Below are 55,448 nucleotides of genomic sequence, written 5' to 3' on the forward strand. Positions count from 1 at the left end.
CGTGACCAGCGCCTGACGCCCGGTCTCGACGCCTCGGGCCGCCGTGCGGACCGCCCCGCCCGTCACCTCCGCCGTCCGCTCGGTACCGGCCTTCACGGCCGACGTCGCGCCGTCGGAGGCCGCCACGGCCTTCTTCGCCGCGCGACCGGCCGGTGCCGTCGCCTTGTCCGCCGTCCGCCGGGCCTTGGCCGCGGTCCCCTGCTCCTGGCCGGACTTTCGAGTCGTCCCGCTGTTCGATTCAGTCATGAGCTTCGCGTTGCCCGCCGCCGCACGGGCAAACGTACCGGTGCACACCCAAGAGCCGCGCGGACGGCGGAAGATGGCGCGATCGGCACCCCCGGCCCGGCACGGACCGTCAGCGCCCGGTACGGGTTGATCATGACCGCTGGTAACGGTTTACGGTGTTGCCGACCACGCGCTCGAACGCGCACGCAACACGAGGGCGGTTCAGCCGCCCGGGGGAACCGCGGACCCGCGCCGCCGACCGGCGCCATGCGGGATCCGTGTCGTAAGGAACACATGTACTCGCACATGAAACAGAAGGTCGTCACGCTCGCCACCGCCTTGTGTCTGACCGTCGGCGCGGGCGTGGGCACCGCCGCGGCGGCCGGGCCCGCGGCGCAGCCGGAGCCCACGCTGCTGGAGATCGCGGCCAAGGTGGCGCAGTACTCCAACTGTGCGTCGCGGCCGCTGCTGCAACGGCCCACCTGCCTCAAGGAGTTCGCCCTCAAGTCCGCCGAGCTGGGCCTCGGCGTGGGTGTCTTCCTCTACGTCACCCGTGACGCGATGAAGGACGGGGGCGCTTCCTTCAAGGGGCTGGAGAAGGAACTGACCGAGCTGCACAAGCTCAAGCCCTACCTCCTGCTCGACCCGGACAAGGAGACCGATCCGGAGAAGAAGAAGCAGATCTACGAGCAGACGCTCAAGGCCTTCAAGGCCGCCAAGCCGCACCTGGACAAGCTCCGCACCGACCTCGTACGGGCATCCCGGCTGCTCGACGCCCACACGGAATCCGTCGAAGCCCTCACCCTGCTCGCCGTCGCGCTGGGGGACTACTACCCCGAGCCCGAACCGGTCCACGACGGGCCGGTGAAGGATCCCTGGGACATCGCGGGATTCTTCAAGGACATCGGCAAGAGCCTGGACCAGATCAACGCCGGCCTGGACCAGATGAACGGCGCCCTCGACGACATGAACAGGGCCACGGCCGAGGTCAACCGGGGCCTGGACAAGGCGAACCGGGGCATCGACAAGGCCAACAAGGGCATGGAGAAGCTCAACGAGGGCGTCAAGCAGGCCGGCAGGGGCCTGGACGAGACGAAGAAAGCCGTCGACGGCATCAACAAGGCCGCCTCGAAGCTCCGCGAAGTACCCACGTTCGACTTCGACTTCTCCCGCCTCGCCGACAGGATCGGCACGAACGACACCACCCCGGAGGAACGCGCCGCACAGGAGCGCCGGATGTCGGTGCTGCTCAACCTGCTGCCCGGCGTCGGGGACGGCAAGGGCGTCATCGAGGCCGTCACCGGCACCGACCTGGCCACCGGTGAGGCCGTGAGCACCACCGACCGTGTCCTGGGCTCGCTCGCGGTCATGCGCTGGCTCAAGTACGGGGGCAAACTCCTCCCGGAGGACATCCGCGCCGCCCGCAAGGGCGACAGGATGCCCCAGTGCGACAGCTTCCCCGCCGGCACGCGGGTCCTCATGGGCGACGGCACCACCACCCTCCCCATCGAGCAGATCACCACCGACGACAGCGTCCTGGCCACGGACCCGGAGACGGGTACCACCGGCCCGCACCCGGTCGAGGAAACGATTCTCAACCCCGACGACGAGGACTTCACCGGCCTCGCGCTGGCCGGCACGGCGGGCGACGCACCGCGCGAGCTCACCGCGACCGACCACCACCCGTTCTGGGTGGAGAACCGCGGCCGGTGGACCGACGCCCGCGACCTCAACTCCGGTGACACACTCCGCTCCCCCGACGGCACCGGGGTCCGGATCGACAAGGTCACGCACTGGAAGGAACTCCAGGGCGCCTACAACCTGACCGTCAACGACGTCCACACCTACTACGTGCTGGCGGGTACGACTCCCGTACTCGTGCACAACGCGTCGTGCGACTTCATCCGCGGCGAGATCCCCGACGCCGCCGCCATCGACCGCGGGTCCCTGGTGAAGATCAAGGAGAAGCAGCTCGAGAAGGCCCTGAAGAGCGTCGGTGAGGATCCGCACGCCTTCAAGGCCGACTGGGTGGGGAAGAACAACGTGTCGCGGTTCGACGCGATGCGCGACGGCGAGGGCAGGGTCGTCCTCGTGAGCAAGGACGGGAAGATCTTGGTTCCGACGAATTACAGGTACCGGCCGTGAGCGCGTTCCGCATGTACCTCAGGGTGGTCAGCGAGTCCCTGCAGCCTCAGGAGATCTCCGCGAGGCTGGGCACCGGACCCGACGAGTCGACGGCGATCGGCAGCCGCAGGCGTCCCCAGTCGCCGCCGCGCCCGCACGCGACGTGGATCCGGCACGCGGCGGCCGCCGGCGGGAGCGCACGGCCGGAGGATCTGGAACCGGTGGTCCTCGGCTGGGGGCCGGAGTTCGCCGCCGCCCTGGGGAGGCTGGCCCGGTCCGGGGACGCCGACGTCTCCCTGGTTCTCGTCCAGGAGATCACCGATCCCGACGACCCGCAGCAGAAGGGCGTCTTCCTCCGGGCTGACCTGCTGGCCTGGCTCGCCACGGCCGGGGCGTCGCTGGACATCGACCAGTACGTGTACCACGACTGCGCCGGGGAGGAGGCCGGCTCCTAGGGTCTTTCGTTCGGATCAGGCCGGATCAGGGAGCGGGTCCTGGTGCCGTGCATCGCAAGGCGGAGGAGGGCGCCAGGATCCGAACGAGAGGGCCTGGGCACGGAGGAGGGTCCAGGGGCGGGCCACCGAGGCGGGGCCGGCTCGCCACCGGACGCCCCGGCCCTCTCCTCGCCCTCGTCACTCGGCTCTGTCGTGCGGTTCCGGGGCGGGGCCGGGCGGGGTGTCCGGCCGGGGTGGAGGCCCAGTGGTGTCACCGGCCGGTGGGGTGCCGGGACGGGGTTGCCGTGCGGTGCCGAACGCCGGATATGTCAGGGTCTCTCCGCTACCCCACCGCAGAAGCACGGCCGCGAGGACGAACAGCAGGGTCAGGGCGGCGAAGGCCAGGCCGAGCCAGAGACCCACGCCGGTGCCGATGGTGGCGCCGGTGAACGATGCCGCCAGCCGGCTGTACAGGTCCGCCAGGTCGGACACGTCTGCCGCCTTCAGGATGTAGACGGCCAGCAGGACGGACGACGGGACGAGTGACGCCTCCAGGTACCGCCTGCTGTGCGTCGCCGCGGCCATGGCCAGCAGGACGAGCGTGGCGAACACCATGGCGGTGATCAGCGCCGGTCCCGCGGTCGGGAGGTCCACCCCGAAGGCGTTCTCGCTGCCGCCCGCACTGGTCGTCAGCCAGGGCAGGAAGAGCATGACGAGACTCAGCAGCGCGCAGACCGCGGCCGCGGCCAGAGGCCAGTCACGTGAGGTCTTCCACCGCAGGGCGAAGCGGGGGCGGCGAGCCGAAGTGGTCGTCATTGCGTCCTCCCGGAGTTCCACGACACCCGGGAGGCCGGACCCGGTCCCGGACGCGCCGCAGACAGTGACCTGGTGGCTCCCACCATCCCCCGCGCCCGGGGCGGGCGCACTTCGTGGCTCGCCCGGACCGCCGGTGTCCGTGCGCCGTGTGCGGGCGATGGTCCCGACGTGCCGGGGGGTGGGTGCCGGTCTCGGCGCCGGAGTCCTCTCCGCGGCTTTCGTGCTCGTCGAGGCGGGGTCGTGGCCGGGTGCCGTGGTGGTCCTCGTGGTGCTCGGCCTGTTCTACGGCATCCGGGTGGCGCGCCGGATGAGCGGGCTCTGGCCCGAGGCCGCGCGCCTGAGCGGCGCCGAGCGTGCGGCCGTGGTGCGCGCCACCCGGCGCGGGGAGGCCGTCGGTGATCCCCGGCTGGCGCCCTCGGTCGCCGGGTACGCCGGCGCCCTGCGCCGGGCCGCCGAGGAGGACCGGCTGCGCCGCTGGGTCGTCGTCCTCGTCACGTGCTCACGGTCGCGCTGGCCGTGTACGACACCCTGAGGAGTTCCACCGGCGAGATCGTCACCTCGTGGCTGGTGGTCGTGCTCTTCGTGGCCGATCTGGTGTGGTGGCCGCGCAGGCGGGCCCGCCTGCTGGTCCGCGCCGACCGGGCGGAGGCGTCGGCCCGCCGCGGGGCGGGCACGGACCGCTCCGCGGGCGGCTCCTGAGGGCCGGAGGCCGTCCAGGAACGCCGCACCGTGCGGCGCGGTGCACGGGGAGCGCCGTACGGGTACGCGCTCCCGCCGGTGTCAGAGATCGAGGACGTCGAACATCGCCGACACGTCCGGTTCCGCGGTGCGGTCCAGGTTCTGTTCGGCCCAGATCACCTTTCCCCGCGCCGCGTACCTGGTGCCCCAGATGTCCGCGAACTGGGAGACGAGGAAGAGGCCGCGGCCGCCTTCGTCGGTGGTGGCGGCGTGCCGCAGCCGGGGTGAGGTGTTGCTGCCGTCCGACACCTCACAGACCAGGGTGCGGCCCAGGAGCAGCCTGACGCAGATGGGCGGGGCGCCGTAGCGGATCGCGTTGGTGAGGAGTTCGCTGAGGATCAGTTCCGTGGTGAACGCGGACTCCTCCAGCTGCCACTCGGCGAGCTTCCGGTTCACCTCTTTGCGTACCCGGGGCACCGCCATGGCGTCGAACGGGACCTCCCAGGTCGCGGCGCACGAGGGGTCGAGCCGCCGGGTCCGGGCGACCAGCAGCGCCACGTCGTCACTGGGGTGTTCGGGCAGCATCGTCTCCACGAGGGCCCGGCAGGTCTCCTCCGGTGTCTGGTCCGCGCGGGCGATGGTCGAGGCGAGCGTGTCCAGGCCCTCGTCGATGTCCCGTCCGCGGTTCTCGACCAGGCCGTCGGTGAACAGGATGAGCCGGCTGCCCTCGGGCAGGTCCAGCTCGCCGGCCTCGAAAGGGTGCCCGCCCACGCCCAGGGGCGGTGACAGGGGCAGTTCGGGGAAGGTCACCCGGCCCTGGGGATCCGCGACGGCGGGTGCGAGGTGGCCGGCGCGGGAGAAGGTGCAGCGACCGCCGACCGGGTCGTAGATGGCGTAGAGGCAGGTGGCGCCGGTCAGGGGTTCGCGCTCGTCGTCGGCGGTCGCGGTCTGCGAGTCCAGCCGGGTCACCATCTCGTCCAGATGGCCGAGCAGTTCGTCGGGGGCAAGGTCCAGGGAGGAGAAGTTCAGTACGGCCGTGCGGAGCCGTCCCATGGTCACCGCGGCCTGCAGCCCGTGTCCCACGATGTCACCGACGACGAGCGCCACCCGGAAACCGGGCAGCGGGATGACGTCGAACCAGTCGCCGCCCACACCGGACTGTGCCGGCAGATAGCGTGAGGCGATCTCCAGCGCGTCCTGTTCCGGCAGGCCCAGCGGCAGCAGGTTGCGCTGGAGTGTCACGGCCATGGCGTGTTCGCGGGAGTACCGGCGTGCGTTGTCGATGGCGACGGCGGCCCGGGCCACCAGTTCCTCGGTCACGGCGACGTCCTCCTCCTCGAACCGGGGGGTGTCCGCGCCGCGCCAGAAGTTGACCATGCCGAGGACCACCCCGCGCGCCCGGAGCGGTACCGAGATCAGTGAGTGGATGCCGTGGTCCAGCGCCCGCCGTGCCCCCTCGGGATCCTGTGCCCGCCAGTCCCGGGCGGTCTCCAGGTCCGGCACGAAGACCGCCCTGCCCCGGCCCAGCGCGGCCACCATCGGGGTGTCGGCCATCACGAACCGGATCACGTCGCCGACCGGCTGGAGGGGGTGCCCGGGCTGCGAGGCACGCATCGCGGTACGCCGCATCTCGTGCACCGCGCTCGTCGGCTCCTCCCCGCGCAGCACGGAGTCGAGGATCTCCACGGTGACGATGTCGGCCATGCGCGGGACGGCCACCTCGGTCAGCTCCTCGGCCGTGCGCCGTACGTCGAGTGTGGTGCCGATCCGCATGCCCGCCTCGTACAGGAACGACAGCCGGCCCCGCGCGAGCTCGGCCTGCCCGCTGAGGGCCCTGAGCTCGGTGGTGTCGCGGAAGGTGGCGACGAGTCCCTGAGCGCCGCCGTAGGGGGCGGTCGGCCGGATGTTGACCGCGAGCAGCCGGTCCCCGGTCGGGATGATCTCGTCGGACACGGCCTCACCCGCCACCAGCAGCCGGGTCAGGCCCGGTCCGAGGCCCAGTTCCCGCACGTGCCGCCGGTCGGCGTCGTCGGGGAGGGCCAGCAGGCGGCTCGCCTCGTCGTTGGCGAGCAGTATGCGCCCGTCGCCGCCGACGATCAGTACGCCTTCGCGTACCGCGTGCAGTACGGCGTCGTGGTGCTCGTACATCTGGGTCATCTCGGCCGGGCCGAGTCCGTGGGTCTGCCGCAGCAGCCGGCGGCTGATCAGGGCGGCGCCGCCGGTGGCCAGCACGAGCGCCCCCGCCGCCGCGCCGAGGAGCATCGGCAGCTGCTGGTTCAGGACGTCGCCCACGTTGGCGTACTCGATGCCGGCGGTGACCATGCCGACCACGCGCCGGCTCGCGTCCGTCACCGGTACCACCGCGCGCACGGCGTCGGCCGGCCGGCCGTGGAACGTCTCGGTGAACGTCTCCCCCGCGGCGGCCCGGCCGACGCCCTGCGCCTGGGTGCCGATCAGTGCGGGGTCGGGATCGGTGATCCGTACCCCGTGTTCGTCCAGGACGGTGACGAAGTCGACGCCGGAGCCCTTCCACGCCTGTTCCGCCGCCGCCTGCAACCGGGCCGTGGGATCCGGTGCCCGGAGCGCGAGTGCCGTGCCGGGCGCGTGCGCGAACGATTCCGCGGCGGCCAGGGACCGGTCCCTGGCGCTGCGTTCGGCGTCGTACCGGCCCTGTACGACCAGGGCGGAGGCGGCCACCGCCACCAGAACCAGCATGATCAGCGCCTGGAGCAGGAAGACCTGCGCGGCGAGCGTGCGGACGCTCAGGGACGGGGACAGGCGGCGTCCGCGTGGCGGCCGGAATTGCCTTCTCCTGCGGGACGGATCGGATGACCACCGGCTGCCGGGCGGCGGCGCCGCTCTCGCCCATGGCCAGCGGGAACGTCCGCTCATCTCCCTGTTCTAACACCCCCTGTCCGTGATCGGCGACCGGTGCGCCGGCTGAGGGGGCGTGGATACCGGCGTGCCGGGCGGCCGCCGGCCGGGGGCCGGTGCGGATGCGAGGGGCGCGCGAACATGCCGTGAGGTGGAGCAATCACCGGTGCGCCGTGGCCCGGCACACCAGGCTGGAGCTCTTGTCGAGTTCCTGTGACAGGAGTCCGTGTGCGAGGACCACGTATGCCGAAGCCTGGACATACCGGTCGGGAGGCGGAGGGCGGCGCCGGTACGCGGACGGGGGTGCCGGCTCCGCCGGCGTGGATGCGGTGGCTTCCGGTCCTGTACGTCGCCGTCGTCCTGCTGCTGGAGCCCGTCACCCCGGTGGACTGGCCGGTGAGCTTCCTGCTGGTCGGCGTGTCCCTGGTCGCCGCGTTCGCCCACGGTCCCGTCGTCGTCGGCGTCGTCACGGTCCTCGCCATCGTCCTGGAAGGCGTCCTGGCCGGTACCCCGTGCTGTGCCGGCCGGCCGGTCGGCTACCTCTGGGACCGCCACTACGTGGCCGACTACGTCTGCACCGCCCTGGTGGGTGTCCTCGCCACGATTCTGGCCGCGCACCGCATCCGCCGTGAGCGCACGCTGGCCGACGTACGGTCCGTCGCCGAGATCGCCCAGCGGGTTCTGCTCCGACCGGTTCCGCAGCGGATCGACGGTCTCGTGCTGGAGAGTCTCTACCTGTCCGCCGCCGCGGAGGCACGCATCGGCGGTGATCTGTACGAGGCGGTCCGCACCCGGTACGGAATCCGGCTGGTCATGGGTGACGTGCGCGGCAAGGGGCTGCTCGCGGTGGAGACCGCCGCGGCCCTGCTGAGCGCGTTCCGCGAGGCGGCGCACGACGAACCCGCCCTTCCCGCCCTGGCCGACCGGGTGGAGACGAGCATGAACCGCAGGGCCGCACAGCTGGGCGGCGGTGAGACGGGCGAACGGTTCGTCACCGCCGTCTTCGCCGAGATCCCCGCTGACGCCCCTGTGATCCGCGTCGTCAACTGCGGTCATCCGCCGCCGGTGCTCATCCGGTCCGGTGAGGTGTGCGAGCTGGACCGGGGACGGTCGGCGCCGCCGCTGAACCTCGGCGTGCTGGTCGGGGAGCCGTACCACGTCGACGACTACTCCCTGCGGCCCGGCGACCAGCTGCTGTTGTACACGGACGGCGTCACGGAGACGCGGGACGCGGCCGGCGCGTTCTATCCCCTGCTGCCGCGCCTTCGTTCCTGGGCCGGCCTCCCGCCACGGGAACTGCTGGAACGGCTCCACCACGACCTGCTGGTCCACAGCGGCAACCGTCTCCAGGACGACATCGCGGCACTCGCCGTCCGCGTCCCGGCGGAGGAGCCGTCCCAGGCACGCCCGTCGCCGGCCCGGTGAACACCGGCCTTGTGCGACGCGCCGAGTGGCCGGGACGTGACAGCCCGCAGCACGGCCCGGGCCGGCGCCGGGCCGCCGGTTGGACGACGGGGTGCCGCCGGTTAGGCGGCGGGGTGAACGGGAACCTGGTTCGCCGGGGTGCCGAGCTGGGAGGAGTCCGGTGACGGCGTCGACGTCAGCGGCGGGCGGTCGCGGTCCGGGTGCTCAGGAGAGCGGGTACGAGCCGGATCCGCGGCGGTGGCGCGCCCTGTGGGTCACCTTGGTGGCCGGCTTCATGAGCCTGCTCGACGTCACGATCGTGGCGGTCGCCCTGCCCACCGTCCAACGCGATCTGCACGCCTCCCCCGCGCAGGTGCAGTGGGTCGTGTCCGGGTACGCCCTGACCTTCGCCCTCGCCCTGGTCACCGCCGGACGCCTCGGCGACGCGCTGGACCGGCGCCGTATCTTCCTGCTGGCCCTCGGCGGTTTCGTCCTCTTCAGCGCGGGCTGCGGAGCCGCCCCCGACATCACGCTGCTCGTGGTCGCCCGCCTCGCCCAGGGCCTGGCCGCCGGCTTCATGGCCCCCCAGAACTCCGCGCTCATCCAGCAGATGTTCCGCGGCGCCGAGCGCGGCCGGGCCTTCGGCTTCTTCGGCGCCACCGTCGGCATATCCTCCGCCGCCGGTCCGATCACCGGTGGCACCATCCTCGCCCTCGCCTCCGGCGAGCAGGGCTGGCGGTGGATCTTCTACGTCAACGTACCCATCGGCATCCTCGCCGTCCTCCTCGGCCGCCGCCTGCTGCCCCGCACCCGGCGCTCCGGACGGGGACACCTGGACGTGCCCGGCGTCCTGCTCCTCGGTCTCGGTGTCCTGGCGCTGATGTACCCCCTGGTCCAGGCCGACTCCGGTGGCATCGACCGCCTGTGGTGGCTGTTCCCCGCGGGCGCCGCGCTCCTCGTCGTCTTCGCCCGGTGGCAGTGCCGCCTCGTCGCCCGGGGCACCCAGCCGCTCCTCGACCCGCGTCTGTTCAGCACCGTGCGCGGTTACGCGGTGGGCGCCGGCATCGGCACCCTGTACTTCGTCGGCTTCAGCGGCGTCTGGCTGGTCTTCGCCCTGTTCTACCAGCGCGGCCTCGGCTTCTCGCCGCTCCTGTCCGGTCTCGCCGTCACCCCCTTCGCCATCGGCTCGGCCGGCGCGGCCGTGGTCTCCGGCCGGCTGGTGGAGCGGTTCGGCCGCCTGCTCACCGTGTGCGGCCTCGCGGGCGTGATCGCCGGCTTCGGCGGCACCGCGCTGCTGCTGTGTCTCGCGCCCCTGCACAGTGCGCCGTGGATCGCCGCCCCGGTCCTGTTCCTCGGCGGTATCGGCAGCGGCTTCGTGGTCGCCCCCAACATCACCATGACCCTGCGGGACGTGCCCGTGCGCATGGCGGGCGCGGCGGGCGGCGCCCTCCAGACCGGGCAGCGGCTGGGCGCCGCGCTGGGGACCGCCGCCCTGCCCGGGCTGTTCTATCTGGTGCTCGGCGGCAGCGGGGACTACCGCGGCGCCGTCGTCACCGCGCTGTGCTGCGCCCTCGTCGGCATGGTGGCCGCCCTGGCGCTCGCGCTGTTCGACCGGCGGCGCGACCGGCGTGCGGACCGGCCGCACCGGCAGGGCCCGGACGAGACCGCCGACGACCCGATGCACGCCCGGCACATCTGACCCGCGGCCAGCCCCACCGGACGCCGAGGCTTCCCGTCCCGGGGCTCAGCAGCCCCCACGGCCGGACCCGGTGCCGGCCGGGAGCCGGCCGGCACGGTCCACGGCGACCGGCCCGGGCGCCGGCGGCCTGCCTCTCCCGCTCGCGGGAACGGCCCACCGACGCCCGGCGAGCACAGTTACAGCGCGCGTTCCAGGCGGTCCGCCATCAGCTTGACGAAGCGGGCCGGTTCCTTCGGCTGGCCCCCCTCGGCGAGGACCGCGAGGCCGTGCAGAAGCTCGGCGGTCTCGGCCAGTTCCGCGCGGTCCTCGCGCTCCTTGTACGCCTGGTTCAGGCCCTTGACCAGCTGGTGGTCCGGGTTGAGTTCCAGGATGCGCTTGGCGCGGGGCACCTCCTGGCCCATCGCTCGGTACATGTTCTCCAGGGCCGGGGTCAGGTCGTGCGCGTCGGAGACGACGCAGGCCGGGGACACGGTCAGCCGGGAGGACAGGCAGACCTCCTTGATGTCCTCGGTCAGCTGGTCCTTCATCCAGCCGAGCAGCCCGGCGTACTCCTCGCTCTGCTTCTCCCGCTCGCCGTCGGCCGTGTCGTCGTCCTCGGCGTCCAGGTCGATGCGGCCCTTGGCGACGGAGCGCAGTTTCTTGCCCTCGTACTCGCCGACGGCGTCGGCCCACACCTCGTCGACGGCGTCGGTGAGCAGCAGCACCTCGATGCCGCGTTCCCGGAACGCCTCCATGTGGGGAGAGTTCTCGATGCTCTGCCGGGACTCACCGGTCAGGTAGTAGATGTCGTCCTGGCCGTCCCGCATCCGCTCCACGTACTGCTTGAGGGTGGTCGGCTCGGTCTCGTGGTGCGTGCTCGCGAACGACGCGACGGCGAGGAGGGCGTCACGGTTCTCCGCGTCGGTGACCAGGCCCTCCTTCAGCGCCGTACCGAACTCCCGCCAGAACGTGGTGTAGCGGTCCTGGTCCTTGGCCATCATGTCCTTGACCGTGGACAGGACCTTCTTGGTCAGCCGCCGCCGCATCATCTCGATGTGGCGGTCCTGCTGGAGGATCTCGCGGGACACGTTCAGTGACAGGTCCGCCGCGTCCACGACGCCCTTGACGAAGCGCAGGTACGGCGGCAGCAGCGCCTCGCAGTCGTCCATGATGAACACGCGCTTGACGTACAGCTGCACGCCCCGCTTGGCGTCCCGGGTGAACAGGTCATGAGGGGCGTGCGCGGGAAGGAACAGCAGGGCCTGGTACTCGAAGGTGCCCTCGGCCTGGAGCCGGATCGTCTCCAGCGGGTCGCGCCAGTCGTGCGCGATGTGCTTGTACAGCTCGTGGTACTCGTCCTCGGACACCTCCTCACGCGACCGGGCCCACAGCGCCTTCATGCTGTTGAGCGTCTCGGGTCCGGGCGTCTCGCCGCTCGCGTCGGCCGTGGCGGGGGCCTCGGGCGCCATCCGGATCGGCCAGGTGATGAAGTCCGAGTAGCGCTGGATGATCTCCCTGATCTTCCACGGGGAGGTGTAGTCGTGGAGCTGGTTCTCCGGGTCGGCCGGCTTGAGGTGGAGCGTGACCGAGGTTCCCTGCGGCGCGTCGTCGACCGCCTCCAGCGTGTACGTGCCCTCGCCGCGCGACGTCCAGCGGGTGCCCTGGCTCTCGCCGGCGCGCCGGGTCACCAGGGTGACCTCGTCCGCCACCATGAAGCCGGAGTAGAAGCCGACGCCGAACTGGCCGATGAGCCCCTCGGTGCCGCCACCCTCCTGCGCCTCCCGCAGCTCCCTGAGGAACTCGGCGGTGCCCGAGTTGGCGATCGTGCCGATGAGCTGCCCGACCTCCTCGTACGACATCCCGATGCCGTTGTCCCGCACGGTCAGGGTGCGGGCGTCCTTGTCGACGTCGATCTCGATGTGCGGGTCGGACACGTCGGCGTCGAGGGAGTCGTCCCTGAGTTTCTCCAGCCGCAGCTTGTCCAGCGCGTCGGAGGCATTGGAGACGAGTTCGCGCAGGAAGACGTCTTTGTTCGAGTAGACCGAGTGGATCATCAGCTGGAGCAGCTGACGGGCCTCTACCTGGAACTCGAAAGTCTCGGTCGGCATGTTGGCGTGTACCTCACAGGTCCTGTTGCCGGAACTGGTGCCAGACACTGTAAAACACCACGTCACGGCGCTGGCCGGAATGCGGCGGCGATGGCTGGATCCGCATCGGTCATGACCGGCGCCTCCTCGGGTACCCGGCCGGTCCCGGCCCGGGCCCGCTGCGCGGGCCGACGGGCCGTCCGGCAGTCGGACCAGGACAACGAAAGGCGCACAGATGAGCACGGTCAAGGAAACGGTGGAAGTCGACGTCCCCGTCCACACCGCCTACAACCAGTGGACGCAGTTCGAGGAGTTCCCGAACTTCATGGAAGGCGTCGAGGAGGTCACCCAACTGGACGCCCAGCACAACCACTGGACCACGAAGGTCGCCGGAGTACGCCGGGAGTTCGACACCGAGATCGTCGACCAGCTGGCCGACGAACGCATCACCTGGCGCACCACCACCGGCGACACCCGGCAGAAGGGCACGGTCCGCTTCGAGCGCCTGGACGACTCCCACACCAAGGTCGAGCTGGTGATGGAGGTCGAGCCCAGCGGAGCCGTGGAGAAGATCGGCGACCTGGTCGGCACGATCGACCGCCGGGTCAAGGGCGACATGCAGCGGTTCAAGCAGTACATCGAGGAACGCGGCACGGAATCCGGCGCCTGGCGCGGCCGTGTCCGTCCCGGCGACTCCGGCCCCGCCGTCTGACCGCACCCGCGTGAGTGCGTACGGCGCCGACACGCCCCGGCCGAGAGCACGGGGCGCGGTCGGCGTCCCGCCCCGCCCGGCCCGCCGTAGGCGCCGGAGTGTCCACGCCGAGCGCCCTCCGCGGCCTCCCGCGCCCCCGGCGGCATCCGCTGGGAGAGCCGGTCCGGGACCCCGGGCTGGAGGTTCTCGGGAGCGTCAGGCCGCCGCGACGACCTCGTGCCCCGCCGATCGCAGGACACCGGCCGCGTCGTCGTACCGGTCGGCGGGGACGAGCACGAGGTCGGAGTGGAAGGTGGAGGTCACGAACACCGGGATCCCCGCCGCGCCCAGCGGCCCGACCACGGCAGCCAGCATGTTCGGCAGATCGAGGCCGTGGGGGTCGTCGCCGTACAGGCCGGCCCAGTGTTCCCCGTCGCCGGAGGCGTCCGTGTCGGCAGAGACCTCCCGCAGGACGGTCAGGCCCTCGGGAGCACGTACGACCGCGTACCAGTCGTCATCGGTGAGCCGCGCACCACTGGAGACGTGCTCGATCCGGAAGAGGGCAGGCAGTCTCAGCAGTTTCCGCCGGGGAGGAGTCATGCGGTGAGCGTAGCCGTGCCGTTGCTCTCGCCGGCTAGCCGTTCATGAGGGCTTCCACTGCTTCGGGGGAGGCGGCGGGCCCTCCAGGGCGCTGCGGACCTTGTCCTTCAGGCTCTTGGGCGGAGCTTCCTTCTCCTCCGTCGCGTGCACGAGCCGGGCCGTGGTCACCCGTATGTGACACTCCCGCTGCCTCTGCCGCAGCAGCACCACCCAGGCACCGTCCGCGGTGAGGAGAGCGTGCCGCGCCGGTTCGTCCCCGGGCCGGGCATGGCGGGCCAGTATCTCCGGCAGGTAGTGCAGTGCCGCGTCCTCGGCCGCCGCGACCGCCCGCGCCTCGTCCCCGTCGATGGGGTGAGCGGCTGTCAGCATCCACCGGTGCAGCTTCAACGACGTGCCGTCGACGCGCTCCGTCACTCTCGTGTCCTCCTCGACGAGGACGTACCACTCAGCAGTCATGCCCGGTGCCCGTCTGTCTTCGTGTTCGGCTCCGCGCATCCTGCCATGGGGATCACCTGCGGCGGACGTCAGTGCCGCGCGGGCAGGACCTGGACGGTGTCTCCGACCGCGCGCTCACCGGTGGCGTCGGACGGATGGTTGACCAGCGTGCCGTTCACGGCCATCGCGGTGGATCCGCCGCCGTCGAGGTTCATCGCCTGTACGGCACCGAGCGACCTCATGAATGCGGCGGCCTCGAGGAGGGTGAACCCCTCGCTGCCGTTCTCCAGCCTTCCGTCGGCCGTCACGAGGATCAGCCGGCCCCGCCTGTCGACGCCCGCCATGGTGCGGGGCTGACGCATGTCGGCCCACGCGTAGCCGAAGGAGGTGTCCGCGGGGTCGACCACCCCCTCCGCGGCGGCGTCGATGTCGATGCGGCCGTTCCGCACCAGCGTCGGGGCGGCGCTCACGACGGAGTCGTCCCCGTGGAGCGTGACACGCCCGCCCCGGGTGTCACGCACGACCTCGTCGACCCTGATCCGGCCGTACGGCACGGCGTGCGCCGCCAGCCAGCCGGCCGCGCGGCCGATGCCCTGGAGCACACGTCCGTCCGCGGGCACCCGGCCGCCGCGCGGGCCGACGGAGACGACCCGGCCGGACGCGTCCAGCACGACCTGCGTGCCGGCACCGGTGGGCAGGCCGGCCCGGAAGGCCGGGGTGAACGCGACCATGTCGTCGGCCAGTCGGCACGTGACGTCCTGCCGGGGCAGCTCGCTGGGCGTGCTGCCGGGACGGCCGCAGTCCCGCACCGTGCCGGGCACCCGGTTGATGCCCTGGATCTGGTAGGTGGCGTCGCCTGCCCGGGCGGTGACGGTGCTGGTCAGGTCGGCGATCCGGAGGTGGTGGCCGCCGTCCGCGAGGAGCAGCGCGGAGCGGGAGCCGACCGCCATCGACTCCAGTTCGCCGTCGTAGGCGCCGATCCCGGACATGGTTCCCGGAACCCCGTCGGCCGGTGACAGGACGAAGAAACCGCCGTTGACGGCGGCCAGCGAGCGCAGTTCGCGTGCCACCGCCGAGGTGGTCCGGCGCTGTGCCACGTTGCCGTCATGGGTGGCCTCGACCGTGCCTTCGAAGGTCTCCGGGTCGATCACCGCGACGTGGATGTTCTCCCGGTCGGCCGGTTCCTGGGCGTCGTACCCGGTCCAGGACAGGGTCGGGTGGAGGCCTGCCGAGGTGACCGCCGACGCCGTGGTCACGGCCTCGTCCCGGGTGGCGAAGCGGCCGACCCGGACCCGGTGTCCCATCAGGCCGTGGGGGGTGTCGGCGTAGTGGGGCCACCGCACGCTCTCCACGCGTGGCCGCAGGCCCGCCCGGGTGAGCCGGTGCGCCGTGTCGCGGGCCCAGGTGCGGGTGCCCACCTCGGCCCAGGTCACCGGCGCGTCCGGGTCGTCGGGGGCCGGCCGGGTGCCGCCGGGGGCCTGGACGGTCACGGTCCAGGAGTGCGTGACGCCGGGGTGCCGGATGACACCGGCGCGCACCGTGACACCGGGAGCGAGCGTGCGGGTCGTCCACCGCTCGGCCGGTGTGGTGTGCGCGGGGCCGGCCTCCGCCAGGCCGGGCAGGGAGGCGGACAGTGTCATGGCGAGCACGGCGGTCGTCGCGAGCCTCGCGCGGACACTCACGCGGGCACGAGCGGAGCGCCGTGCGGCGCGCCGGACGCGGGGGTGACGCATGCCCATCCACCTCACCTCTCGTTCGGGGACGTCGGCCCGGCGGGCCGTCCGGCCGTCCGGCACGGAGCCGGAAACGGTGGTCCACTCCACCGGTCGTGCGTGACGGCCACCGCTTCGTGAGCCGGCATCGGCGCGACGGGCGGGTGAACTCGACGGCACGCCCGGCCCGGACGTGCGCGCGGCACTCAGATCCGGTGGGCCGCCTCCAGGTCCCGCTTGAGGTTCTGCAGGGTCTTGTCGATGTTGCCCGTCTGGAACTCGGCGAACGTCCTTCCCCCGGTGGCGATCCGGTCGAAGAGCTGGGCGACGGGGGCGGGCCACGCGCGCCGGTCGTCCGTCCAGGTCTCCGTCACCCGGCAGCCGGTGCCCTCCGGCGCGAAGGTGTACTCCCAGGTGGCGATGGGACCCCGCAGACGCGGGCGTCTGACCCCGATCGCGTGGACGCGGAAGGCGAAGCGGTGACCCGGATCGGCCGCTGTCACCGTGCACCGGGTGACCCAGCGGAACGTCCCCCGCTTGTTGCGCCCCTCGAAGGTCGTTCCCACGGTGGCCCGTTCGTCCGGCACACCGCCCACCGTGCCCAGGTTCTCCGGGCTCCACCGGCCCATGTCACCGGGGCGGCACACCGCCTCGTAGACCGTCTCGGGCGGAACGTCGATGAAGACACTGCGGGACACGGTGAGTACGCGGGTCACGGCGAAGCCCTCCCGGGGGTCACGTTCGGTACTTGCGGGAGGCAATCGTGGCACGCCGGCAGCGGACCGTCATGACCGGTGCCCGATCGGAAGGCGATGCGGTGCCGGCTCCCTGTGGCACCGGAACGCGTGTGCGGCCGGATCCTTTCGGTCGGATCGGCGTTCGCGAACATTTCGGGGACGTACGGCATCTCACCCGGGGAAGGCAGACCCGGAAGCCGACAGCGAAGGAGAACCCGACTCATGACGACTCGGCAGCACAGGAGTCACACCCCGCGGGCCGCGACGGCCGCCCGGTCCGGACGCCGCCGGCACCTCGGCCGGGCGATGCTCGCCGTGGCCACCGCCGCCGGACTGGGCGTCGCCGGCACCGGCGCCGCGCGGGCCGCCGGGACGGGAACCGCGGCCGCGACCCCCACCTGCTCCGTATCCGACCTGAGCGCCTCGTTCGGCGAGCAGCTGGCCGGCGGCATGAACCACCAGGGCGTGGTCCTCGAACTGACGAACACCACTGCCCGCACCTGCCTGCTGCGGGGCTACCCGGGCCTCGGCCTGGAGGACGCCGCTCACCGGACGCTTCACTCGACCACCCACTGGGGCGACACCTGGTACGCGAAGAGCCCCGCCAAGTCCACCCTGACCCTCCGCAAGGGCGGAAGCGTCGAGGCGGTCATGGCGTGGACCCATGCCAACACCGGCACCCCGGACGCCGTCCGTGCCGCCTACCTCCAGGTGACGCCGCCGGCTGCGAGCAGCCACAGGACGCTCACGTTCCCGCAGTGGGTGGACCACGGTGATCTCCAGGTCACCGCTCTCGCGTACCGGATCGACGTCGAGGACTGAGCGCGCCACGTCCCCTCCGCGCCACGGCCGGGATCGAGCCGACATCGGGCCGGCCGGTGCCGGGGGGACCGGCCGGCGGACCGGTGCGGGCCGGGGCCGGCCGGGTGTCCCCGCACGAGGCCGGGGCCGGACGGCCGGTCACGCTCGTGCCCTGCCGCTCTCCGGCCCACTGAGCCGTCACACTTGACGGACCGTGACATGCACGCGCGCACGAAGGGAACCCGCCCGCCCATGCACATCGACCTGACAGGACGCACCGCACTGGTCACCGGCTCCACGCAGGGCATCGGCGCGGCCATCGCCCTCGCTCTCGCCCGGGCCGGCGCCCGCGTGGGAGTCAACGGCCGCGACGAGCAGCGGGTGGCAGACAGCGTCGAGTCGTTGGCCGGCCAGGCGCCGGGCGCCGAGCTGGTGCCGGTGGCCGCCGACGTGTCCGGCGAGGAGGGCGCGGCCCGGGTGGCGGAGGTGCTGCCGCGGGTGGACATCCTCGTCAACAACCTGGGGGTCTTCGGCACGGCCGACCCGCTGGAGATCAGCGACGCGGAGTGGCGGCGCTATTTCGAGGTCAACGTGCTGGCCGCCGTACGGCTGACCCGGCAGTACCTCCCGGGTATGACCGAACGCGGCTGGGGGCGCGTCCAGTACGTCGCCAGTGACTCGGCGGTCGCCATTCCCGCGGAGATGATCCACTACGGGATGTCGAAGACCGCGCTGCTGGCGGTGAGCCGTGGCTTCGCCAAGAAGGCGGCGGGCACGGGGGTGACGGTCAACTCCGTCATCGCCGGGCCCACGCACACCGGGGGCGTCGAGGACTTCGTGTACGAACTCGTCGACCGGGACGTGCCCTGGGAAGAGGCGCAGCGTACGTTCATGCGCGAGCACCGCCCGCAGTCCCTGATCCAGCGGCTGATCGAGCCGCAGGAGATCGCCCACATGGTGGTGTACCTCAGCTCGGAACAGGCATCGGCCACGACCGGTGGAGCGCTGCGCGTCGACGGTGGGTACGTCGACTCGATCCTGCCCTGAGCACGGGGCCCCGGAGGGGCGTCGTGCCGCCGGTTTCCGTGCGGCGGCGTCCGCCGGCGGGCCGCACACGACCACGCCGTTCACCCGTAAGGGCCAATCTCGCGGCCGGCTCGGGGTCCGGGCGCATGACCGGCCCGCCGTCGGTGAGATATCGGACATGGACGAACCTGCAGCGGACGGCCCGTTTCCGGCACCGCGCCGCCCGACCGTGTACGACGTAGTGTTCAGAGCGGACTTCACCTCGGCGGCGCAGTGGGTCGCGGGCCGCTCGTGGGCCTATCCGGGAGGCGGCCCGGTCAATCCGGGCGACGACAAACTGGACTACCTGGTGCCGGACGCCGGCTACAGCCGCTCGGGAGTCTTCCGGGCCGTCCGTCGGCCGGACGGAAGATGGAACACGGGTCTGCTCACCACGGAGGGCAGCGAGGAGGGGTTCACCGTCCGGCCGGGGGACGTCCTGGAGGCCCGCGTACGGCTGCCACGGGAGATCGGCGCCTGGCCGGCCATCTGGACGTGGCGGGACGGCGACCAGGAGATCGACGTCTTCGAGTACCACCCGGACAACCCGGACCTGCTGGAACTCACCAACCACGTGCACGGCGCCAACCGTTACCTCCGGGACGACGCCGTCCGCCCCGGTGCCTGGATCGAGCTGCGCACCGAGTTCGGGCCCCGCTCCGTGGTCTGGTGGCTGAACGGCACGCAGGTCTTCTCGGACGGACGGGGCGTGGGACACCACTGGTACGCCTATCTCATCGTCAACCTGTCGGTGTGCGGCGGGCGTTACCACCCGCCGCCCCGGCCCGCGACGACCGAGATGTCGTACGAGGTGGCCGGCCTCGTCGTACGGCGTCCCTCCACGGGCGGCACCGGTCACGGCGCGGCAGCCGCGGAGGGGCACCCCGGGACGGCGTCCGCGGCCGGAGGCGGCGAGCGGGGGCCGGCCGGGCCGTGAACCGTGCCGGCCGGTCCTCCTGCCGCGCGGCCACGCCGACGTGCCCGTGGACGCCGTCCGGGTCCGGCGGATCAGCCGTGGGAGACCGTCAGCCCGTAGAAGGCGACACGTGCTCCCTTCGTGGTGCTGTCCGAGGACGACTGGTTGTAGGAGCCGGCCTTGAAGTACTGCTTGTACGGCTTGAAGGAGGACGGGATGGCGTAGTGGGTGGTGCTGCCGTTGACGGTCAGGTCGATGGTGTCGCCGCCGGAGACGGCGATCGTGTAGGTCCAGGTCTTGCCGATCGCCACGTGCCCCACGGTGTGCGGTGTCTGACCGCCGGACGGGGAGTCCTCGGTGCCGAGGACGATGTCGCCGTCGGCGTGGTGGTACAGCTCGAGCAGCGGCTTGGTGGAGGAGCCCCCGGTGCCGAGGTGGATCTGGCCCACGCAGACGTTGGAGGTCACCGACACCACGCGGAGTGTCGCGCTCATCCGGTGGGACCCGCTCAGTGACCAGTCGGCCGCGCTGCCGTCGCGGTTCATCTCACGCAGTTCGGAACGGGCGTAGTGGGAGTTCGGAGTCGTGACCCCCTTCTCCGGCGCCCAGAAGGTCATCGCCCCGTCGCGCGTGTCGGTGTAGAAGTAGGCGTCCTGGTAGCCGTTGGCCCCCCGGAGGCGGGAGGAGGGGATGGTGGTCGGCGATCCCGGGGAGCCGACCGGTTCCTGGAGCTGCCATACGGACAGGTCGAAGTTGCCGCCGGGCGCGACATGCGGGTCCGCGGCGTTCGCGCTGCCGTTGCCGAGTGCCGCCAGTGTGCCGACGAGGCTCGCGACGGTCATCGTCGCGAGGAGCCTGGAACGGGTCATGTGGGGTGAACCTCCCGTAGCGATGGGTGGATCATGACGATTGTTCAGTCATCTGAACGCTGGGTGCATTCTTGGATGGCCTGGGGATCCGTGAACCTAAAAGTCTGAACCAGACACGTCAAGAGGTGGGACGAGAACCGCTGCGCCCGGCCGCGGCGGCTCGTCCGCACAAGACTGGTGAGATTGCCGGTCCGGCGGTCCCCGCGCAGCGCCCACAGTGGCACCCCCAGCCCGAGCCCCATGGCGGCGCCCTTCCGGCCGGCGCGCGCCCGCGCGTGCCCCGCATCCGTACGGGCGGCCCGCCACGACCGAGAGGACGACTCGTCGTGCCGCACCCGCGCACCAGCACCACGACACCGGCCCCCCGCCCGGAACCCGCCCGCGCCGGCCGCCGTACCGGCCGGTCCGCGGCCCTCGCCGCGACGGTCGCCGCCGTCGTCGGCCTGACCACGCTCGGCGGGCCGGCGGCCCATGGCGCGGACAACCCCTACGAACGTGGTCCCGCACCGACCGGATCGAGCATCGAGGCGGCCCGCGGTCCGTACGCCGTCTCGCAGACGGCCGTCTCCCGGCTCGCCGTCACCGGCTTCGGCGGGGGTACCGTCTACTACCCGACCAGCACCGCCGACGGCACCTTCGGGGCCGTTGCCGTCGCACCCGGGTACACCGGCACCCAGTCCTCCGTCTCCTGGCTCGGCCCGCGCCTGGCGTCCCAGGGATTCGTGGTCTTCACCATCGACACGCTCACCACGTCGGACCAACCCGACTCCCGGGGCCGGCAGCTGCTCGCCGCCCTCGACTACCTCACCCGGAGCAGCCCGGTCCGCGACCGTGTCGACGCCACCCGCCTCGGCGTCATGGGCCACTCGATGGGCGGCGGCGGCAGCCTGGAGGCCGCGAAGTCACGTCCTTCCTTGCAGGCGGCGATCCCGCTGACGCCGTGGGATCTCGACAAGAGCTGGCCCGAGGTCAGGACCCCCACCCTGATCTTCGGCGCCGACGGCGACACGGTCGCCCCCGTCGCCACCCACGCCGAGCCCTTCTACACCTCGCTCCCCGGCTCCCTCGACCGCGCGTACCTGGAACTGAACGGCGCCACCCACTTCACGCCCAACACCGCCAACACGACGATCGCGAAGTACAGCGTCTCGTGGCTGAAGCGGTTCATCGACGACGACACCCGCTACGAGCAGTTCCTCTGCCCGCTGCCGCGGCCGAGTCTGACCATCGAGGAGTACCGGGGCAACTGCCCCCACACCTCCTGACGGGCGGGCCTGCCCCGTACCTGGGTCCGACCGTCCGTCCGTGGCCCGGCGGGGACCGCCCCGTGACGCGTGAGGCGGCACGCGCGTGGTACCGGTGCGCCGCGCGCAGGCACGGGCGTTGTGCCGGTGCACCGCTCGCAGGCACCGGCGTTGTGCCGCGTCACAAGGCGGGCCGCGCCGGCCAGCAGGAAATGCCCAGGTGGCGGCCCTGCGGGCCCGGACGAACGACCCGGACGTACGGCTTCCGGTCTTCCTTACGCCTCAGTAAGGTCGCGGGAATGACCGGACAGACGCCCCTGGGACCCGCCCCGCGGTACCGGCCGGGTCCGCAACGGCAGGTGACGGCCGCGTTGTGGGACCGGTTGCGCGGCGACGGAGCATGCGTCGTGACGGGCGAGCCCGGCAGCGGTCGCTCGGCCCTGCTCGTCCGGGCCGCACGCGCGTTCACCGCCGGGCCGGTCGTGACCGTACCCGCCGACCCCACGCCGTCCGGTCACCCGCCGGCCGGGCTGCGGGCGTTGTGCCGCGCGGCCGGAGTGCCGCCCGGCACCGTGTGCGCCGCCGATCCGGAGCGGGAGATCATCGGTGCGCTCGAGGCGACGGCCGCGCCCCGGACCGTACTCCTGTGCGTCGACGACGCCCACCTGTGGGACGCCCCCTCCCGGGCCGCTCTCGGCCGGCTCGCCGCCCGCCTCGCCGCGGGCAGCAGGGTCGCCCTCCTGCTGAGCGTCGCCGGACACCGGCCGGTGGACCCGGAGTTCGCCGGTCTGCCGCTGCTGCGCCTGGACCCCCTGGCCCCGCCGGACGCCGCGTCCCTGCTGGACGACGCCGCACAGGGCGTGCTGGACCATGCGGTACGGGACGAGATCTCGGCAGCGGCGGAGGGCAACCCCGCACTCCTGCTGCGCCTGCTCCACCGCCTGACCCCGGCTCAGCTGCGCGGCCTCGCGCCCCTGCCGCGTCCGCTGGCCGACGCCGGGACACTGACCGCGCTGGCCGGTGGACACCTCGCCGAGCTGCTCCCGGCGCAGCGGGACCTGCTTCTGGTGACCGCGGCAGCCGTACAGGTCTCCGGTGAGCCGACCGTCGAGGCCGACCTCGTGCGGCGCGCGCTCGCGCGGCTCGCCGGACACACGCCGTGGCCCGGCCTCCTGCCGACGTCACACCCCAGCACCGCCGTCGGCCCCGTGCCCGACCGCCGCCTCCACCACTCGGCCGAGAGCGCCCCTCCTCCGGCCCCGGGTCCGCCGCCCCAGGCGCCTGTCCCGGCCGAGAGCGACCCTGCTCCGCGTCCTGTGCCCCTCGGCCACCTCACTCCGCGCCCCCACGTACCCAGCGCCGCGAGCGGACGTGTTCCGGGTGTCGTCCCATGGCCCGAGTCGCTCGTCGCCGCCGACGGCCGGCTCGGCTTCCGCAGCTGGTTGCTGTGCCGCACGGTGTACGCGAGTGCGCCGGCCGAGCGGCGCCGTGCCACCCATGACGCCCTGGCCCGTGTGCTGCCCGACGGGCGCGGGACGCCGGCGTTGCTGCACCGCTCCTGGACCGTCTCGGCCCCCGCCCCGTCGCTCGCCGCCGACCTGGCGGCCGCCGCGTCCGACCCGGCCCCGGCGACCCCGCCCGCGCTGCGCTGCACCGCCCACACACGCGCCGCCGAACTCACGCCGGACGGGGCCCAGCAGGTCCGGTGGTACACGGCCGCCGCCGAACAGGCCCTGCTGGCCGGGCAGTCCGGCCGCGCCCTGCGCCTGCTCGACACGGTCCGCGGTCGCCCGGCGCCCCCGGCGTCACGCGCGCGTGCCGAGCTGTTGCGCGGGACGGTACTGCGCTGGGACGGCCCGGTGGACGACGCCCGGGAGACCCTGCTGCTCGCAGCGGCGTTGTTCGCGCCCCACGACCCCGAACGGTCCGCCGAGGCCGTCTTGGGCGCCGCGGACGCCGCCTGGTCGGCGGGCGACCTCGCGGCGTGCCTGCGAGCGCTGGAGGACGGCCCGGCCCACACCCACTCCCCGTCCGGCACGTGCGGCGGGGACCACCCGGCCCCCTCGGACCTCGTGTCCCCGCCGGCCGGGCTCCCTCTCCTGCCCGCCCGCTCCCGTGCCGTGTCCTCGTCGCCCGAGGCCCCCCTCACACCCACCGGCCCTCACCCCCTGAGCCGGCCGGCCGGCGTCATCGTCGTACCGTCCGCCGTCCTGCTCGACCACCGCGCGGGCCTGCGAGCGGTCCTGCTGGGCCGCTTCGACCAGGCCGCCACCCCCTTGCGGCGCGTCATGGAAGGCGCGTGGGCGGCGGACGCCCCCGAACGGCCAACCCATGCGACGGACACCCTCGGACCAGTCCCCCACCCGGCGGACGACCCGGAGCGGTTTCTGCGGGCAGCCGCGGCGGCGCTGCTGCTCGGGGACACCGCCGCCGCCCGGCGGGCCGGTGCGCGGGCGCTCGCGGTGGCCCGTACGAACCGGTCGGCCGTGCACGAGGCGCAGGCCCTGGAGTACCTGGCCTACGGTGAACTACGCGCCGGGCGGCACACGCTGGCCCGTACGCACGCCGAGGAAGGCCTGCGCACCGCGTACCGCACCGGGCAGCGCAACACGGCCGCGCACCACCACGCCGTACTGGCCCTGGCGGCGTCGATCGAGGGTGAGGCGCACGCCGTCGCCGAGCACGTGACGGCCGCGCTGGCCGTCGCCCGCCGGCACGGGCTGGCTCAGGCCGCCGCCCTGGCCCAGTGGGCGACCGCCCGCGCCGATCTGGGCCACGGCCGGCCCCGTGAGGCCGCCGAACGGCTGGGCCCGCTGGTCCGGCCGGGCCCGGGGCGCGGTCACTTCGCCGTCTGGATGCTCGCCGTACCGTGCTATGTGGAGGCGTGCGCGCTCGCCGGACAGCCGGACCAGGCCCGGGACGCGGTCGAGGACTTCGCGCGCTGGGCGGCGTGCGACGCCGACCCCCAGGCCCCCGCCCAGCTGCTGCGCTGCCGCGCCCTGCTGGCCCCGCCCGAGACCGCCGACACGCTGTACCGGCAGGCGCTGTGCCGGCACGAGGAGTCCGCCGGTGATTTCGAACGGGCCCGCACGGAGCTGCTCTACGGCAAGTGGCTGCGCAGACGCCGCCGGCTGCGCGAGGCACGCGCCCAGCTGCGGGCCGCCCAGTTCGGCTTCGAGCGGTGCGGCGCCCGCCCGTGGGCGCAGCAGGCGGCGGCGGAACTCCGGGCGAACGGAGTGGCCGGATCGGGCGGAACCGCGGCGGCGGGCGGAGCGGTGGCCCGGGGCGGCGGCGCCCGGCCGGACGCGCTGACCCGGCTGACCCCGCAGCAGCAGCGCATCGCCCGCGGTGTCGCCCAGGGCCTCACCAACCGGGAGGTGGCCCTGAGCCTGTCGGTCAGCACCCGCACCGTCGACTACCACCTGCGCAACATCTTCGCCGCTCTCGGCGTCCGTTCCCGGATGGAACTGGCGCGCCTGGTGGAGCAGACGGAAAAGTCCGCTGCACAGCTCTAGGGACCGACCAGGCGGTATGTCATTCTTCGAGCACGACGAGTCAGCCGCCCCCGGGGAGAACCGCGATGCACCCTGCCGTACGGCCACGGCCCGTGTTCCGGCCGGGATCCCAGCCCGCACCCCGGCCGCGCGCGCCGCGCTCCCGGCCGCTGATCGACGCCGAGGCCCTACGGGTGCTGCACCGTGCCGCCCGCACGCTGCTGGACGGCCTGCCCGGCCTCACCGACCGGCTGGTCGCCGCCCTGCGGGAACGGCAGCCGGCGTACCGGGCCGCGCTGGACGGCGACCGTCCCGGCACCTGGCAGGAGGTGCACCGCTCGCTGCGGTACAGCGTCTCCTGCCTGCTCGACCCGCGCGGCACCCGCGAAACGGCGCGTCGCTGCTCCTGGCGCATCGGTGTCATCCGCGCCGAGCAGGGGATCCCCCTGGACGCGGTGCTGCACGCCTACCGCCTGGGCGGCTCGCTGGTGTGGCAGGAACTCGTCGACGTCACCTCCCGCACCGCTCCCGAGGACGTCCGGCTCCTGGTGCATGTGGCGGGCGACGTCTGGGACTTCGTCGACGAGCACTGCACGCTCGTCGCGGACGCCTACCGGCAGACCGAACGGCGGCTCGCCCGGCGGCGCGAGAACCGGGTGCGGCTGCTGGCCGCCGCCCTGCTCGACGGCACCGGCCGCGTCGCCGACCTGCCGGAGACCGCCGAGGCCCTCGGGCTGCCCGAGCGGGGACGGTACACCGTCGTCGCGGTCGCGGGCGCGCGGTCCGCCGCCGCCGTGCGCGCCCTGCTGCCCCCGTGTGTGCGGGTGCACTGGCACACCGGCCCGGGCACGGGATACGGCATCGTCGCGGCCGCGGCCGAGGACGGCCTCACCGCCATGCCGGCCGCACCACCGTCCGGACTGCGCGTCGGGATAGGTCCGGCCGTGGACGGGCTGGCCGCGGTCGGCGAGGCGCGCCGGCTGGCGGACACCGCCCTGCGGCTGTGCCCCGGCACGGGCGGCACGGTACGGCTGGACGATCACCTTCCCGAGGCGTTCGTGATGTCCAGTCCGGACCTCGCCTCCTTACTGGTCGAGCGCGCGTTCGGCCCGCTCGGGAGACTGGACCCGGCCGACGCCGACGTGCTGCTGGACACGGTGACCACCTGGCTGGCCTGCGACGGTTCCGCGCAGCGGGCGAGCCGCCGGCTCTACTGCCACCGCAACACCGTCCTGAACCGCCTGCGCCGCTACGAGCGGTTGACCGGCCGTTCCCTGGCCCGCCCCGCCGACCTGGTCGAGACCGCACTGGCCCTGACCGCCCGCCGGCTCCTTCCGCCTCACCCGGCCCCCTGACTCCCCGCTCCGCCCGGCCTGCCGGGCGGGCGGGCGGGCGGCGCGGCGCGGCGGCCGTCACGGGCCGCCGCGCCCCTCACTGTCAGGCGGCCCGCCACAGGGCCGGGACCGCGGGGGGCTCCCAGCCCGGCTGGGCCGTGTGCGGCTGGAGGCAGGCGTACGCGCGGCCCGCGTAGGTCACCCGGTCCCCGGCCCGGTAGGTGACGCCCACGGCCCAGGTGCCGCCCGGCGGCGGGGTGTCCGTCGGGGTGGGGCCGGGTCCCGGGCCGGGGTCCTGCGGGACGTCGAGGACGAAGTCGAACGCCGCCTCCCGGCCGCCGCCCGCGTCCCGCACGGTCATCAGCAGCCGCGGGTCGAAGATCGTGTCGGTGGTGTTGCGCGGCTCGTTCGGGAAGTACAGCTGCGTGGTCAGGACGGGCCGGCCGGGCGACTGCACCTTGACGTGGAGGTGCCGGGTGCGGCCCGGGTAGAGGCCGGGCACGATCGTGGTGAGTGCGAACGAGCCCCGGGAGTCGGTGTACTGGTGCCCTCGCAGCCGGAACCCGGTGTTGTCGTACGCGCCGTTGGTGTCGGCCTGCCAGAAGTCCAGCAGGACGCCGGTCAGGGGGCGGCAGGCCCGGCCGAAGACGTAGCCCGTCACGGTGAGGGGCGTTCCCGGCGTGCCCGGTTCCAGAAGGCTGGTGTGCTCCGGCGAACGGGGCTTGAAGTACGGGCCCTCGATCTGTTCCGGGGTGGGGTCGTCGCCGTCGTCGCACGGCGGGGTGAGGCCTGGCCCGGTGCCGACCGTGGTCAGGGTCCGGGCGAGGGCCGGGCCGCCCATCAGGGCGACGGGGATCGCCGCGGTGGCCGCGATCGCGGCGCGCAGCACCGTCTTGCGGCCCACGAGCCGGGCGGACCTCGTCCCGTCCTCCGCGCCCACGTCGTTCGTGCCTGTTCCGTTCGTGCCTGTTCCGTCCATGGCTGTTCCTCCTGTTGGGGGGATCGGCAACGAACCTAGGGGTGCGCCGGCGGGGCTTCGAGGGACTGGTGAGGGCGGCTGTGGTGTTTTCGGAAGTCGCCGGGGCTGCTGCCGGTCTCCCGCCGGAAGAACCGGCTGAAGTAGGCGGGATCGGTGAATCCGGTGCGGGCGGCGACCTGTCGTACCGACAACCGGGTGTGCGCGAGCAGCTGTTGTGCCTGGTACGCGCGCGCCTCGATAAGCAGCCGTCCGGGCGGGCGGCCGGTGGCGGCCCGCACCGCCTGCGTGAGGTAGCCGGGCGTCACGCCCAGCCGGCCGGCGCACTCCCGCACGGACCACCCCGCCGCCTCGGGACGGGTGAGCAGCCGTGTGAACGCCTCGGCCACGGCGGCCGGCCGTCCCTCGGCCTCCGCTTCGCGGCCGTCGCCGGTGCGGCCCGGCAGCCGGGCGGCGCGCACGACGAGCACGTGGAGCAGGGAGCGCAGGACGCTCTCGTGTCCCGGGGCCCGCTGCCGGTGTTCCGTCACGAGTTCGGCCATCAGGCGCCCGACGGAGCGGTCGTCCTCGGCGTCCAGCGCGAACCAGCACTGCCGGCCGAGCCCCCGCAGTATCCGGCGGTCGCGGGGGTGGTCCACCAGGAAGTCGTCGGTGAACAGCACGAGCGTCCCCTCCGGCCCAGGGCCGCCCTCCCAGTGGTGCACCTGGCCGGGCAGGACGACCGCCAGGTGCGGGGGCCGCACCGGCCACCGGGCGAGGTCGACGACGTGGGTGCCGGAACCGGCGCTCACATGGACGATCTCGTAGAAGGTGTGCCGGTGCGGCCGGTCCCAGCGGGACAGCGGGCCGACCGCCTCGAAGGTGCCCGCGGCGAACGGCAGGGCGGCCGGCCCGGCCACCTCCAGCCGGTGCAGGGGGACGTCCCCGGCCGGGGCCGGCAGGCTGGGGGTTCCCGGTAGGACGGTGGTGCTGCGCATCGGCCGTGGTCCCCTCTGTGGAAGGCGTCGGGTCACTCATCGGTACCCCATCGGCCCGAGGCAGGTACAGACCAATCGGGTCGGGGGTGACGATGCCACGGACGGGGGGCGGGGGGGAACGGTGCCGACCCGCCGGTCGTACGGCCTCACAGCGCGCGGAGAAGGCCTCCTCGTGGGGCGCGCCGAGGCGAAGGTGGGGTCCTTGTCAGGTACACGGTTCGGCGGCCGGTGCGGCCGGCCGACGCCGGCCCCGGCCCCGCTTACGCCGGGCGGTCGGTCAGTCGGTGGCGCCGTCGGGGCGCAGGAGCAGGTCGAGGAGGCCGGGGAAGCGCGCGTCGAACTCCGCGCGGCGCAGCCGGTTGACCCGCCGGGGGCCCTCGTCCCGCTGCTCGACCAGTCCGGCACCGCGCAGGACCGAGAAGTGGTGGCTCAGCGCCGCCTTGCCGACCGGCACGTCGAAACTGCCGCAGCTGCGCGTCCAGTCGGCACAGGACGCCAGTTCCCGGATCAGCTGGATGCGTACGGGGTCGGCGAGGGCGGACAGCGCGGTCAGGACCGGGACCCGCGCGGGGTCCGTGTGGACCGGCGCCGCTCGGTGACCGCCGCTCTCGGCCTGCTTCGGCATGGGCTGCCCCTCCCCCGTCCGTCCCCGCCCGGACACTCCGAAGTGCGCCGGACGCTTGCCTAGTGTTCGACCGTCATCTTACAGTCGTCAGTGTTCGCTTCCGATTGAACACTCGCAGAAGGGCGCGTACTGCTGATGCGTGCGGTCGAGTTCCACGAGTACGGCGGTCCCGAGGTGCTGAAGGTCGTCGAGGCCGACGTCCCCGAGCCGGGGCCGGGGCAGGTGACCATCGACGCCGCGTACACAGGGGTGAACTTCGCGGACCTCAAGGCGCGCGCCGAGGGATACCGGGTGAACGAGCTGCCCTTCCGCCCCGGCCTGGAGGTCTCCGGGCGGATCCGGGCCGTCGGCGCGGGCGTGACCGGCCTGCGGCCGGGGCAGGACGTCGTCGCGCTCGTCGACAGCGGTGCCTACGCCGAGGTGGTGGCCGCCGACGCCGGCACCGTCTTCCCGCTCCCCGACGGCCTGGACCCGCGCACCGCCGCCGCGCTGCCCACGGTCCTGCCGACGGCCCACGCCCTGCTCCACGAGGTGGGGCGGCTGCGCGCGGGCGAGACCGTCCTCGTGCACGGCGCGGCCGGCGGTGTCGGCACGGCGGCCGGGCAGCTGGCCCGGGCGGCGGGCGCCGGTGCCGTCTACGGCGTGGTCTCCTCGCCCGACAAGGCGGCACACGCCCTGGAACACGGCTACGACGAGGTGTTCGGCACCGACACCTTCGCCGCCGACGTCCACCGGGCCACCGGCGGCAGGGGCGTCGACCTGGTGCTCGACCCGGTCGGCGGCGACACGCTGCGCCAGGGCCTCGGCGCGCTGGCCGTCTTCGGACGCCTGGTGTCCTTCGGCAACGCGAGCGGGGAGGAGCCGTGGCACGTCGGGCAGCCGGAGCTGTATCCCCACGGCCGGTCCGTCGCGGGCTTCTCCGTCCTGAGTCTCGCGCAGACGGCGCCCGACGCGCTCCGCTCACTCGCCGAGCGTGCCTTCCGTACGGTCACCGACGGCACCGTTCGCCTTCCGGTGACCGCCGAGTTCCCGCTGTCGGACGCGGTCGGGGCGCACCGGTTGCTGGGCGGACGCACCTCGACGGGCAAGCTGCTGCTGCGGACGGCCGGCTGACATGCGCCGGGGCGGCGAGGCACACACGTCCGCCACGGTCCTGGGCAGGGTGCCCGCGCCCGGGCTGGTGCTGGGCGGCGTGTGCGGCATCCAGTTCGGCGCGGCCCTCGCACCGCGGATCTACCCCCAGGTGGGCGCCGCGGGCGTGGTGTTCCTCCGGCTGCTGATCGCGGGTGTCCTGCTGTGCGCGGTGTGGCGTCCCCGGCGGCGGGCGCTGACCGCGGTGCGCGGCGCCGGGTGGACCGTGGCCGGTGCGGGCGCCCTGCTGGCGGGACACCACCTCGCGTTCTACGAGGCGGTGCGGCACCTGCCGCTGGGGGCCGTGGCCACGATCGAGTTCCTCGGCCCGTTCGTCATCGCGCTCGCCGGCTCCCGGCGACCGGTCGATCTGCTGCCCGCCTGCGTGGCGGCCGGCGGGGTCCTCCTGCTGGGCGGGGGCGGTATGCCCCTGGCTCCCGCCGGACTGGCTCTGGCCGCGGTGGCGGCGTGCTGCTGGGCCGGATACATCCTCGTCTCCGCCCGCATGGCCCAGCGCGTGCGCGGCGGCCAGGGGCTGGCGCTCGCGGTGCTGGGCGCCGCGTTGCTGAGCGCGCCGTACGGTGTCGCGCACGCCGGCGCCGCGCTCCTGGACCCGCACGTGCTGTGGGTGGCCGCCGTGGTGGCGGTGGCCGCCAGTGTGCTGCCGTACTCGCTCAACCTGGAGGCACTGCGCCGTATCCCGCCGCGCGTCTTCAGTGTGCTGACGAGCCTGGAGCCGGCGGCCGGTGCCCTGTTCGGCCTGCTGATCCTCGGGCAGCGGCTGGCCTGGCCCCAGTGGCTCGGGATCGCCGCAGTCGCCTGCGCCTCCGTCACCGCCACGCTCCTGGGCGAGCGCCGCGGCACCCGACGGACGAGAAGCGGCACGGATGCCGCCGCGCCGGCACGGCACGCGGACGAACCTGCCGCCCACGCCCCGGCCGCGCGCACCCCGGAGCCCTGAGGGCCCCGCGCGACGGCTCACCCGGGCGGTCGGCCGGCCGCCGTCACCAGCGCGGCCACCCGCGAGCCGCTCCCCTGCCAGCCGGCACCCCGCCGAGCCGTGACGGCACCCCCGGGCGCACGGGCCCCTCAGGCGGACGGCCGGCCGTCGGGATCGAAGCTGGCGAAGTAGGCGGCGGCCATGTCCTCAGCCCCGTGACCCTGCGCCGCGGCACGCTCCAGACGCTCCGCGCTCGCGGCGGCCACGTCCAGACGCACACCCTCACGTTCGCCCGCCTCGACGATGAGCCGGGCGTCCTTGGCGGCCGTGTCCACCGCGAACTGGGCCGGGGACAGCTGGTCGTCGAGGATCAGGCCGGACTTGACGCGCAGGTAAGGCATGTCGAGCGGGCCGCCGTCGATGGCGTCGAAGAAGCTCTGCGGGTCCACGCCGAGCGCCCGCGCCAGGGCCATCGCCTCGCCGGCCGCGGCGGTGGCCGCGATGACCCAGCTGTTGGCGACCAGCTTCAGCCGCGTCGCGCTGCCGGCCGCGCCGTCCTCGCCGGTCCACACGGTGCGCGAGCCGACCGCGTCGAACACCGGGGCCACGGCGTCGCGGTGCTCGCTCGGCCCCGCGGCGAGGACGAGGAGCCGGCCGACCTCGGCGGGCTGGCGTGTGCCCAGTACGGGTGCGTCGAAGAAGACGAGGCCGTGCTCGTGCGCGAAGGCGGCCAGTTCGCCGATGACCTCGGTGCCGGCGGTGGTGGACTGCGCCCAGAGGGTGCCGGGGCGCAGGGCGGGGGCGGCCGCCCGCAGGACGTCCAGGACGGCGCGCCCGTCGTAGAGCATGGTCAGGACGGCGTCGGCACCCTCGACGGCCTCGGCGGGCGTGCCGGCGACGTGCGCGCCGTGGGCGGCGAGGGGTTCGGCCTTGGCGCGGGTGCGGTTCCAGACCCGGACGGTGTGTCCGGCCCGGGCGAGGTTGCGGGCCATCGCGGCACCCATGATGCCGGTGCCCAGGACGCTCACGGTGAGCTTGGCGGACATGTCGTCACCTTCCTGATGGTTGGTTACGAGGGTTTCGGGGCCGGGCGCGCCACGGTCGCGGGGCGCCCGGGTGGCGCGGTTGCCGGTCCGGTCGGGACGGCGCGGACCGTTCGGGCGGCGGTCCGGGCCGCGGCGGCACGGACGAGGCCGTCCAGCCACGCCTGCGGCCGTTGCACGTCGGGTTCGGCGTCTGCCGGACCGGCTCCGCGGCCGGCCGGCCGATCCGTGTCTCCCGGGTGAGGATACGGACCCGGCCGGGCCGCGCGGGCGCACGGCGGTGCGGCGCACCGCGTCGCGCGCCCGACGCCCGGCGCCCGGCGCCCTCCCGGCCCCGCATGCGCCGGCGGCCGGCCGACAAGCTCCGGGAAGCCGGCGTCCCGGGCACGGCCGTACGCTTCCAGGGCATCATCCACGACTTCGTCATGCTCAACGCCCTGCGTGAGACCCACGCCGCCCAGGCCGCCTCGCCGTCACCACCCTGCGCACCGCGCTGCACACGGACTGAGCCAGGCGTGCGGCCCGGCGCCAGGACGATCGTGCTCACACAGGCTTCAGCCGGGTGCGCAGGAGGCAGAACTCGTTGCCTTCCGGGTCGGCCAGGACGTGCCAGTTCTCTGTGCCGGTCTGACCGACGTCAGCGGGCCTGGCGCCGAGAGCGAGCAGCCGTTCCAGCTCGGCGTCCTGGTCGCGGTCGGTGGCGTTGACGTCGATGTGCAGCCGGAGTTTCCCGGTCCGCGGCTCGCTGCTGGGGCTGAGGACGAGGGTGGGCTGCGGACCGCCGAAGCCGGCGTCGGGCGGCCCGATCTCGATGCTTCCGTCGTCTTCCCGGCCGAGTTCGACGTAGCCGAGGACCTCGCTCCAGAATGCGGCGAGCCGGTCCGGGTCGGCGGCGTCGATGACCAGCTCACTGATGCGGCATGCCATACCCGTCAGCGTACGTGGACGACCCGGGAGCCGATCGCCGGCCCCGGGCTGAGGGACACGCGACGCGAGACGGCACGGGTCCACCTGCGCGTGCCGGCGGGACGTCCGTCGCCCGACAGGGGCCGGTGGCGCTCAGGTGCCGTCCGCGGCCCCGCCCCCGGCACCTGGACGCCCGGGCGGAACGGCCGTACCCGGCGCCGGGTCCTCCGACACGACGGCGCCCGGCCCCGGCCGGTCCGCCCACTGCGGTGGGCCGGCCGGGTCCGGTGCCCCCGTGAGCGGCCGGCCGGACCACTGGCCGGTCCCGGCGGCGCCCGCCAAGTACGGGTACGGATACGGGTACGCGGGGACCGGAGCCGGCGGCTGCGGTGCCGTGGCCGTGCGGTCCAGGTGCCGGCGGCGCAGCCACCAGGCCACGGCCGCGGTGTACAGGGCCATGCCCGCGACATCGAGGGCGACCACCTGCCAGGGCGCGTCCGCCGCGGTCTCGTCGCCGCTGAGCCCGTCGACGACGGCGGCCGAGACACCGAAGGCCAGGAGATTGTTGACCGCGTGCAGGGCGATGGAAGCCTCCAGGCCGCCCGTCCGCCAGGTCAGCCAGCCCGCGGCCACCCCGAACGCCACCAGGTCGGCGAAACCCCAGGGCGTGCCCCAGCCATGGGCGGCGGCGAACAGGACGGCCTGCGGCAGGAGCGCGGCCCACGGCGAGCGCACGAACGCCCCGGCGGTCTGGGTCAGCCAGCCGCGGAAGACGTATTCCTCGGCGGCGGCCTGCAACGGGACCAGCACCACGAGCATGGCGAGCGCCCGCCCGAAGACCGGCCACCCCGCCCACTGGGCCGCCGGTTCACCGTCCGCCGGCAGCAGGAGCATGCCGCCGGTCGCGAGGCCGAGGACCGGCACCGCGGTCAGCAGACACCGCGTCAGCCAGCGCAGGCGCAGCCGCCCGGTGACGGAGGAGACCGTGCCGGCCGGGCGCCGTCCGATCCAGCGCACGGTCAGCAGCACGACCGGTATCCCCGTCGCGATCGCGAGCAGGTCCATGGCGGTACTGGAGACGGGCCCGAACTCGGGCCAGCCGTCCGCGTCCTCCGGGTACCCCAGGGCGGCGCCCAGCGCGGCGAGGAGGACGGCGAGAAGGACCATCGTGAGCAGGTACGTCACGGCCGCGACCAGGGTCCCGAGGAGGGGACGCCACCACCGGTGACGCGGTGAGAGGCGGGCCAGACGGTGGTAGGGGAGCTGCTCGGCGGACTGTGGCTGTGTCATGCGGAAAGCGTGCCCGACGGGAACGGACCGGTCAGCCCCCGGGGCGTGCCGCGGATCTGAGGCCGGCCGCCGGAGTCAGGTCTCGTCGAGGCGGCGTACGTCCTCCTCGTCCCACTTCGTGGTGTCGCGCGGCTGGGTGTACGGCTCGGCCTGCGGCGGATGGCCGCCCGCGATGGCCCGCTGCCGTACGGTCTCCGCGTCGAACTCCAGGCCGAGCAGGATGGCCAGGTTGGTGAGCCACAGCCAGACCAGGAAGACGATGACGCCGGCCATGGTGCCGTAGGTCTTGTTGTAGGACGCGAAGTTGGCGACGTAGAACGCGAAACCGGCGGAGGCGACCATCCAGATCAGCAGGGCGAGGACGCTGCCCGGGGTGAGCCATTTGAAGCCTTTGACCTTGGCGTTGGGGGTCGCCCAGTACAGGATGGCGATCATCATGGTGACGAGCAGGACCAGCACCGGCCACTTCGCGATCGTCCAGACCGTCAGGGCCGTGTCGCCGATCCCGAGCGTCTGTCCGGCGCGGCGGGCCAGGCCGCCGGTGAAGACCACGATGAGGGCGCTGGCCACGGCGAGCACCATCAGGACGACGGTGACGCCGACTCGGACGGGGAGGATCTTCCATACCGGACGGCCCTCGGGCATGTCGTAGACGGCGTTGGCGGAGCGGATGAACGCGGCCACGTAGCCGGACGCCGACCACACGGCCAGCACGATGCCGATCACGGCCACGAGCGAGCCGGTGCCGGATCCGTTCTGCAACTGCCGCACGGCCTGGGTGATGATGTCCCGGGCGGGGCCGGGGGCGAGGTTCTGCAGGTTGGCCAGCACCTTGTCCGTGGCGGACCTGCCGGCGACGGCCAGCAGCGAGACCAGTACGAGCAGCGCCGGGAACAGGGACAGGACCGCGTAGTAGGTGAGCGCCGCGGCCCGGTCGGTCAGCTCGTCGTCCCGGAACTCGCGCAGGGACCCCTTGAACACCGCGGCCCAGGCGCCCCGGGGCAGTTTCGCCGGGCTGTCCGGGGCCCGCCGTTCGACGTCCTCGCCGGGACCGGCCTCCTCGGGCGCCGGAATCGGAGGCGCCGCGGTTTCGTCGCCGGGCTGTCGGTCGTGTCGCCAGGGGACATGGAGCTTTGCCATACGGCCCGGGTAACCCCGCCGCGCGACCTCAAGCCTCCGGGCTCGCCCCTTCGCCCGGAAGACGGCCCGTCGACGCGCCACTCGTGAAGGAGAACGACCGGGGGCGGCCGGGTGGGGGTCCAGGACGGTCAGCCCCGGCCTCCGCTGAGGTTTCCCCACCGGGGGCCGATCTGTTTCCACTCCTCGTCCCACTCGGCCATGCGCCGGCGGATGAGGCGGTTCCGGATCACCCATCCCACGCCCCAGACGGCCGCTCCGGCCGACGGGGCGATGAGGGCTCCGGTGAGGGCCGCCTGGAGGTCGGCGCCCGCGCCGGTGACGGGCGCGGACACGATCCGGTCCGCCTGGTTCGTCCACACCGTGACGGGGGTGCCCGCGGGGTGGCCCGGGAGAACCTTCGTCCGGTCGGTGTGCACCGAGCCGTCCGGGTCGGTCCAGCGCACCGCGGCCCACACGCGTCCGTCGTCGTAGCCGGTGCCGGCCGCCGGGGTCCTGGCCACGTCGTCGGTGAGCACCGCGGACACGGTGTGCAGCCGGGCCTGCCGCGCCGCGAACACCGACTCGGACGTCTGGGCCGCCACCAGGCCCGCGAAGACGCCGGCGGCCAGCGCGAGAACCCAGGTGGCAAGGACGATCCAGGCCTCGACGACATCGCTGTGCCGCCGGAGCGGGTTGCTCCGCCATCGCCACAGCCGTACCTGGGTGACCGTCGTGGGAGGTGTCCGTGTCATTGTCACCGCCTCCTGGCGCGCGGTCTCGCGGACCCGGGCCGCCGAACCTCACGACACCATCGTGCACCCCAACCGGGACCGCGGCGCGTCCGCGCCGGGGGCTGTGCCTCGCCGGCGCCTAGGGTCTTTCGTCCGGATCATGCCGGATCAGGGAGCGGGTCCTGGTGCCGTGCATCGCAAGGCGGAGGAGGGCGCCATGGCGGAGCCATGGCAACCGACGACAACGCGGCGAGGCGCGGTGCCAGGACCCGCGAGCCCGGCATGATCCGAACGAGAGGGACTAGGAGGGTGTGAGCGGCAGGTCGTCGGTGTAGGCGTTCACCGGCTGGGCGACGGGGCGGGCGTCCGCGACGTCGAGTGCCGCCTCGGCGGTCCTCGTGCCGAGGGTGCCCCGTGGGTGCCAGGTGCCGGTCACCGCGAGCCAGGTGTCGGCCGGGGGCGCCTCGGTGCCGTACATGCGCACCTTGACGATCTGCGAGTCGGCCGCGCAGCACGAGAAGACGATGCGGGTCAGGTACCAGCCGTCGTTCTCGCCGGCCGGGGTGACGAAGCCCGTCAGCCGGACGGTGCGGCCACGGACGGCGTGGCTGCGGTCCTGCTGGACGCGCCTGGTGAAGTCCGTCAGCGTCAGGGGCAGGGGCGAGGTCGCGGGCAGGGGGGTGAACGCTGTGCGTACGGCGACGGGCTTGCCGTTCGCGCGGGCCGCCGTGTACGCGCCCAGCGCGGGTGGCGCGTGGAAGAGCAGGCTCAGGGCCGGGAGGAACAGCAGCCAGGCGACGCGCGGGGCGGCGGTGTGGTCGTGTCCGTGCGCGTGCCCGTGCGCCTGTCCGTCGCCGTCGGGGGATGCGGGCCGGCGCCCGCCCCGGGTGGCCGCCGCCAGGCCGAGCAGCAGCAGGATCACGCCCGAGGTGATCAGCAGCGGCCGCGATCCGGCCCTGACGTACCGCAGGTAGGTGTCGGTGAGCAGGGCCGTGTGCAGCAGGCCCGCGCCGGTCAGTGTCAGGAGCAGGGTCTGGACGTGGCGTCTCACAGCAGCACGCCTCCGGTCAGGACGCTCGAGACCACCGCGACGACGGTGGTCGCCGCGGAGAACCGCCAGGCGAAGGCACGGCCGAAGGTGCCCGCCTGGAGGGCGATCAGCTTCAGGTCGACCATCGGGCCGACCACCAGGAACGCGAGCCGGGCGGTGAGCGGGAAGCCGGTGAGGGAGGCGGCGACGAACGCGTCGGCCTCCGAACAGACGGCCAGGAGCACGGCGAGGCCGGCCAGGGAGAGCACCGCCGGCCAGAGGGTGCCGGCGAAGGCGTCGAGGACGGTGCGCGGCACGGCGACGTTGAAGGTGGCGGCGGCCATGGCGCCGAGCACCAGGAAGCCACCCGCGTGCAGGAAGTCGTGCTGGAAGCCGAGCCGGAACTCGGCCCAGCGGCTGTGTCCGTGCCGGTGGCCGGTGTGCCCGTGGCGCAGGAGGGGCCGCAGCCACTCCTCCTTGCCGAGCCAGAGCCACAGCCAGCCCATCACGGCCGCCGTGGCGAGGGAGGCCAGCAGCCGGGCGGCGGCCATCGCCGGGTTGCCGGGGAAGGCGACGGCGGTGGCCGTGAGGACGACGGGGTTGATCGCCGGTGCGGAGAGCAGGAAGGCGAAGGCGGCGGCCGGGGTGACACCCCGGCGGATCAGGCTGCTCGCGACGGGCACGGAGGCGCACTCGCAGCCCGGCAGGACCGCGCCGGCGACGCCGGCGACCGGTACGGCGAGGGCCGCCCGCTTCGGCAGCACCCGGGTGAACAGCTCGGCCGGGACGAAGGCGTTGATGGCGCCGGACAGGGCGGTGCCGAGGAGCAGGAACGGCAGCGCCTGGACGGTGATGGCCAGGCAGACGGTGTGCCAGGCCTGGACGGCCGGCTGGTCGGGCCACCGCGTGCCCGCTGCCAGGAGTGCGGCGGCGGCACCGGCGGCGAGCGCGAGGGCGGCGGCGCCGGGCGGCCGGGGCCGGACGCGGCGCTCGGGCGGGCCGGCGGGTGCGACCGCCGGACCTTCCGTCACGCCAACCAGTTCATCCGTTTGTTCCATGATCGCTCCGGATGTCGGTGTCCGGCCGACGATAGGCGAGAGGGGCCGCCCCGACGCGCGTACACGCCGCGCGAGGGCCGCCCGGACGCGCGTACCCGCCACCGGGAGGTGACCGGGCGGCACGGTGCGCCCCTCGGTGGCACTTCTCACAATCTGGCGCAAAAGGGCCCAGGAGTGACGGGTGCCACGTCGCCGGACGCGCGGGATGGCTACGTTCGTGACCCATGCCGTCTCTCCTCTCCCCCACCGCACGTGTCCGCGCCGGCGCCCTCCTGGTCTCGGCAGCGGCCCTCCTGTCCGCCGGTCTCCTGCAGCCGGCGACGGCCGCCGCCGCGTCCTCCACGGGGGGCTCGGCGCATGCCACGGCCGCCGTCCTCGACCTGGACGGCACCGGCCGCACCCCCGAGATCCACGGCGAGGACAGGGCGTACGACACCGCCAGCATCGTCAAGGTAGACATCCTCGCGGCGGTGCTGCTCCAGGCGCAGGACGCAGGACGGCACCTCACCGCGCGGGAGCGGGCACTGGCCGAGCCGATGATCAGGCACAGCGACAACACGGCGGCCGGCACGCTGTGGCGGCAGATCGGCCGGGCCTCCGGGCTGGCGGTGGCCAACAGGCGGCTGGGGCTCACCGCCACGACGGGCGGACCGGGAGCCAGGTGGGGGCTGACCCGGACGACCGCCGGCGACCAGATACGGCTGCTGCGAGACGTGTTCGACGCCGGCGGCCCGGCACCCTCCGCGCTGGACGCGACGTCCCGCGCCTATGTCCGCACCCTGATGAGCCGGGTGGTGCCCGAGCAGTCCTGGGGCGTCTCCGCGGCCGGAGCGAAGAACACCGGGCGGATCCTGAAGAACGGCTGGCTGCAACGCAGCACCACGGGCCGGTGGGACGTCAACAGCGTCGGCGAGGTCACCGTCGGGGGGCACCGGTGTCTCGTGGCGGTCCTGACGGACGGCAGCGTGTCCATGAGCGCCGGAGTGTCCCTGGTGGAGCGGACGGCGCGGGCGGCCGTGGCCTGAGGGGCCCCGCCGGCACCGGGGGGCCGCTCAAGTGGTCCGAACCAATGCCGGGACCCCTGTGACACGCCTGTGACAGTCGGCGGACACCCCCATGAAGTCCGGCAACCAATCTGGTGGAACAAGGGCAAAACGCCCTAATCGGAAACCCCCCCGAGCCGTTCTGCCGGAGGAACCACCATGAGCGCCACTCTCGCCCCGTCGCCCACCGAAGCCCCCGCCCCCGCGCTGGCTCCGCGCGAGCGGGAGACGCTCCGGCACATAGCCGCCGGCCGCACCTACCTGCAGACGGCCCGCCACATGGGACTCTCCACGCACACCGTGGACGCCTACCTGCGCCGCATCCGCGCCAAGCTCAACATCACCAGCACGGCCCAGCTGACCCGCACGGCCATCGCCATGGGCCTGTGATCGCCCATGGCGTGTGACGGCAGGCCGCGCCGCACGGCCGCAGCGCGGGCCGGGCTTTTCGGCCCGCATGGAACGGGCACGCGGTCGGGGTACGACTTCCGAACCGGAGGAGCTGTACCACGATGGCCGAGTACGAACGTTCCCGCACGATGCCCGCACAGCCCGAGCACGTCTTCGACCAGGCCGCCGATGTCGCCCAGCTCGATGCCTGGCTACCGGACCGCCTGCACGTGGACGTCGAGGACCCGCCCGCCGTGACCGTGCACGAGGACAGCACCGGCCAGGACATGCCCGCCCTGCTGCGGTCCCAGCCGGAGCAGATGCGCCTGGAGTGGGGCACCCGCGGGCAGGGCAGCTACACCGGCTGGCTCCAGGTGGCGGGCATCGGCAGCGGCGCCAGCGAGGTGACCGTGCACCTGTCCTTCTTCGAGGAGGGCCACGACCCGGGTGAGCAGGCCGTGTACGAGGCACTGGACGGCAGCCTGCGACGGCTGGAGGAACAGGTGCGGATGCGGGTCGACGACCCGGCCGGCTGACATGGCGCGGCCGGTCCCTGACCACGCCCGTCAAGCGGCACGTCCACCGCTGACGGCCGCCGGACACGGACCCGACGCCGTCGCCGCGCTCGGCGAGGGCGTCTGACGCCCGGACACCGGCAGGCACGGGTCAGGGCGGTCCTGTCAGTTCACGGAGGACCCCAGGGTCCGGGTCGAGTAGGCGCATTCCGTGTAGATGTAGCCGGGCCTGAGCCTGGCGGTGTCCGAGGCCGGGGTGGCGGCTCTGTCACCGTGCGGCTTGTGCACGAAGTACGTGGTGCCGGCGGGAAGGGCGATGGTGCGCTGCGGATAGTCCCTGCCGCTGTGGTTGCAGGGCTTGAAGCGGGGGGCCAGCGTGTCGGCGAGTGTGTACGACCGGCAGCCGCCGCAGCCCTCGAGGGTGAAACTGCCGGTGACCGGGCCGGTGTACAGGACGGTGATGTCGTCCGGGCTGTCGTTCTTGACGGTGACGGAGATGCTGCCGCCTGAGGCCGTGGTGGGCAGTTTCCGGCCGGCCGCGGGGAGCGTCTGGGCGACCTCGGCGGCTATGGCGGTCTTCTGCGCGCGCGCCCGGTTCCGGTCGTGCTTGTGGTCCGCGGCGAACTGCTCCATCGTCTTCCGGGCGGCGGCGAAGTCACCGTCCCGGTACTCGTCGACACCACAGGCGTACGCACCCGAGTCACCGCTGCGGCCCGCCCGGCCCGCGGCCTTCGCCAGCCCGCCGTCCGTGTCGCCCCCGGACCGGGACAGGTCGCCGATCCGGGTGTTCAGGGTGCGCAGTCGCTCGACGGCCGCGCAGGGTTCGTCACCGCCGACGGCCTTCTCCGCCGCCTTCACCGCCGAGTCGACGGCGGGCACCACCTTCGCCGCCGGCGCGGACCGCGGGAAGGTGTCCAGCAGGTCGCCGAAGCGGGTCACCCAGTCGGCCTCATCGGACGCGAGGCGCTGTGCGCCGCACTCGTACAGGGCGGTCGCGAGCCGGTCGTCGGGCCAGTGGGCCAGGGAACCGAGCCGGTCCTTGGGCATCGTGCCGGGCACGGTCCGCAGGTACTTCAGCGGCTCGACGGCATCGCAGTACTGCCCGTGGCCGTACGGAGCGCCGACCGTCGTGTAGTAGGCGCGCAGGCTGTCGGGGACCTTGTGGGCGGCGCGGGAGCCGGGACGGTCCTCGGCGATGTCGCGGTAGACCTCCAGGGCGGTCAGGTAGTCCGCCCGGGCGGTGCGGAACGGCTGCCGGCCGCTGGTGGCCACCAGGGCGTCGGCCCGTTCCAGACGGCCGAGAAGCTGCTGCTCCACCGCTTCGTCATGGGCGTCCTGGTACCACAGGGCACCACCGGCCGGTACGGCGAGGAGCAGCACGCCGAGCAGCAGCGCGAGGGGTGCGCTGTCCGGCCGGACCAACGGGGTGCGCAGTCCGGTGAGACCGCCGTGGACGGCCGCCGCCAGCAGGAGGACGGCATAGCCGGCGAGTGCGGCGCCGGGGACGCCGTCGGCGTCCGCCGGGAGCACGAAGAGCAGGAACAGGCCGGTGGCCACCCAGCACGCGGCCGTCGCGAGCCGGCGCCGCAGCAGGGCGTAACCGAGTCCGAGACCGCTGAGGTTGAGCACGGCGACCGCGGCGGCCCGCCAGACGTCCGCAGGCCCGGGCGGCGGACCCGGCGGCATCGGCGGCATCGGCGGCGGACCCGGCGGCAGGGGCGGCTGCGGCGGTCCCGCGTACCCCTGACCCGGACCGTACGGACCTTCGGACATGACGGCTCCCCCCGGTCAACTGCGCCCGCATGTCTGCGGATCCGCAGTGTACGGGGGTGGGCGTGGGCCCGACAGAGGTCTCGGGAACCCCCTTCTTCCCCGGCCTGTCCGCCCATGTCGGAGCCCACGCCGGCCGGCGGCTGGAGGCGACGGTGACGGGCCCGGCCGGACCTCGTCCACCGCGTGCGCAGCGGCCGTGACGTCCGGCGTCCCGCCCCTGGACGGCCCCCGTTCGGCCCCTCTTCCCGTCCGTGGCCCGGCGGGGCATGGTGTCGCACGAGGGCATCGTGGGTGCCGTCCTGGCCGACGGCAGCGAACCGGAGCCCGCCTGTTCCGGCTTCGGCAGCGGCGCCGGGATCCACGCGACCAGCGCGTGGCGGGCGTACGACGGCAGCACGACCCGCCCGAAGGCGGCGGCGGTGCGGGCCTCGTGCGGCTGTGGCCGGCGCGGCCCGAGCGTGCCGGTCCCGTGGGAGGAGCCGGCCGGGGACGGCCTGGAGAACCTGGACGTCTCGCGTGCGCGCCGGCACTGGAGCGAACACGTCCGTGACGTCGAGCGGCAGACGGTGCCGCTGCCGGACGAGCCGGCCCAGCTGCCGAACGCCGTGGAGGACGACGCTGTTCGCGCCGGCCGAGGACGCGCCGGCCGCCGCCCTGCGGGCCGTCGCCGCGCCGGACCGCCTGACCCGGCGCGCCGGCCGGGAGGCGGCCCGCGTGATCGAGGAGGACCCCGACCGGCGGCGGGAGTCCCTCGGCAGGGCCCCGGGCGTCGGCGCGGACCGGGCGCCGTCCCTCGTCACCCCCTACCTGCCGCTCCGCTGAACCACGGTCCTCCGTCCGTGCCGCACGCCGCGCCGCGCAGCCGGAGTCCTGCTCACCCGCCGCCGAGCGGCGGGCACGACGCATGCCCTCCCCTGTCCGGCGCAATGGCGGTGCGCCTGAGGGGCGCGCGGGCGCCGCGGGTGTGACCGTGGGGGGAGAACCGCGGACGCTCCGGTGAGGAGAGGGCATGGCCAACAGGGTCGGCGAGGGCTGTGAGCAGCTGAGTGCCGTGGCGGACGCCGTGCTGTACGAGGGGTATCTGCTCTACCCCTATCGCCGGTCCTCCGCGAAGAACCGGATCCGCTGGCAGTTCGGGGTGCTCCTGCCCCGGAACTGGGTGGAGCGGGACGGGCCGGTCACGCCGGGGATCGCCGGCTCCGCCGACTCCTGGTACCAGCAGACGGAGTGTCTGCTGCGGGTCCAGGGCGACGACGCGGTCGTACGGGTCCGGGTGCGCTACCTCCAGATGCAGCACAAGCAGGTGGAGGCCGCCGACAGCGACGGGCGGCATCGCCCGGTCGGGTCGCTGCGGACGGCCGACGGGGTCACCCACCTGTCGTTCGAGGAGGCGGTCCCCCGCGAGACCGAGCTGGTGCTGCCGCTGGCGGAGCTGCTGCGCGGCGGGCGGACCGTGCCCGTGGGAGCGCCCGCCGGAGCGGAGTACGAGCCGTTGCCGTCGGGAGCCGGGCGGACGGTGCGGCGGCGCCGGGAGGTGCGGGCCGGGACGACGGTCCGGGCCGAGCGGCTCGGGCCGGGGCTGTGCCGGCTGCGGGTACGCACCGAGAACGCCGGCGACGCCGCGGATCCGAGCGCCCCGCGGGGTGCGGTGCTGGGGCAGGCGCTGCTCGCCACCCACACGCTCCTCGCCGGGGACGCGGTGGAGTTCGTGTCGCTGACCGATCCGCCCGCCGAGCTCGCGGAGCACGTGGGCGGCTGCCGTAACGCGTTCACGTTCCCCGTGCTCGGCGGGGCACCGCAGGTGTCCGCGGACGGTGACGGGGCGACGGGCGCGTTCCTGCTCTCCGCGCCGATCATCCTCCCGGACCATCCGCAGGTGGCGCCCGAGAGCCCGGGCGACCTGCACGACGCGGCGGAGATCGACGAGATCCTCACGCTGCGCACGATGCTGCTGACCGACGAGGAGAAGGCCGAGGCCCGCGCCACCGACCCACGGGCCGCCCGGATCCTGGACCGCGTGGACACCATGCCCCAGGACGTCTTCGCCCGGCTGCACGGAACCATCCGCTCCCTGGCACCCGCGCGGGCACCGGACTCCGGCCGGCCCGCCTGGTGGCAGGAGCACGGCGACGACGGACTGTCCCCGGCGACGGACACCGTGCCGGTGGGCGGGGTCCCCGTGGGCGGCGGCAGCCGGGTGCGGCTGCACCCGCGCGGGCGGGGCGCCGACGCCCAGGACATGTTCCTGGAGGGGCGGACCGCGCGGGTCGCCGCGGTCTTCCACGACGTGGACGGCAGCGTCCATCTGGCCGTCACCGTGGACGACGATCCCGCCGCCGAACTGCACGGCTGGTACGGCCGCTTCCACTACTTCCGGCCCGAGGAGGTGGAGCCGCTCGACAGAGCCGGCGCACCGGGCCCTCCCGGGCCGCCCCGGCCGCAGGCCCCACGGCCCGCGCGGCCCGCCGACCGGCCGGAGAGGGGCTGGTCCGATGCGCGCACGTGAGACGCCGGCGGGTGTCCACCGGACGGCCGCCCCCGGCGAACCCCCCGCACCGACCCTCGCGGCCCGCTCGGCCGCGGCCCGGGACCGATTCCGCAACCGGCTGCAACGGAGGCCGCAGACATGACCACACAGAGCGGTACGACCGAAGTGCGTGGCGAGCCCAGCAGGGCCGGGGCACGGGAGGGCTTCGACGAGATCACCATCCTCTGGATCTCGGAGGGGATGAGCTGTGACGGCGACACCGTGTCGCTGACCGCGGCGGGGCAGCCGTCCATCGAGGACGTGGTGCTCGGGCTGATCCCGGGCCTGCCGAAGGTGAACCTCGTCAACAAGGTCCTCTCGCCCAGCCTCGGCGGGGAGGACTTCCTGGCCCCGTACCGGGAGGCGGCCCGCGGCGAGCTGGCACCGTTCATCCTCGTCATCGAGGGCTCGATCCCGAACCAGAACATCATCGAGGGCGACGGCTACTGGACGTCGTTCGGCAACGACCCGGAGACGGGTGAGCCGCAGACGCTGAACTGGTGGATCGACCAACTGGCGCCCAAGGCGTGGGCGGTGGTCGCCGCCGGTACCTGCGCGACGTTCGGCGGCATCCACGCCATGGCCGGCAACCCGACCGGCTGCATGGGTCTCGCGGACTACCTGGGCTGGGACTTCAAGGCACTGTCGGGGCTCCCGATCGTCAACGTGCCCGGCTGTCCGATCCAGCCCGAGAACTTCATGGAGACCCTGATCTGGACGCTCCAGCACGCGGCGGGTGCCGCTCCCCCGCCGCCGCTGGATCACATGCTGCGACCGCAGTGGCTGTTCGGCAAGACCGTGCACGAGGGCTGCGACCGGGCCGCGTACTACGAGCAGGCCGACTTCTCCAGGGACTACAACTCCCCCAAGTGCCAGGTGAAGATCGGCTGCTGGGGTCCGGTCGTCAACTGCAACGTGCCCAAGCGCGGCTGGATGGGCGGCCTCGGCGGCTGCCCGAACGTCGGCGGCATCTGCATCGGCTGCACCATGCCGAGCTTCCCCGACGCCTTCATGCCGTTCATGGACGAACCCCCGGGCGGCACCCTGTCGTCGATGGTGATCAGGCCGTACGGGGCGGTCATCCGCCGGCTGCGCGGCCTGACCAACGACATGGTGAACCACGAGCCCAGATGGCGTCACAACAAGAGCGAGCTGACCAGCGGCTACGACCCGCACTGGCGCGCGTGACCCGGCCGGCCGCCGCGCCGGCCCCGCACCACGTCACCCATCCGCCGATCCCGAACAGCGAGGGGCACCACCGCAGATGACCACCACCGAGTCCCGGCCCACAGGACGCAAACCCGCCCAGATCGTGGACATGTCCTGGGATCCGATCACCCGGATCATCGGCAACCTGGGGATCTACACGAAGATCGACTTCGCCAACCGGGAAGTCGTGGAATGCCACAGCACCTCGTCGCTGTTCCGCGGCTACTCGGTGTTCATGAAGGGCAAGGACCCGCGTGACGCCGGGTTCATCACCTCGCGGATCTGCGGCATCTGCGGCGACAACCACACGACCTGCTCCAACTACGCCCAGCAGATGGCCTACGGCGTCAAACCGCCCAAGCTGGCCGAGCACATCACCAACCTCGGCGAGGCGGCGGAGTACATCTTCGACCACACGATCTTCCAGGACAACCTGGTCTTCGTGGACTTCTGCGAGGCGATGGTCAAGGCCACCAACCCGGGTGTCCTGGCCCGCGCCGAGCGTACGGACGCGCCCCGCGGGGACATCCACGGCTACCGGACGATCGCCGACATCATGAAGGCCTTCAACCCCTTCGAGGGCGAGGTCTACAAGGAGGCGCTGAAGGTCAGCCGGATCACCCGGGAGATGTTCTGCCTGATGGAGGGCCGGCACGTGCACCCCTCCACGCTGTACCCGGGCGGGGTCGGCACGATGCCGCAGCCGAACACCTTCACCGACTACCTCAGCCGGCTGATGCGCGTCATCGACTTCATCAAGAAGGCGGTGGCGATGAACGACGACGTCTTCGACTTCTTCTACGAAGCCCTGCCCGGCTACGAGGAGGTCGGCAGACGCCGCATCATGCTCGGCTGCTGGGGTGCCTTCCAGAACCCGGACGTCGTCGACTACCGCTACGCGACGATGAACGAGTGGGGCCGGGCGATGTACGTCACCCCGGGCATCATCGTGGACGGCAAGCTCGTCACCAACAGCCTGGTCGACATCAACCTGGGCCTGCGCATCATGCTGGGCAGCTCCTACTACGAGGACTGGGTCAACGAGGAGCCGTTCGTCACCCACGACCCGCTCGGCAACCCCGTCGACATGCGCCACCCGTGGAACCAGACCACGGTCCCGGTGCCGCAGAAAAGGGAGTTCGACGGCAACTACAGCTGGGTGATGAGCCCCCGCTGGTACCACCAGCAGACCGGCGAGCACCTCGCCCTGGACACCGGCGGCGGGCCCCTCGCCCGGCTCTGGTCGACCGCGCTGAGCGGCCTGGTCGACACCCCGTACGTCAAGACGACCGGCGGCGGCATCCGCATCACCCTGCCCAAGGGCGAGAAGCTGCCGGAGACGACCCTGGAGTGGCGCATCCCCAAGTGGAGCAACACCCTCGAACGGGACCGCGCCCGGCCGTACTTCATCGCCTACGCCGCCGCCATGGCCCTGCAGTTCCTGGAGGAGGCGATGCAGATGCTCCGCAGCGGCGACACGAAGGTGTACGAGAACTTCGAGGTGCCGGACGAGGCCATCGGCTGCGGTTTCCACGAGGCGGTGCGCGGGGTGCTCTCCCACCACCTGGTGATCCGCGACAAGAAGATCGCCAACTACCACCCGTACCCGCCGACCCCGTGGAACGCCAGCCCCCGCGACATCTACGGCACCCCGGGCCCGTACGAGGACGCCGTCCAGGGCCAGCCGATCTTCGAGGAGAACGGGCCGGACGACTTCAAGGGCGTCGACATCATGCGCACCGTGCGCAGCTTCGACCCCTGCCTGCCGTGCGGCGTCCACATGTACATGGGCAAGGGCAAGACCCTGACCACCGTGCACTCGCCGACGTACGGGGCCGACCATGGCTGACGCCGCGCGGCTCGCGGACCCGGCGGTGGAGGCGCGGCTCGCCCGCCTGGACGAGGTGCTGGCCGGGCTCGAGGCCACGCCCGGCCCGGCGCTCGAGGCGGTGGCGCTGCTCACCGAGGTCTACGGCGAGGCCCTCGCCCGGGTGCTGGACCACGCCCAGGGTCCGCTGCGGGAGCGGCTCGCCGAGGACGAACTGCTCGGGCACCTGCTGGTCCTGCACGACATCCACCCCGAGCCGCCCGAGCGCCGGGCCGCCCGCGCGGTGGAGAGACTGCGGCCGGCGGTGCGCGAGCGCGGCGGTGAACTCCAGTGGGCCGGCCTGGACGGTCAGGTGGCGCGGGTGCGGCTGAAGACCGGTGGCGGCTGCGGCTCCGGCTGTGGCACCGGCGGCGGCTCCTCGGACGTCACGGAGGCGGTCCGGGCGGCGGTGCTGGCCGTCGCTCCCGAGCTGACCTCGGTGGAGACGGTGGAGGACACCCCCGAACGCGTGGCGGCCCCCGCGTTCGTGCCGCTGACCAGTATCAGGCGCCGGTCCGTGGCCCAGGAGACGCCGTGAGCGTGGACGGAGCGCTCGCCCGGGTGATCCGCTCCGCCGCCGACCGCGCGGAGCGGGCCGAGGCCGAGGCCTGCGAGCTGTGCGCCGCCCGGGTGGGCACCGAACACGCCCACCTGTACGAGACCGGTGCCGACGAGGTGCGGTGCGTGTGCCGCCCCTGTTCGGTGCTGTTCGCCACCGACGGGTCCGGCGAGGGCCGCTACCGGCTCGTGCCCCGGCGCCGGCTGCGGCTGCCGCCGGTCGACACGGCGGTGCTTGGCGTGCCGGTGGGGCTGGTGTTCTTCGTGCCGCGCTCCGACGGCACGGTCACCGCGCAGGGGCCCAGTCCGGCGGGGGCCATGCGGTGGGAGGTGGACGCGGCGGCCTGGCAGCGGCTGGCGGCCGAGGTGCCGCCGCTCGCCTCCCTGGCACCCGATGTCGAGGCGCTGCTGGTGAACAGCGTGCGCGGCCTGGACGAGCACTGGATCGTGCCGGTCGACGACTGCTTCCGGATGACGGCCCTGATCCGCCGCGAGTGGCGGGGCCTGTCCGGTGGCGGCCGGGTGTGGCCGGCCGTAGAACAGTTCTTCAAGGAGCTGACCGAGCGGTCGTGAGGACCCGAAAAGGAGATCGGACATGGGCAGCATCCGAGTGGGCCGCCCCCAGGCGAAGCCCGACACACCCGCCCACGTGCGCGGACTGCACCAGGGCAACTGGGGCCCGTACCAGCGCCAGACCGGACATCACGAGGACGGCACCTCCGACGCGCGCCGCTCCACCGGTATCCACTGGAAGCGGCACGACGCCCTGGTGAAGGACATGCCGAACATCTCGCCGGGATGAGAGCCGGGATGAGAGAGAGGGAAGTGACCGTCATGAACGTCCGCAGGCGAGAAGGGACCGCGCGCGCGGGGATGTCGGGACGCCGGCTGCTGCTGGCCCAGGCCGCGCTGGCCGGCGGCCTGGTCGCGGCGCTGGTCGTCAAGGAGTTCCCGGGCCTCGTGCGCGAGGTGCGGATCTACCGGATGACCGGGGGCCTGCGAGCCCACCGCCGGTATCCGTGAGCGCGGCGTGCACGAGCTGTCGATCGCGACCGCGATCGTGGAGCAGGCCGGGGAGATCGCCCGGGCGGACGGCGCCGGCGGAGTCTCGTCGGTGAGCGTCCGGGTCGGTGAGCTGGCGGGTGTGGTGCCGGACGCGCTGCACTTCGCCTTCGAGGTGGCCCGTGACGGTACGGCCCTCGCGGCGGCCCGGCTCGTGGTCGAGCGGGTGCCCGCCCGGGCCTGGTGCGGGGAGTGCGCCGAGGAGTTCGCGGTCGGCATGCCGCCGTTCTTCTGGTGCCCGCGCTGCGACCGGCCCTCACGGGAGCTGCGCAGCGGGCGCGAGCTGGAGATCACGGGGGTCGAAGCGGTGCCGGTCCCGCCCTGAGGGCGGGGGCCGGCACCGCCCGGCCGCTCAGCAGATGCGGGGCAGCTGCTCCCCCAGCGGCAGGTCCACCACGCGGGTGCCGCCGAGGCCGGTGGCGACGACCACCATGCCCGGGTGGTCGGCCACGCACTCGCCGATGAGCGCCGCGCCGGCGCCCCGCGGATGGGCGCGCATGGCCGCCAGCACCGCCTCGGCGTGCTCCGGGGGTACGAACGCGACGAGCCGGCCCTCGTTGGCGACGTACAGGGGGTCCAGGCCGAGGAAGCCGCAGGCGTTCGCGACCTCGTCCGGGACGGGGACGGCCCGTTCACGCAGCCGGACCCCGGTGCCGGAGGCGCGGGCGATCTCGTTGAGGGACGCGCCGAGGCCGCCCCGGGTGGGGTCGCGCAGGACGTGGATGTCCCGCGTGACCGCCAGCATGGCCGCCACGAGGTCCGCCAGGGGCGCGGTGTCGGAGGCGATCTCGACCCCGAACTCCAGGCCTTCCCGCACGCTCATGATGGCCACGCCGTGCAGGCCGATGGGGCCGCTGACGATGACGGCGTCGCCCGGCCGGGCGCGCTGCGGGCGGATGTCGACGCCGTCGGGCACGAGGCCGACGCCGGCGGTGGTGACGTAGACGCCGTCGCCGTGCCCGGACTCCACGACCTTGGTGTCACCGGTGGCGACGGTGACGCCCGCCGCCCTGGCCGCCGCGCCGACGGCCTGGGCGACGCGCTCCACCACGGCCAGTTCCACGCCCTCCTCGAGGATGAAGGCGGTGGACAGGTACGCGGGCCGGGCGCCGCTCATCGCCAGGTCGTTGACGGTCCCGTTGACGGCCAGGTCGCCGAGGCTGCCGCCGGGGAAGAACAGCGGGCGTACGACGTAGGAGTCGGTGGAGAAGGCCAGCCGGGCGCCGCCCAGGTCGAGGACGGCGGAGTCGGTGAGGGCGGCCAGGACGGGGTTGCCGTACGCGGGGGTGAAGACCTGTTCGATCAGCTCGGCGGACAGGGCGCCGCCTCCGCCGTGGCCCATGACGACGACCGGCTGGTCGCGCAGGGGCGCCGGGCAGGTCCAGCCGGCGGGGTCGACGGCCGTCGCGGCGGCCGCGGTGGCTTCGGTGGCTTCGGTGGCGAGGTCAGCCAACGGAGTTCATCTCCTCCTGAGGGATACGGGATCCCTGTGGTGCCGGGGCGTTCATCCGGCGGTACAGGTAGTAGGCGGCGCAGGCACCCTCGCTGGAGACCATGGTGGCGCCGAGCGGGGTGCGCGGGGTGCAGGACGTGCCGAACGCCTCGCACTCGGTCGGCTTGATCAGCCCTTGCAGGACCTCGCCGGCCCGGCACACGGCGGGTTCCTCGGTGCGGATGCCGGTGACGTCGAAGCGGTGCTCGGCGTCGTAGGCGCGGAAGGCGTCGGTCAGCCGCCAGCCGCTGGCCGGGATGGGTCCGATGCCGCGCCAGTTGCGGTCGGTGACCTCGAAGACCTCCTCGATCATGCGCATGGCCGCCGGGTTGCCCTGGTCGCGTACGGCCCGCGGGTAGGCGTTGTCCACCCCGTACTCGCCGCGCTCCAGCCGGTGGACGGCGCGGCGGATGCCTTCGAGGATGTCGAGCGGCTCGAACCCGGTCACGACGATCGGCACCCGGTGCCTCGCGGCCAGCTCCGGGTACTCGGCGGTGCCCATCACGCTGCACACGTGACCGGCGGCCAGGAAGCCCTGCACCCGGCAGCCGGGTGCGGTCATGATGGCCTCGATCGCCGGGGGGACCCGGACGTGGGACACCAGCAGGGTGAAGTTGTCGAGGCCGAGCCTGCGCGCCTGGTGCACGGCCATGGCGTTGGCGGGCGCCGTCGTCTCGAAGCCGATCGCGAAGAAGACGACCTGGCGGTCCGGGTTTTTGCGGGCGAGGTCGAGGGCGTCGAGCGGGGAGTACACCACACGTACGTCACCGCCCTCGCCCTTGACGCGGAACAGGTCCCGGTCGGTGCCCGGCACGCGGAGCATGTCGCCGAAGGAACAGAAGATCACGCCGGGACGGGCGGCGATCTCCAGTGCCTTGTCGATGACGTCCAGGGGCGTGACGCACACCGGACAGCCGGGGCCGTGGATCAGCTCCACCTGCTCCGGCAGGAGTTGGTCGATGCCGTGGCGGATGATGGAGTGGGTCTGGCCGCCGCAGACCTCCATGAGCGCCCAGGGGCGGGTGGCGGTGGCGCGGATCTCGTCCAGCAGCCGGTGTGCCAGGGCGGGGTCGTTGAACTCGTCGATGTACTTCACCGGGTCTCACTTCCGCTCTCCTGCCGGGCCGCCTGCTCCCAGGCGTCACCGAACTCCTCCTCCAGCAGCCCGAGTTGCTCGAACAGCTCCAGGGACGCGCGGGCCGACTCCTCGTCCAGGCGCTGCAGCGCGAAGCCGACGTGGACGATGACGTACTCCCCCACCCGCACATCGGGGAGGTATTCCAGACACGCCTGTTTCTGCACTCCGCCGAAGTCGATCAGCCCGGTGAGCGGGTCGGCGCGATGGTCGATGGACACGACCTTGCCGGGCACTGCCAGACACATGGGTCACTCCGTCTCGTGGTGGACGGCCGTTCCCGCGACCATCAGCTGGCCGAGCGCGAGACCGCCGTCGTTCGGGGGGACTTCGCCGTGCCGCAGGAGCGTGAACCCGTCCCGGCCGAGCAGGGCGGCGCACTCCTCCTCCAGCAGGGCGTTGGCGAAGACGCCGCCGGTGAGGGCGACGGTGGCCAGGCCGGTGGCCGTGCGGGCGCGGCGGCAGATCTCCGTGACGGCCCGCGCGACGCCGTGGTGGAAGCGGGCGGCGAGTACGGGGGCGGGCGTGCCGCGGGCCTGGTCGTGCAGGAGCGCCCGCAGCATCGGCGTGGGGCTGCACGTGAGGCTGTCCGTACCGCTGAGGCCGAAGGGGTAGGCCACGGCGTCCTCGCCCGCGGCCTCCAGCGCCGCCGCCTCCAGTGCCAGGGCGGCCTGCGCCTCGTGGCCGGCCCGGTGGCACAGGCCGACGAGCGAGGAGACGGCGTCGAAGAGCCGCCCCATGCCGGAGGACGGCACACAGGCCAGCTGTCGTTCCAGCTGGCGCCGCAGCACCGCGCGTTCGGTGTCCGAGCAGGCGGTGACGCTCGGCAGCTCCCGCGTCCACGGCAGCCCCGCCGCCCACAGCCGGGCCAGGGCCGTTCGGCAGGGATTGGCCACACCGGCGTCTCCGCCGGGCAGCGGGGCGGGGGTCAGGTGGGCGAAGCGCCGGTAGCCGGTGTAGTCGGCGAGCAGCACCTCGCCGCCCCACACCGTGCCGTCGTCGCCGTAGCCGGTGCCGTCGAAGGCGACGCCGATGACGGGTGTGGTGCCGTCCAGGCCGTGCTCGGCCATCGTGGCGGCGATGTGGGCGTGGTGGTGCTGCACCAGCACCGGCCCGGACAGGCCGAGCCGGTCGGCCCGGGCCCGCGCCCGGCGGGTCGAGTGGTAGCCGGGGTGCCGGTCGGCGGCCACCCGCCGGGGGACGACTCCGGTGAGGCGGGTGAGGTGCCGCTCGGCCCGCTCGGCGGCCTCCAGGGTGGCCAGCCGGCCCATGTCGCCGATGTGCGGCCCGAACCAGGCGTGGTCGCCCTCGCCCAGGCAGAGGACGTTCTTGAGGTCGCCGCCGACGGCGAGCGTGGGCCGGACCGGGACCGGCAGGCGCACCGGGCGGGGAACGTAGCCGCGGGAGCGGCGCAGGACCTGTGCGGTGCCGTCGGGGCGGACGCGCAGGAGGGAGTCGTCGCACGGGGAGGCGATGGGGCGGTCGTGGCTGAGCCAGGCGTCGGCGAGGCCGGCCAGCCGGGTCAGTGCCTGGGTGTCGTCGGTGACGATGGGCTCACCGGAGCGGTTGCCGCTGGTCATGACGAGGACCCGGGGGCCGGGGGGATCGCCGGGCAGCCCGAACAGCAGCGTGTGGACGGGGGTGTAGGGCAGCATCACGCCGACGTGCGGGCTGCCGGGGCAGACCTGGCCGGCGAGACGGAGGCCGTCGGGGGGTGTGCGGCGGCGCAGCAGGACGACGGGGCGGTGGGCGCCGGTGAGGGCGTCGCGTTCCGCGTCGGAGAGGACCGCGATGCGTTCGGCCGTGGTCAGGTCCGCGCACATCACCGCGAAAGCCTTGCCGCCGCGCTCCTTGCGGTCGCGCAGGGCGGTGACGGCCCGGTCGTCGGTGGCGTCGCAGGCCAGGTGGTAGCCGCCGACGCCCTTGACGGCGACGATCCGCCCGGCGGTGAGCAGCGCGCGGGCGGCCGCGAGGGCCGCCGCGTCCCGGGCCGGGCGGACCCCGCTGCCGTCGGCCGGGACCAGGGTGAGCCGGGGACCGCAGTCGGGGCAGGCGACGGGCTGGGCGTGGAAGCGCCGGTCGGCAGGGTCGCCGTACTCCCGGGCGCAGGCGGGGCACATCGGGAAGCCGGCCATGGTGGTGGCGGCGCGGTCGTAGGGCATGCCGGTGGCGATGGTGAAGCGGGGGCCGCAGTGGGTGCAGGTCAGGAAGGGATGGCGGTAGCGGCGGTCCCCGGGGTCGGCCAGTTCGCGCAGGCAGTCGGCGCAGGTCGCGGTGTCGGGCGGGAGGTGCGTGCGGCCCGCGGACCGCTCGGTGGGACGAATGCCGAAGGAGCCGGTGGCGCCGGTGGCGGGGACGTCCTCACAGCCGACGCCGGTCACGGTCGCCAGCGGGGGCGGCTGCTCGGCCAGCCGGCGGACGAACAGGTCCACCTCGTCGGGCGGGCCCTCGACCTCGATGAGCACGCCGTCGGCGGTGTTGCTCACGAACCCGGGCAGGGCGAGAGTGGCGGCCAGCCGGTGTACGTAGGGCCGGAAACCGACACCCTGCACCGTGCCGCGCACGGTGATGCGGCGGCGGACCGGGCCGGTGGCGGGCGCGGTCACGCGACGGTGGCGGAATCGGGGTGGTGGACGTGCGGGTGGGGGGCGAGCGGTGGGCGGTGCGGCGGGGTTCCGCCGCGGGCGGCGAGGGCGCGGTCGAGCAGGGTGCCGACACCGGAACCGGTCCGGGCGCAGGATCGTACGATCTCCACGCCCGGGTTGACCTGGTGCACGTTCTCGTGGAAGAGGCTCTCGTCGAAGCCGGCCGGCCCGGCGAGGTCGGTCTTGGTGATCACGACGAGATGGGCGGAGCCGAACGCCGTCGGGTACTTCAGCGGCTTGTCCTCGCCCTCGGTGACGGCCATCAGCACGATGCGCAGGGTCTCGCCGAGGTCGTAGGCGGCCGGGCAGACCAGGTTGCCGACGTTCTCCACGAACAGCACGGAGGTGTCCGGCGGCAGCCAGCCCGTCAGCCGGGCCCGGACCTGACGGGCCTCCAGGTGGCACAGTCCGTCGGTGAGCAGTTGCTGGACAGGGGCACCGGAACGGGCCAGCCGGACGGCGTCGTTCTCGGTGGCCAGGTCCGCGGTGAGCGCGGCCACCGGGATGCCGCGCTCCACCGCGCGGGCCAGGACCCGGCCCAGGAGTTCCGTCTTGCCGCTGCCGGGGCTGGACAGCAGGTTGACCACGGTCACGCCCTGCCGGGCGAGGTCGCCGCGCAGGCTCGCGGCCAGGTCGTCGTTCTTCGCCAGGACGGCCTGTCTGACGTCGGACCGGCACATGGGCGCTGCTCCTCGGATGGGGTGACGGGACGCGGACCGCATCCCGTACGGTCCGGCGTCTCACCGATTCTGGGGGCCGCCGGGCGCCGTCGCGCGCAGCGCAGCCGGGTGCGGGGGGCCGGATTCCACCGGGCGGCCCAACGGGGGCAGAGGGCCGGCCGGATCGTGGAGCAGGGCGGGCACGAGCGCGTGCAGCGCGTCCACCGCCCGGCCGACCGCGTCCCGCACCGGTGCGCTCAGTCCCCCGAGGAGGTCGTCGCCGGCCGGCAGGACGCCGGGTTCACAGGCCAGCACGAGGACCCTGGGCAGGGGCTCGTCGCCCAGGTGCCTGGCCAGGGCCAGTACCTTCGCCGGGTCCATGCCGTGGGCCTCGGGCGCGACGGTCGCGTCGGGGGGTTCGGCCTCGATCAGTGAGAGGGTGCCGGGGTGGTGCCCGCGCGGAGCCGCGTCGACCAGGACGGCGGTGGCGCAGCCGGCCAGCAGGTCGTAGGCGAGGTCCATGCCGCGG

The 55,448-nt window shown here is 73.6% G+C and carries 53 protein-coding genes and 1 pseudogene (2 of these 54 running past the window's edge); 28 read left to right on the forward strand and 26 right to left on the reverse strand.

From position 1 onward, the window contains the following. Positions 1–246: the 5' portion of a hypothetical protein gene (locus ACF1BE_RS14065; RefSeq protein ID WP_392199263.1), read on the reverse strand. Its footprint begins 183 nt before the window's first position; only the first 246 of its 429 coding nucleotides appear in the window; the start codon lies at positions 244–246; the stop codon falls past the left edge of the window. A gap of 285 nt (positions 247–531) precedes the next feature. On the opposite strand from ACF1BE_RS14065, the gene ACF1BE_RS14070 reads away from it, so the two are divergent. Together ACF1BE_RS14070 and ACF1BE_RS14075 are read left to right on the forward strand one after the other, a co-directional pair. Beyond that, the gene (locus tag ACF1BE_RS14070; RefSeq protein WP_392199264.1) at positions 532–2,370 is read left to right on the forward strand and encodes a polymorphic toxin-type HINT domain-containing protein; all 1,839 of its coding nucleotides are present in this window, start codon (positions 532–534) and stop codon (positions 2,368–2,370) included. Continuing rightward, positions 2,367–2,804, forward strand: coding sequence for a DUF4279 domain-containing protein (locus ACF1BE_RS14075; protein ID WP_392199265.1), 438 nt, complete (start codon positions 2,367–2,369; stop codon positions 2,802–2,804). The genes ACF1BE_RS14070 and ACF1BE_RS14075 overlap by 4 nt, the downstream gene beginning before the upstream one ends. A 177-nt stretch (positions 2,805–2,981) precedes the next feature. On the opposite strand, the gene ACF1BE_RS14080 is transcribed toward ACF1BE_RS14075, so the two are convergent. Beyond that, positions 2,982–3,599, reverse strand: a complete 618-nt coding sequence (locus ACF1BE_RS14080; RefSeq protein ID WP_392199266.1) for a hypothetical protein — start codon at positions 3,597–3,599, stop codon at positions 2,982–2,984. A gap of 133 nt (positions 3,600–3,732) precedes the next feature. Here ACF1BE_RS14080 and ACF1BE_RS14085 point away from each other — a divergent pair, with 133 nt between their 5' ends. After that, positions 3,733–4,131: a hypothetical protein gene (locus ACF1BE_RS14085; protein WP_392199267.1), complete on the forward strand. Its 399-nt coding sequence runs from the start codon at positions 3,733–3,735 to the stop codon at positions 4,129–4,131. Then, positions 4,116–4,298 (forward strand): hypothetical protein, encoded by a 183-nt coding sequence (locus tag ACF1BE_RS14090; RefSeq protein ID WP_392199268.1) that lies wholly within the window; start codon positions 4,116–4,118, stop codon positions 4,296–4,298. The genes ACF1BE_RS14085 and ACF1BE_RS14090 overlap by 16 nt, the downstream gene beginning before the upstream one ends. 81 nt (positions 4,299–4,379) lie before the next feature. On the opposite strand, the gene ACF1BE_RS14095 is transcribed toward ACF1BE_RS14090, so the two are convergent. Continuing rightward, the gene (locus ACF1BE_RS14095) at positions 4,380–7,169 is read right to left on the reverse strand and encodes a SpoIIE family protein phosphatase (protein ID WP_392199269.1); all 2,790 of its coding nucleotides are present in this window, start codon (positions 7,167–7,169) and stop codon (positions 4,380–4,382) included. A gap of 306 nt (positions 7,170–7,475) precedes the next feature. Between ACF1BE_RS14095 and ACF1BE_RS14100 the strand changes: the two genes are divergently transcribed. Together ACF1BE_RS14100 and ACF1BE_RS14105 are read left to right on the forward strand one after the other, a co-directional pair. Continuing rightward, positions 7,476–8,576, forward strand: a complete 1,101-nt coding sequence (locus ACF1BE_RS14100) for a PP2C family protein-serine/threonine phosphatase (protein ID WP_392199270.1) — start codon at positions 7,476–7,478, stop codon at positions 8,574–8,576. 160 nt (positions 8,577–8,736) lie between these two features. After that, positions 8,737–10,254: an MFS transporter gene (locus ACF1BE_RS14105; RefSeq protein WP_392199271.1), complete on the forward strand. Its 1,518-nt coding sequence runs from the start codon at positions 8,737–8,739 to the stop codon at positions 10,252–10,254. Between the two features lie 176 nt (positions 10,255–10,430). Here the strand turns inward: ACF1BE_RS14105 and htpG are convergent, their stop codons facing one another. Further along, positions 10,431–12,341, reverse strand: coding sequence for a molecular chaperone HtpG (gene htpG, locus ACF1BE_RS14110; protein WP_392199272.1), 1,911 nt, complete (start codon positions 12,339–12,341; stop codon positions 10,431–10,433). A 214-nt stretch (positions 12,342–12,555) separates the two neighbouring features. Here htpG and ACF1BE_RS14115 point away from each other — a divergent pair, with 214 nt between their 5' ends. Continuing rightward, a complete protein-coding gene (locus tag ACF1BE_RS14115) occupies positions 12,556–13,032 on the forward strand; it encodes an SRPBCC family protein (protein ID WP_392199273.1) in 477 nt (158 codons plus the stop codon). A 195-nt stretch (positions 13,033–13,227) separates the two neighbouring features. On the opposite strand, the gene ACF1BE_RS14120 is transcribed toward ACF1BE_RS14115, so the two are convergent. The 4 genes from ACF1BE_RS14120 to ACF1BE_RS14135 all read right to left on the reverse strand — a co-directional run bounded on the left by ACF1BE_RS14120 (position 13,228) and on the right by ACF1BE_RS14135 (position 16,474). Beyond that, positions 13,228–13,611: an ACT domain-containing protein gene (locus tag ACF1BE_RS14120; protein ID WP_392199274.1), complete on the reverse strand. Its 384-nt coding sequence runs from the start codon at positions 13,609–13,611 to the stop codon at positions 13,228–13,230. Positions 13,612–13,653: 42 nt separating this feature from the next. After that, positions 13,654–14,067: a hypothetical protein gene (locus ACF1BE_RS14125; protein ID WP_392199275.1), complete on the reverse strand. Its 414-nt coding sequence runs from the start codon at positions 14,065–14,067 to the stop codon at positions 13,654–13,656. Positions 14,068–14,135: 68 nt separating this feature from the next. Further along, on the reverse strand, positions 14,136–15,728 hold the full coding sequence (locus ACF1BE_RS14130; RefSeq protein ID WP_392199276.1) for a phosphodiester glycosidase family protein: 1,593 nt from the start codon (positions 15,726–15,728) through the stop codon (positions 14,136–14,138). Between the two features lie 236 nt (positions 15,729–15,964). Further along, positions 15,965–16,474 (reverse strand): SRPBCC family protein, encoded by a 510-nt coding sequence (locus tag ACF1BE_RS14135; protein ID WP_392199277.1) that lies wholly within the window; start codon positions 16,472–16,474, stop codon positions 15,965–15,967. A gap of 243 nt (positions 16,475–16,717) precedes the next feature. Between ACF1BE_RS14135 and ACF1BE_RS14140 the strand changes: the two genes are divergently transcribed. From ACF1BE_RS14140 to ACF1BE_RS14150, 3 genes are all read left to right on the forward strand, one after another. Then, positions 16,718–17,317: a DUF4232 domain-containing protein gene (locus ACF1BE_RS14140; RefSeq protein WP_392199278.1), complete on the forward strand. Its 600-nt coding sequence runs from the start codon at positions 16,718–16,720 to the stop codon at positions 17,315–17,317. 231 nt (positions 17,318–17,548) lie between these two features. After that, positions 17,549–18,343, forward strand: a complete 795-nt coding sequence (locus ACF1BE_RS14145; RefSeq protein WP_392199279.1) for an SDR family NAD(P)-dependent oxidoreductase — start codon at positions 17,549–17,551, stop codon at positions 18,341–18,343. Positions 18,344–18,500: 157 nt separating this feature from the next. Further along, positions 18,501–19,298, forward strand: a complete 798-nt coding sequence (locus tag ACF1BE_RS14150; protein ID WP_392199280.1) for a beta-glucanase — start codon at positions 18,501–18,503, stop codon at positions 19,296–19,298. 71 nt (positions 19,299–19,369) lie between these two features. On the opposite strand, the gene ACF1BE_RS14155 is transcribed toward ACF1BE_RS14150, so the two are convergent. After that, complete coding sequence (locus ACF1BE_RS14155) at positions 19,370–20,146, reverse strand: polysaccharide lyase family 7 protein (RefSeq protein ID WP_392199281.1); 777 nt, start codon at positions 20,144–20,146, stop codon at positions 19,370–19,372. Positions 20,147–20,472: 326 nt separating this feature from the next. On the opposite strand from ACF1BE_RS14155, the gene ACF1BE_RS14160 reads away from it, so the two are divergent. From ACF1BE_RS14160 to ACF1BE_RS14170, 3 genes are all read left to right on the forward strand, one after another. Next, complete coding sequence (locus ACF1BE_RS14160) at positions 20,473–21,411, forward strand: alpha/beta hydrolase (RefSeq protein WP_392199282.1); 939 nt, start codon at positions 20,473–20,475, stop codon at positions 21,409–21,411. Between the two features lie 338 nt (positions 21,412–21,749). After that, positions 21,750–24,905: a LuxR C-terminal-related transcriptional regulator gene (locus ACF1BE_RS14165; RefSeq protein WP_392199394.1), complete on the forward strand. Its 3,156-nt coding sequence runs from the start codon at positions 21,750–21,752 to the stop codon at positions 24,903–24,905. A gap of 65 nt (positions 24,906–24,970) precedes the next feature. Then, the gene (locus ACF1BE_RS14170; protein WP_392199283.1) at positions 24,971–26,239 is read left to right on the forward strand and encodes a helix-turn-helix domain-containing protein; all 1,269 of its coding nucleotides are present in this window, start codon (positions 24,971–24,973) and stop codon (positions 26,237–26,239) included. A gap of 82 nt (positions 26,240–26,321) precedes the next feature. Here the strand turns inward: ACF1BE_RS14170 and ACF1BE_RS14175 are convergent, their stop codons facing one another. The 3 genes from ACF1BE_RS14175 to ACF1BE_RS14185 all read right to left on the reverse strand — a co-directional run bounded on the left by ACF1BE_RS14175 (position 26,322) and on the right by ACF1BE_RS14185 (position 28,796). Next, positions 26,322–27,197, reverse strand: a complete 876-nt coding sequence (locus tag ACF1BE_RS14175; RefSeq protein ID WP_392199284.1) for a carbohydrate-binding protein — start codon at positions 27,195–27,197, stop codon at positions 26,322–26,324. Positions 27,198–27,232: 35 nt separating this feature from the next. Then, positions 27,233–28,171: an AraC family transcriptional regulator gene (locus tag ACF1BE_RS14180; protein WP_392199285.1), complete on the reverse strand. Its 939-nt coding sequence runs from the start codon at positions 28,169–28,171 to the stop codon at positions 27,233–27,235. 277 nt (positions 28,172–28,448) lie between these two features. After that, positions 28,449–28,796, reverse strand: coding sequence for an ArsR/SmtB family transcription factor (locus ACF1BE_RS14185; protein ID WP_392199286.1), 348 nt, complete (start codon positions 28,794–28,796; stop codon positions 28,449–28,451). A gap of 135 nt (positions 28,797–28,931) precedes the next feature. Here ACF1BE_RS14185 and ACF1BE_RS14190 point away from each other — a divergent pair, with 135 nt between their 5' ends. Both ACF1BE_RS14190 and ACF1BE_RS14195 read left to right on the forward strand, forming a co-directional pair. Then, positions 28,932–29,909 carry a zinc-binding alcohol dehydrogenase family protein gene (locus ACF1BE_RS14190; RefSeq protein ID WP_392199287.1) on the forward strand — a complete coding sequence of 326 codons (978 nt, stop codon included), beginning with the start codon at positions 28,932–28,934 and terminating at the stop codon, positions 29,907–29,909. 1 nt (position 29,910) lies between these two features. Next, positions 29,911–30,888 (forward strand): DMT family transporter, encoded by a 978-nt coding sequence (locus tag ACF1BE_RS14195; RefSeq protein WP_392199288.1) that lies wholly within the window; start codon positions 29,911–29,913, stop codon positions 30,886–30,888. Between the two features lie 128 nt (positions 30,889–31,016). Here the strand turns inward: ACF1BE_RS14195 and ACF1BE_RS14200 are convergent, their stop codons facing one another. Continuing rightward, positions 31,017–31,913: an NAD(P)-dependent oxidoreductase gene (locus ACF1BE_RS14200; RefSeq protein ID WP_392199289.1), complete on the reverse strand. Its 897-nt coding sequence runs from the start codon at positions 31,911–31,913 to the stop codon at positions 31,017–31,019. Between the two features lie 350 nt (positions 31,914–32,263). Between ACF1BE_RS14200 and ACF1BE_RS14205 the strand changes: the two are divergent. Next, positions 32,264–32,418 (forward strand): annotated as a pseudogene (locus ACF1BE_RS14205) (esterase); the annotation flags it as partial. A 35-nt stretch (positions 32,419–32,453) separates the two neighbouring features. On the opposite strand, the gene ACF1BE_RS14210 reads toward ACF1BE_RS14205, so the two are convergent. From ACF1BE_RS14210 to ACF1BE_RS14235, 6 genes are all read right to left on the reverse strand, one after another. Then, the gene (locus tag ACF1BE_RS14210; protein WP_392199290.1) at positions 32,454–32,837 is read right to left on the reverse strand and encodes a VOC family protein; all 384 of its coding nucleotides are present in this window, start codon (positions 32,835–32,837) and stop codon (positions 32,454–32,456) included. 132 nt (positions 32,838–32,969) lie between these two features. Then, a complete protein-coding gene (locus ACF1BE_RS14215) occupies positions 32,970–34,106 on the reverse strand; it encodes a CPBP family intramembrane glutamic endopeptidase (protein ID WP_392199291.1) in 1,137 nt (378 codons plus the stop codon). Between the two features lie 75 nt (positions 34,107–34,181). Next, entirely contained in the window at positions 34,182–35,246 is a 1,065-nt protein-coding gene (locus ACF1BE_RS14220; protein ID WP_392199292.1) for a YihY/virulence factor BrkB family protein, read from the reverse strand. A gap of 128 nt (positions 35,247–35,374) precedes the next feature. Continuing rightward, positions 35,375–35,977: a hypothetical protein gene (locus ACF1BE_RS14225; protein ID WP_392199293.1), complete on the reverse strand. Its 603-nt coding sequence runs from the start codon at positions 35,975–35,977 to the stop codon at positions 35,375–35,377. 280 nt (positions 35,978–36,257) lie between these two features. Next, positions 36,258–37,007, reverse strand: a complete 750-nt coding sequence (locus tag ACF1BE_RS14230; protein ID WP_392199294.1) for a TIGR03943 family putative permease subunit — start codon at positions 37,005–37,007, stop codon at positions 36,258–36,260. Continuing rightward, entirely contained in the window at positions 37,004–38,044 is a 1,041-nt protein-coding gene (locus ACF1BE_RS14235) for a permease (RefSeq protein WP_392199295.1), read from the reverse strand. The genes ACF1BE_RS14230 and ACF1BE_RS14235 overlap by 4 nt, the downstream gene beginning before the upstream one ends. 224 nt (positions 38,045–38,268) lie before the next feature. Between ACF1BE_RS14235 and ACF1BE_RS14240 the strand changes: the two genes are divergently transcribed. From ACF1BE_RS14240 to ACF1BE_RS14250, 3 genes are all read left to right on the forward strand, one after another. Further along, complete coding sequence (locus ACF1BE_RS14240) at positions 38,269–39,069, forward strand: serine hydrolase (protein ID WP_392199296.1); 801 nt, start codon at positions 38,269–38,271, stop codon at positions 39,067–39,069. Positions 39,070–39,246: 177 nt separating this feature from the next. Beyond that, complete coding sequence (locus ACF1BE_RS14245) at positions 39,247–39,477, forward strand: response regulator transcription factor (protein WP_392199297.1); 231 nt, start codon at positions 39,247–39,249, stop codon at positions 39,475–39,477. Positions 39,478–39,599: 122 nt separating this feature from the next. Beyond that, complete coding sequence (locus ACF1BE_RS14250; protein ID WP_392199298.1) at positions 39,600–40,013, forward strand: SRPBCC family protein; 414 nt, start codon at positions 39,600–39,602, stop codon at positions 40,011–40,013. 144 nt (positions 40,014–40,157) lie between these two features. On the opposite strand, the gene ACF1BE_RS14255 is transcribed toward ACF1BE_RS14250, so the two are convergent. Beyond that, the gene (locus tag ACF1BE_RS14255) at positions 40,158–41,765 is read right to left on the reverse strand and encodes a hypothetical protein (protein WP_392199299.1); all 1,608 of its coding nucleotides are present in this window, start codon (positions 41,763–41,765) and stop codon (positions 40,158–40,160) included. Between the two features lie 546 nt (positions 41,766–42,311). Between ACF1BE_RS14255 and ACF1BE_RS14260 the strand changes: the two genes are divergently transcribed. The 9 genes from ACF1BE_RS14260 (at position 42,312) to hypA (ending at position 49,313) form a co-directional block, all read left to right on the forward strand. After that, complete coding sequence (locus ACF1BE_RS14260) at positions 42,312–42,587, forward strand: hypothetical protein (RefSeq protein ID WP_392199300.1); 276 nt, start codon at positions 42,312–42,314, stop codon at positions 42,585–42,587. Positions 42,588–42,774: 187 nt separating this feature from the next. Beyond that, entirely contained in the window at positions 42,775–44,271 is a 1,497-nt protein-coding gene (locus ACF1BE_RS14265) for a hypothetical protein (protein ID WP_392199301.1), read from the forward strand. Positions 44,272–44,391: 120 nt separating this feature from the next. Next, complete coding sequence (locus ACF1BE_RS14270) at positions 44,392–45,480, forward strand: hydrogenase expression protein HypE (RefSeq protein WP_392199302.1); 1,089 nt, start codon at positions 44,392–44,394, stop codon at positions 45,478–45,480. A 76-nt stretch (positions 45,481–45,556) separates the two neighbouring features. Continuing rightward, entirely contained in the window at positions 45,557–47,350 is a 1,794-nt protein-coding gene (locus tag ACF1BE_RS14275; protein WP_392199303.1) for a nickel-dependent hydrogenase large subunit, read from the forward strand. Then, positions 47,343–47,906, forward strand: coding sequence for a NifU family protein (locus tag ACF1BE_RS14280; RefSeq protein WP_392199304.1), 564 nt, complete (start codon positions 47,343–47,345; stop codon positions 47,904–47,906). The genes ACF1BE_RS14275 and ACF1BE_RS14280 overlap by 8 nt, the downstream gene beginning before the upstream one ends. Continuing rightward, complete coding sequence (locus tag ACF1BE_RS14285; RefSeq protein WP_392199305.1) at positions 47,903–48,499, forward strand: DUF5947 family protein; 597 nt, start codon at positions 47,903–47,905, stop codon at positions 48,497–48,499. Before ACF1BE_RS14280 ends, ACF1BE_RS14285 begins: the two co-directional genes overlap by 4 nt. Before the next feature lie 22 nt (positions 48,500–48,521). Continuing rightward, positions 48,522–48,728, forward strand: coding sequence for a hypothetical protein (locus ACF1BE_RS14290; RefSeq protein ID WP_392199306.1), 207 nt, complete (start codon positions 48,522–48,524; stop codon positions 48,726–48,728). A gap of 8 nt (positions 48,729–48,736) precedes the next feature. Then, positions 48,737–48,949: a hypothetical protein gene (locus ACF1BE_RS14295; RefSeq protein ID WP_392199307.1), complete on the forward strand. Its 213-nt coding sequence runs from the start codon at positions 48,737–48,739 to the stop codon at positions 48,947–48,949. A gap of 7 nt (positions 48,950–48,956) precedes the next feature. Beyond that, a complete protein-coding gene (gene hypA / locus ACF1BE_RS14300; protein WP_392199308.1) occupies positions 48,957–49,313 on the forward strand; it encodes a hydrogenase maturation nickel metallochaperone HypA in 357 nt (118 codons plus the stop codon). A 27-nt stretch (positions 49,314–49,340) separates the two neighbouring features. On the opposite strand, the gene hypE is transcribed toward hypA, so the two are convergent. The 6 genes in view from hypE to ACF1BE_RS14330 are tightly spaced (at most 60 nt apart) and all read right to left on the reverse strand, a layout consistent with a single transcriptional unit that may run on beyond the window. Further along, positions 49,341–50,441 carry a hydrogenase expression/formation protein HypE gene (gene hypE, locus ACF1BE_RS14305; RefSeq protein ID WP_392199309.1) on the reverse strand — a complete coding sequence of 367 codons (1,101 nt, stop codon included), beginning with the start codon at positions 50,439–50,441 and terminating at the stop codon, positions 49,341–49,343. After that, a complete protein-coding gene (hypD, locus tag ACF1BE_RS14310; protein WP_392199310.1) occupies positions 50,434–51,576 on the reverse strand; it encodes a hydrogenase formation protein HypD in 1,143 nt (380 codons plus the stop codon). The genes hypE and hypD overlap by 8 nt, the downstream gene beginning before the upstream one ends. Beyond that, positions 51,573–51,863, reverse strand: a complete 291-nt coding sequence (locus ACF1BE_RS14315; RefSeq protein ID WP_356824801.1) for a HypC/HybG/HupF family hydrogenase formation chaperone — start codon at positions 51,861–51,863, stop codon at positions 51,573–51,575. Before ACF1BE_RS14315 ends, hypD begins: the two co-directional genes overlap by 4 nt. Positions 51,864–51,866: 3 nt before the next feature. Continuing rightward, positions 51,867–54,221: a carbamoyltransferase HypF gene (gene hypF / locus ACF1BE_RS14320; RefSeq protein ID WP_392199311.1), complete on the reverse strand. Its 2,355-nt coding sequence runs from the start codon at positions 54,219–54,221 to the stop codon at positions 51,867–51,869. Beyond that, a complete protein-coding gene (hypB, locus tag ACF1BE_RS14325) occupies positions 54,218–54,940 on the reverse strand; it encodes a hydrogenase nickel incorporation protein HypB (RefSeq protein ID WP_392199312.1) in 723 nt (240 codons plus the stop codon). The genes hypF and hypB overlap by 4 nt, the downstream gene beginning before the upstream one ends. A 60-nt stretch (positions 54,941–55,000) precedes the next feature. Continuing rightward, positions 55,001–55,448 carry the 3' portion of a hydrogenase maturation protease gene (locus ACF1BE_RS14330; RefSeq protein ID WP_392199313.1) on the reverse strand. It continues 131 nt past the right edge of the window, so only the last 448 of its 579 coding nucleotides appear in the window; its start codon lies off the right edge, out of view; it ends in the stop codon at positions 55,001–55,003.

It is taken from the genome of Streptomyces sp. NPDC014991 (genome assembly GCF_043080665.1).
Taxonomy (GTDB): domain Bacteria; phylum Actinomycetota; class Actinomycetes; order Streptomycetales; family Streptomycetaceae; genus Streptomyces.

What these genes read in the sequence shown, in the direction of transcription:
- ACF1BE_RS14070 (WP_392199264.1), top strand. Translation starts at nt 532, where the DNA reads ATGAAACAGAAGGTCGTCACGCTCGCCACCGCCTTGTGTCTGACCGTC.
- ACF1BE_RS14080 (WP_392199266.1), bottom strand. Translation starts at nt 3,599, where the DNA reads ATGACGACCACTTCGGCTCGCCGCCCCCGCTTCGCCCTGCGGTGGAAG.
- ACF1BE_RS14095 (WP_392199269.1), bottom strand. Translation starts at nt 7,169, where the DNA reads ATGAGCGGACGTTCCCGCTGGCCATGGGCGAGAGCGGCGCCGCCGCCC.
- ACF1BE_RS14100 (WP_392199270.1), top strand. Translation starts at nt 7,476, where the DNA reads ATGCGGTGGCTTCCGGTCCTGTACGTCGCCGTCGTCCTGCTGCTGGAG.
- htpG (WP_392199272.1), bottom strand. Translation starts at nt 12,341, where the DNA reads ATGCCGACCGAGACTTTCGAGTTCCAGGTAGAGGCCCGTCAGCTGCTC.
- ACF1BE_RS14115 (WP_392199273.1), top strand. Translation starts at nt 12,556, where the DNA reads ATGAGCACGGTCAAGGAAACGGTGGAAGTCGACGTCCCCGTCCACACC.
- ACF1BE_RS14120 (WP_392199274.1), bottom strand. Translation starts at nt 13,611, where the DNA reads ATGACTCCTCCCCGGCGGAAACTGCTGAGACTGCCTGCCCTCTTCCGG.
- ACF1BE_RS14125 (WP_392199275.1), bottom strand. Translation starts at nt 14,067, where the DNA reads ATGACTGCTGAGTGGTACGTCCTCGTCGAGGAGGACACGAGAGTGACG.
- ACF1BE_RS14140 (WP_392199278.1), top strand. Translation starts at nt 16,718, where the DNA reads ATGACGACTCGGCAGCACAGGAGTCACACCCCGCGGGCCGCGACGGCC.
- ACF1BE_RS14145 (WP_392199279.1), top strand. Translation starts at nt 17,549, where the DNA reads ATGCACATCGACCTGACAGGACGCACCGCACTGGTCACCGGCTCCACG.
- ACF1BE_RS14150 (WP_392199280.1), top strand. Translation starts at nt 18,501, where the DNA reads ATGGACGAACCTGCAGCGGACGGCCCGTTTCCGGCACCGCGCCGCCCG.
- ACF1BE_RS14155 (WP_392199281.1), bottom strand. Translation starts at nt 20,146, where the DNA reads ATGACCCGTTCCAGGCTCCTCGCGACGATGACCGTCGCGAGCCTCGTC.
- ACF1BE_RS14170 (WP_392199283.1), top strand. Translation starts at nt 24,971, where the DNA reads ATGCACCCTGCCGTACGGCCACGGCCCGTGTTCCGGCCGGGATCCCAG.
- ACF1BE_RS14175 (WP_392199284.1), bottom strand. Translation starts at nt 27,197, where the DNA reads ATGGACGGAACAGGCACGAACGGAACAGGCACGAACGACGTGGGCGCG.
- ACF1BE_RS14180 (WP_392199285.1), bottom strand. Translation starts at nt 28,171, where the DNA reads ATGCGCAGCACCACCGTCCTACCGGGAACCCCCAGCCTGCCGGCCCCG.
- ACF1BE_RS14185 (WP_392199286.1), bottom strand. Translation starts at nt 28,796, where the DNA reads ATGCCGAAGCAGGCCGAGAGCGGCGGTCACCGAGCGGCGCCGGTCCAC.
- ACF1BE_RS14190 (WP_392199287.1), top strand. Translation starts at nt 28,932, where the DNA reads ATGCGTGCGGTCGAGTTCCACGAGTACGGCGGTCCCGAGGTGCTGAAG.
- ACF1BE_RS14195 (WP_392199288.1), top strand. Translation starts at nt 29,911, where the DNA reads ATGCGCCGGGGCGGCGAGGCACACACGTCCGCCACGGTCCTGGGCAGG.
- ACF1BE_RS14200 (WP_392199289.1), bottom strand. Translation starts at nt 31,913, where the DNA reads ATGTCCGCCAAGCTCACCGTGAGCGTCCTGGGCACCGGCATCATGGGT.
- ACF1BE_RS14210 (WP_392199290.1), bottom strand. Translation starts at nt 32,837, where the DNA reads ATGGCATGCCGCATCAGTGAGCTGGTCATCGACGCCGCCGACCCGGAC.
- ACF1BE_RS14215 (WP_392199291.1), bottom strand. Translation starts at nt 34,106, where the DNA reads ATGACACAGCCACAGTCCGCCGAGCAGCTCCCCTACCACCGTCTGGCC.
- ACF1BE_RS14220 (WP_392199292.1), bottom strand. Translation starts at nt 35,246, where the DNA reads ATGGCAAAGCTCCATGTCCCCTGGCGACACGACCGACAGCCCGGCGAC.
- ACF1BE_RS14225 (WP_392199293.1), bottom strand. Translation starts at nt 35,977, where the DNA reads ATGACACGGACACCTCCCACGACGGTCACCCAGGTACGGCTGTGGCGA.
- ACF1BE_RS14235 (WP_392199295.1), bottom strand. Translation starts at nt 38,044, where the DNA reads ATGGAACAAACGGATGAACTGGTTGGCGTGACGGAAGGTCCGGCGGTC.
- ACF1BE_RS14240 (WP_392199296.1), top strand. Translation starts at nt 38,269, where the DNA reads ATGCCGTCTCTCCTCTCCCCCACCGCACGTGTCCGCGCCGGCGCCCTC.
- ACF1BE_RS14245 (WP_392199297.1), top strand. Translation starts at nt 39,247, where the DNA reads ATGAGCGCCACTCTCGCCCCGTCGCCCACCGAAGCCCCCGCCCCCGCG.
- ACF1BE_RS14250 (WP_392199298.1), top strand. Translation starts at nt 39,600, where the DNA reads ATGGCCGAGTACGAACGTTCCCGCACGATGCCCGCACAGCCCGAGCAC.
- ACF1BE_RS14255 (WP_392199299.1), bottom strand. Translation starts at nt 41,765, where the DNA reads ATGTCCGAAGGTCCGTACGGTCCGGGTCAGGGGTACGCGGGACCGCCG.
- ACF1BE_RS14265 (WP_392199301.1), top strand. Translation starts at nt 42,775, where the DNA reads ATGGCCAACAGGGTCGGCGAGGGCTGTGAGCAGCTGAGTGCCGTGGCG.
- ACF1BE_RS14270 (WP_392199302.1), top strand. Translation starts at nt 44,392, where the DNA reads ATGACCACACAGAGCGGTACGACCGAAGTGCGTGGCGAGCCCAGCAGG.
- ACF1BE_RS14275 (WP_392199303.1), top strand. Translation starts at nt 45,557, where the DNA reads ATGACCACCACCGAGTCCCGGCCCACAGGACGCAAACCCGCCCAGATC.
- ACF1BE_RS14280 (WP_392199304.1), top strand. Translation starts at nt 47,343, where the DNA reads ATGGCTGACGCCGCGCGGCTCGCGGACCCGGCGGTGGAGGCGCGGCTC.
- ACF1BE_RS14290 (WP_392199306.1), top strand. Translation starts at nt 48,522, where the DNA reads ATGGGCAGCATCCGAGTGGGCCGCCCCCAGGCGAAGCCCGACACACCC.
- ACF1BE_RS14295 (WP_392199307.1), top strand. Translation starts at nt 48,737, where the DNA reads ATGAGAGAGAGGGAAGTGACCGTCATGAACGTCCGCAGGCGAGAAGGG.
- ACF1BE_RS14315 (WP_356824801.1), bottom strand. Translation starts at nt 51,863, where the DNA reads ATGTGTCTGGCAGTGCCCGGCAAGGTCGTGTCCATCGACCATCGCGCC.
- hypB (WP_392199312.1), bottom strand. Translation starts at nt 54,940, where the DNA reads ATGTGCCGGTCCGACGTCAGACAGGCCGTCCTGGCGAAGAACGACGAC.